This window comes from Clostridium sp. ATCC 25772 (genome assembly GCF_001573875.1).
GTDB classification, from domain to species: domain Bacteria; phylum Bacillota; class Clostridia; order Clostridiales; family Clostridiaceae; genus Clostridium_J; species Clostridium_J senegalense.
In genome coordinates, this window is record NZ_LFRG01000008.1 from 57672 (window position 1) to 107214 (window position 49543).

Below are 49543 nucleotides of genomic sequence, written 5' to 3' on the forward strand. Positions count from 1 at the left end.
GCTCAAATAGCTGCAAGGGAAGCAGAAGGAAATCCAGCTGCACAAGCTGCCGCTAGGGCAATTGGAGCAACAACAGCAACAATTAGTACTTTAACAAGTTCTTTAGGACTTGCGTTTTATGGTGCTGCAGCTATAGCATACTCATCTATTGGTGTGAATGAGAATGTTGAAGTTTATGATGAAATTGCAGCAAGAGAATGTAAGAATATGGAGAATGCTTTGCGTAAAGTTGCTATAATAGATGAGCCTAATCCAGCGAAAATAAATTGGAATTGCTAAATACAATAGTAATTCCTTTATTTGAATATAGAAGAGATGTTTCTATATTGTTTATTACATAAAAAATTTAATCAATAATATATAAAGGGTAGAGTAGTGTAGTATTGATACTATGATTTCTGACAATCCTAAATTAAGTAACGGAAGTGTAGATTTAATACCAGATATTTATCCATTATAATTAAAATAAATTAAGCCTTATTTCGTAATTTGATTTAATAGGAGATTATTGAATAATTAAAAATTGTGTATTAGCTAGTCTTGAGTATAATAGTGCTAAATAAAGAAAAAGTCTCATAGGATATTATAAAAAGTAAATTTAGAGGTGAAGCATGAAAACATATGAAAGACAACAACAAAGTTCATATAAGTATACCTTGGCTAATACTAATTTAAGAGAAGAAAAATCTACTTCTTCAAATGTAATTACTATAATACCGGCAGGGTCTAAGGTTCAAGTTATCGAAGCCGAAGAAGATTGGTATGAAGTATCATATAATGGACAAACAGGGTATGTATATAGTAATTATTTATCCAAAACAAAATATACATGGACAGATGTTACTTTAAGGTCTTATCCATCTGCTGAGTCAAATTTAGTAACTATAATTCCTCCAAAATCTATAGTACAAGTATTATCTACAAATAGAGATTGGAGTCATGCTATGTATGATGATCAAGAAGGATATATATTTAGCTATTTCCTTTCTGATGATGGAAATCCACCTGAAGAATATGATTTTAAGTACTTTTATACGGATATGACAAAGTTTGTAAATGATAATCAAATTAAAAGCCCCACTATAAATTTAATTACAACAGATTTAGAAAATAAGCTTACTTATATATTTGAAAAAAATTATGATGGTTCATGGAATTTACTGTATAAGTGGCCATGTACAATAGGTGAACCTAATACACCAACTATTAAGGGTACTTTTTATGTTAGCGGTAGAAAGCCTTATTTTGGTTCTGATACTTATAGAGTAAAATACGCTACTAGAATTCGAGGCAGTTACTACTATCATTCAATTTTATTTAATGCAGCAGGAACTAAAATAATTGATGATAGACTTGGGATGGCGTTGAGCCATGGATGTATTCGATTAGCTGTAGAAAATGCTGAATGGATTTATGATAATGTATTAGATAAAACCACTATAATTATAAATTAAACTAGAGTAGAGGTTATTAAGGTTAAGAATAGTTAAATTAAATACCGAAAAATGAATTAGGTTATGTTAGTTTGTTTTCACAGTGAGGATAGACTTTTCAATTTAAAAATCTATTTTTCTTCACCTCACTTGTGATTTTAATAACAATACATTGTAATACAATAACTTATTTAAGATACTGTATTAAGTTCTATTGTGTTAGTGTATGTAGAGAATTTATCTTCCTCTATTTCTATAGCATTTTCTATATGTACTAATAACTTTTCTAAAAGATAATGCTCATTTATATCATTATCCTTTTTTTCTAACTCAACATAATCTCCTTCAGTTGCTATAGTAATTATTTCTGCATTGTTTACTAAATAGTTAAAAACAGACATGTCCACGGCATTGATAGCTTTTTTAGTATGAAAACAATCCAAATCAATATCTAAAATAAATTTCTTATTTATTTCATTTGAGATAAAAAAACCAGGAATAAAATTATTTATCTGATTTAATTTAAACAATAGTTCCCCATCTTCTATTACATTATCATATACATCAATTTGGCACTTATCATCATGTGAACCCTTTTTACATTTGCTAGTGCAGCAAGGATCTATGTAGTATATTTTATTATTGGCATAATCTCTGCAAATGCCTGCACTCAGTAGGCTAAATACTACTGCATCTGATATCATTCCTGTTTGTAATGCAAAATCTATATGTTCATCATTGCAAAGCTTGTCTAATGATGATGCAATTGTACTTGATTCATTTATATGTGCATTTGCTATCAAATTCTCTCTTACAGATTTCCATTCTAAGCCAGCAACCTTATAAGAATGCCTGTAAAATGCACTACGGGTATCCATATGATGGTCAAAAGTTAATAATATTGGTGCAGTTTCATTATTAGAAGCATATTCTGACCATGGAATTATAACTTCATGATGATTTGCTACAATATAAATTTTCTTTCCTCTTATTACTTTTTCAGTTACTATATCTGTTTTCAATAATAATCACTCCTTTAAAAACACCATACAAGTTTCGACATTATATAACATATCACATCTTTAATAAAAGGAAAAGTGTCCTTTGAAGATGATTATGTTGTGAAAAAAATTCTTATCATCACAGTTGGTTTTAATTAGCTCTCAATTTTAATATATTATTCATTAGAAGTATTTTAAAATAAGCTAGAAATTATAAAATAACATTTTGAGTTATATACATATTACTTTAAATATATTAATTCTAATAAGGTGTACAGTAAAGCTAATATTTTTAAAAGTATTATGGGGAGAAAAATTTTTAGGTAATAACAGCACTATAAATTTAAAATGATAAGAGGAAAATTAAAAGCTTAATATTGTTAGATTTTTAATGTAATCTACAAGGCAAAATTGTTATAATGATTATAAAGGATAAAATAAATAACAAATAAGAATAGGATAGATTATGAATATAAAAGACAAATTTAACAAAAAAAAGATTACCATAGATGAAATAAAAAAAATATATAAAATAGATTCTTATAGTGATTTATATGACTTAGTAACTAAACTTATAGAAAATAATGAGATAGAAGCAATTAAAAGTAGTGGTGGTAATGGCAAGAAACCAGCACTATATGAAAGGTACAGAGTTATTGAAGAGGTAGAGGATAATTCATTTTATTTAAGTGAACTTAATTACAAAATATCAATAAAATTTGATGTTTCCTATTATAAAAAAAACATAAACAAGTATAAAGAGCATAGAAAATATATTTTATTATTAGATTTATTTATTAAAGAAAAAGAAAATCTATTAGAAATACCTGTATCTATGAACGAAAGATCATTTCAGATATGGGGTAGGGAAAAGTTTTTGCAAAAGGAAGAAGGAAAAGCAATATTAAAAAATCTTGGTTTGCAAACAGAATGTTTAAATTATTATGACACATCTGAACCCTTAGCTTATTATTCAAAATTTAAAAAGTCACCTCAAAATATATTAATCTTAGAAAATAAAGATACTTATTATACCATGAGAAAGTATTTAATAAATTCAAAAAATAAGATTTTTGGAAGAGTAATAGATACAGTAATTTATGGAGCTGGTAAAGGAATAATAAAAGCTTTTAAAGATTATGAAGTATCTGTTGAAGATTATTTATCAAATAGAGAAAATAAAATATTCTATTTTGGTGACCTCGATTATGAAGGTATTCTTATTTACGAAAGTTTTTATTTTGCATATAAAGATCAGTATGATATAAAGCCTTTTATAGAGGGATATAAAAAAATGATTGATAAAGTTGGAAATATAAGCAGTTTACCAAAGATAAAAGAAGGTCAAAATAGAAAAATTAATGAATATTTTTTGCAAGAATTTTCTTTAGAATATAGAGAGAAAATTAAAGAAATATTAAATAATGATTTATATATCCCTCAAGAGATAATAAATATTATTGATTTACAAATGGAGGAAAAATGAAATTAGATTTTTTAAATCAGCATCATATAAGAATGAAGAAAATAGGTGCATATTCTTTGTTATTTAGAAATAGTATTTCAAAAAGAACTTGGGATAAGTATGGATTTATTGAAAGCTATGAACAGGATAATTTAATATTTTCAGTATTACTATTTATAATGGAACAATCTTTAAAAGAAGAATTATGTACAATTGATGATATTGGGGGATTTATTGATGAGATAAATTCTATATATTATAAGAAAAGTATTACTTACGAAGATTGTAAAGAGCTTGGAGAATTTATTGTTAATGTAATTCTTTGTGATGAAGGCAAAGCGATGTATTTTAAGGCGCTGGATTATAGAAAAGCAGAATATTGTGATATAAATATAAATTTTATAAAAAATAGGATGGAATACATAGAAGAGGTTAGACGAGTATCTTATTCATTGACAGAAGAAGGATATGAATTGATTTTATCAACATTAGAGGTAGAGGAAAGCCTTAAGTTAACTATTCAAGAAATAATCTTTAAGCTTCATTTAGATAAAGCATCTTATGACAAAGCTTTAGATGACATGAAAAACATTTTTAACAATATGAGAAGAAGAGTTCAAAAAATGGAGGATGACATAAGAAGAATTAAGGAATCTCCATTAACCTATTCTGTAGATGAATATAAGACAATGATGGAAGGTAATATTGAAATTTTAAATAAAAATAGAAAGAAGTTTTTAGCTCATAAAGAATCAATCGAAGAGAAAATTCTAGAATTTGAAGAGAAAGATATTCATATTAAGGATTTAAATGAAGAAGAAACAGAAAATCTAATGAATCTAAGAATTATAAATGAATATCTTGGAAGAACTATTGATGAAGAACAAAGAATATTAAAAAGTCATTTTGATTTAAAAAGTGTTTATGGTAATGAGCTAGAAAATATATCGAAAATGGCTTTAATTGAAAGGTTTGATATTAGAAATGAAGTATTTAATAAGGTGTTAGAAAATCCAAATAAATTAGAAAATATTCATATGTTATTTTCATCTTTATTTACGAAAAGTCCTAATAAAAATTATAACATAAATAAGGCATTTCAATTTCAACAGCCAGTAAGAGCTAAGGATAATGAAGAGGACGAGGAAATATTATCTTTTAGTGAAGAAGGCGCAACTGAAATGGAGAATAAAAGAAAACTTGAACGTATTGAAAAATGTAATAAAATAATTGAATTAATATTAGAATTTGCACTGAAAGATGGAAAAGTAACTTTAAGTAAAATTAATAACATGATTAAAAAAAGTGAAGTATTGATAGATTCAATTATGCCAACTGTTGAGATATTTAGGGAAGTCATCATTGAAATGTTAAAGGCTAGAGCGATAAATATTAATGAGTTGAAGGAAGAAAGAAAAACTGCAATTGAAAGTGGTGAGATAGAATTTCAACTTAATAAAAGTATATTAGATATTATTGAAGGAAATAATTTGTTATCAAAGATTCTAGTAATTAGAATAAATAAGGTAGAAGATGGTGATGATGTTAAGTTAGAACATATAAAAGATGAAAATGGAGATTTAAAGAATTTTATTTGTTCCGATATTATATTTGAAGTATTTACGGGAAGGAATTTAATATAATGGATTATTCATTAGAAGAAATAAAACTAAGCAACAAGATATTATATTATTTATTAAAGAATAGTGAATTAAAAGAAAATGAAGTAGAACTATATAAATCTTATTCAGAAAATGAGAATATTGCAGAACTTGTAAAAATTGCAGGAGAAGAATTAGAATGTGAAATTAAAAAGTTTGGTTCAGTTATATATTTAATACCTAATCAGGATAATGATTTTTTAGGGTATTCTAAAGGTGAACTAAAAAAGAAATTATGTAAGTCAGGAGCTAATGACAAGGATTATTATTTATCTCAATTTGTTATTTTGACATTAATAGTTTCTTTTTATGGAGCAACAGGTCTTAGTAGTAAATGCAGAGATTTTATTAAAGTTGGAGAATTTTTGAATACTCTTACAGAAAAGTTAAGAGAAGGTGTAGAGAGATCAAATGAAGAAGATGAGGATGAAAATGGTATAGCTTTTAGTAATATATTAGAAAGGTTCGAATCTTTGAAAGCTAGTGATAAAAAAAGTACATCTAAGACAACTAAAGAAGGTTTTGTAAATACTATATTAGACTTTTTAGATAAACAAGGCTTGATTTATTATATTCAAAGTGATGATATGATAAAAACTACTAATAAATTAGATAATTTTATGGATTGGCATGTACTAAATAAAAATAATTATAATAGAGTCCTTAGGGCATTAGGAGAGGAAGCAGATGAGCAATATTAATAATTTTAGAATTGTAAATTTAAATTATAATAATAATACAATGAAAATAGATGATGAAATATTTTATTTTAATGGTGAAAATACCATGCTCAATTTGAGAAATGGTGGAGGTAAATCTGTTTTAGTTCAAATGATCATGGCTCCATTTGCCAATAGAAGAAATAGAGATTTAGGTGATAGACCTTTTGAAAGTTACTTTACTAATAGGACTCCTACATACATATTAGTAGAATGGAATTTAGAAGATGATGCTGGCTATTTATTAACAGGAATGATGGTTAGAAAAAAGGATTCCTCATCAGATGAAAATTCAAAAGATAGGTTGGATATAGTTAATTTTGTTTATGAATATAAAAATAAAAATGAGTATGATATAAATAATTTTCCAATAATAGAAGAAAATGAAGGTAGTAGAAGAATAAAAAGTTTTATTAATTCAAAAAAAATGTTTGAAGATTTAAAGAAGGATAGTAAATATAATTTTAATTATTATGACATGAATAATTATACTACATCAAAGGCATATTTTAATAAGCTTAGAGAATATGGAATTGATAATAAAGAATGGGAAAATATTATTAGAAAAATTAACTTAAAGGAATCAGGATTATCTGAATTATTTAAGGAAGCAAAGAATTCAGAAGGGCTAATAAAAACTTGGTTTTTACCTACTATAGAAAAGAAACTAAATAAAGATGAAGATAGGATTAAAAATTATAAGGAAATAATAACGAGATATATTATTCAATATAAAACTAATAAGAGTAATATTGATAGAAAAAATAAGATTGAAATATTTAATGAAAAGGCTATAGAAGTTGGAGAAATAGCTAATAACTTTAAAGAAATGATTAAATTTAAAGAAAGTCATGAAAATAAGATAGCAAATTCAAAAAAATATTTTTATGATGAAATACTATCACAAGAAAGAATATTAAAAGATATTCAAGGGCTATTAGAAAAGGTACTTAATGAAAAAAAAGAAATTCAGTATGAAGAGATTTCCATGAGAATATATAATCTTTTAGATGAGTTAGACATTATAAAAAAGAAAATTGATAATGCTAACAATGAAAAAGATGATTGTTTAAGTGAAGTAGAATCACTGAAAAAGGAAAAAAACATATTAAGATGTGCAGAGCTTTATGGTAGATATAAAGATATATCTAAAGAATTACTAGAAATAGAAAATAAACTAAAGGTTTTAAAAGAAGAAGAAGGCGATAAGGGACCTAGAATTAATGATTTGGGATTTTCTATTTTAAAATTGTTAAAAGTAGAAAAGTGTAAGTTAGAAGAGGAAGTTTCAGTTTTAGAGAAGGAAGAAAAAGCATTACAAGATAAAAATATAGAATTAAATGAATCTGTAAATAATAACGAAGTTTATGTTAACAGACTTAATAATAAGATAGGTGAATTAAAGGCAAAAATAAATAGTTATGATAAAACTGAAAATAGATTTAACAAAAAGTATAGTGAAAATTTATTAAGAAATTTAACAGGCTATTATAATGATGAAGATTTAATATTTTTATCTAAAGAAATTGAAAGTTCAATAGAAATGCTTAATAAAAAGAGAATAGATGAAGAAAAGAGATATATAAACTTAAATGAAGAATTCAAAGGCAAAAAATCATTACAAGAGAATAAAAATAATGAGATAGGACAGCTAAACTTAGATATAGAATATAAAAATAAAAAATTAGCAGAATACAATAGTGAACTTGAAAAAATAAAAGATATATTAAAATATCTAGATGCAGATGAAGACATAATTTTTAAAAAAGAAGTTATTACTCAAAAACTAGAAAAAAAGATTCAAATATTAACTAATGATATAAGAGAATTTAATAAGGAGTATGAAAAACTTCTAAAACAATTAAATGTTTTAAAAACAGGAAAGGTTTTAGAGTTACCAAAGGAGCTTGAGGCAGAATTAAATAAAAGAGATATTGATATTATATATGGAATGAAATGGCTAAAAAATAATGGATATTCAAAGGAGAAAAATGAAGCTATTGTAAAAAGAAATCCTTTTATCCCTTATTCGCTAATTATGGATAGAAATAAAATAGAAATATTAAAGAAAGAGAAGCTAGAATCATTTACATCTAGTCCTATTCCAATTATTGATAGAGAAATTCTAGAAGAAGGATTAGTTAATGAAGATAACAATATTGTAGAGTATAGTGGAATGAATTTCTATATTTCTTTTAATAATAAATTGCTAGATGAAAAGCAGTTAAACAGTCTAATAAAAGAATATGAGGAAGAGATTAGAAAGTTAGAAATAAAAATATTAGAAAAAGAAGAAACTAAAGAATTTTATATAGATAAGAAAATTTTTATAAAAGAGTCATCATTGACAATGTCTACATATAATCAATTACTAAATGAAATAGAAGAAATTAAAGAAAAGATAGTTACAAATAAAAAAGAAATAATATTATTAACTAATAAAATAGGTGAAGTAGAAAAAAATATTAAAAATAGTTCAGAGGAAATAGAAAAGTTTAAAAGAGATTTAATTAAACTTAATTATAAAAGTGATGATTACAATGAATTATATAAAGAATATGAGGAGTATAAAAACAATAAGAAGAATGAAGAAGAAAATGAAGAAAAACTTAAAATAGCTACAGAATATAATAAAAATGCAAAAAAATCTTTAGAGGATATTTTAAAAAATTTAAAACTTAAAGAAGAAGCAATTAGAAACTATAATCATTCATTAGATGTAATAAATATTAATATAAATAAATATTCCTCCTATGAGTGTGGCAATCTTATCAAGAAAGATTTAGAAGATTTAAAATCTGAATACGATGCACTAGTATCTGGAATTAAGAATTCTTATGAGGAATTAATTGAAAGACAAAAAGATTTTAATGAAAAATATTTAATTATTCAAAAGCAATTAGTTGATAGTGCTTCAAATTATAATCTAGTAGATGATGATTATATTAATATAAACTATAATTATTCAAAGTTTAATGAGATAGAAAATGAAATAGATAAATATAATAAATCATTAACTAATATTGAAAAGATTATTACTCAATTTCAAATAGAAAGTGCAAAAATAGACAGTGATGTTAGTCATTTAAAGGATGAAATAAATAAGATTGTTAATACTTTTAATCCTAAGGAAAAGAACCTTATTTTAAATAAAAATTATAAAGAGGAGCTAGCAAAGTTATCGATAAAAGAAAAAGAATTATACTCTAAAGAAAAAGAAAAAAATAAAATTATTAATGATCTTAATGTATATGCAAGTTCCTTAGATGAGTTTGATTTTGAAATAAGAGAAATTTTAGAATTAAATTTAAAAGATGTTAATTTAAAGGATTATATAGGAAAATTAAAGAGAGACAATAGGATAAATAATGAAAATGTTGATAGTGCAAATAAAAAGCTGGAAAGAATTGTAGAGAAATTAAGCAAAGAGAAAATATTTAGTGAAGATTCATTATTTAAGGAATCAATTTATGGGTTAATGAGTTTTGTAAATAATCCAGATAAATTTATTTCCCAGTTAAACATAATCACACAATCCTATAATACAATTATAGAAAAATTAAAGGAAGATATAGAATTAATCAATAAAGAAAGAAATAATATTATTGATAATATTATGGAATATATATCAATTGTTTATAAAAATATTAGTCAGTTAGATAACAATTCTTCTATTGATATTAATGGTAAAAGAGTAAAAATGTTAAATATTTTTCAGCCAAATTGGGAAGAGAATGAAGAGGTCTATAAATTGAGAATAAAAGGGTTTGTTGAAACTTTAAGAAATCAATGTATAGATTTATTAGAGAAAAATGAAAATATTAGTGAGCTAATAGATAATAGATTAAATATAATTAAATTGTATGATGAGATAGTAATTATAAGTAGTATAAATATTAAACTATATAAAATAGAAGAAAATAAACAAAAACAAATTAGTTGGGATGATGTTTCAAAAAACTCAGGGGGAGAAGGTTTCTTATCTGCTTTTGTAGTTTTAGCAAGCTTATTATCATATATGAGAAAAGAGGATAAAGATATTTTTACTAGAAAAGAAGAAAGTAAGGTATTAATTATGGATAATCCTTTTGCTCAAACTAATGCTGCTCATCTTTTAAAACCTTTGATGGATATTGCTAAGAAAAGCAATACCCAACTTATATGTTTAACTGGGTTAGGCGGAGATTCAATTTATAGTAGGTTTGACAATATATATGTATTGAATTTAATTAATTCAAAGTTGAAGAATGGTCTTAGATTATTAAAGTCAAATCATATAGTTGGAGATGAAGAAAAAGAGATTTTAGTGTCTACTCGTACAAAGATAGAAGACATTCAGATGAAGTTATTTTAGTAAGGGATAAAAAATAAATAATTTAATAAAAAATGTATAGTATTTTGGATATTATAGTATTTAATTTTAGAAATAAGGGAGTTGAGCCGTTAGAAATATATGATGAATTGTCAAGCTAAATGTAATAATTAGCTTGACAATTTATTTGAAACTTCCATTTGCGTCTTAGATTTAAGGCATAGGAAATAATAATAAATTCATTATTATAAAAAAAATATTAACTTTGCTATTAATACAAAAATCAGGAATTGATGGAATTACTTTATTTGTTCCAGATTCAAACAATATCTTTAAAATATAAATTGAGAAGACATATAGAAGTCCTCTCAATTCATATTACATTATTATCATCATTATAAAACATAGTTTTTTCATTTAATATATTAATACTTTTATATAAAAAATAGTTCAGAAACGTTTGTGATATAGAAACTCATATTATATGAGTTATAATTAATGTAATATATAGGAAAATGAGCTTGAGTTTAAATTTATTCGATAGCTTAAAAATATTTTTATACGAAATAGAGTGTTTAATTTAGGTACTTAAAACAATACATTACTATTTGCAGTATTCAAGCGATGGAATGAATAATTTTAAAATTTATCTTAAAACTTTAGGGCTAGGGGGAATGGTCATGAATTTACGAGAACAAATTAATGAATTAATTTCTGATAGGGTTAATAAAAATCAATTTTCAGGTGTTGTATTAATAAAGAAAGGAAATGAAGAAATTTTCTCAGGAGCATATGGATATGCAAATAGAACTTGGAGAGTGAATAATAGTTTGCAAACTCGCTTTAGGATTGCATCAATCTCCAAAATGTTTACAGCAGTAGCTATTCTTCAACTAATTGAATCTGGGAAGGTATCCTTTAGTACTAAAGTTGTAGAATATTTAAACCTTGAAAATAGTAAAATTCCTAATGATGTGACAATCGAAAGTCTGCTAACACATACTTCTGGTATTGCAGATTATTTTGATGAAGAACAGGATGATGATGAGTGGGAAAAACTTTGGTCTGATATACCAATTTATAAAATGCGTAGATTGGAAGATTATTTGGAATTATTTATTCATAAAGAACCTGTTAGTAAAGTTAATGAGAAATATCATTATAATGGTGCAGGATATATATTATTAGGTCTTATAATAGAAAAAGCATCAGGTTTATCTTATTTTGATTATGTTAGACAAAACATTTTTTCAAAGATAAATATGGATGGTTCTAATTTTATCTCACTAGATGATGTTGATGATTTAGTTGCTGAAGGTTATGAAGCTATTTTAGATAGTAATAAAAAAATTATAGGATGGAAAAGAAATATATATACAACAACACCTAATGCCGCTTCCGATGGTGGAGCTATTTCAACTGCAGATGATCTAATAAAATTCATAGAAGCTTTAAGAAATAATGAATTTCTAAGTGAAAAAATGTCAACGGAGATGTTTATACCAAAAGTTCTTGAATATGATGATACGCCAAGAAATTATATATGGATGTATGGCTACGCAAATGAATTTATATTAAATAAAGAAAGTAAAGAGATAGTTAGGTGTGGACACACTGGGGAAGAGTATGGAGTTAGCTGTAGGCTATATTATTATCCTAGTACTAATGTAGTTGCAGTGATATTAGCTAATCAGGGATGGTGTGCAGGCTCATTAGGTTGGGATATACATGATGTATTAATGAATGTGAATTTTTAATTATTTATATGATTAAGGTGTAAATAATATATAATTAAACAAAGAGATAATTTTAAAATAGAGATTATTCATATTTTGGGGTATGTAAAAATGAATGAAGTTGTTGTACACGAAATGAATAAAAAAATCTAATGTTTTTATTATGTTTACAGATAAAGAGATAATAGGTTCTGTTGAAATACATGAAAATATAATAGACCACTTGTTCGTAAACCCAAAATATCAAAATAAAGGATACGGAAAGAAACTTTTACTTTTTGCTATTAATAGTTTACAAGAAGCAAGAATTGATGAAATTACTTTATTTGTGCAGATTTAAATAAAAAAGCTATTTAGTTATATTTGAACAATGGATTTAAATGTACAAAAATAATAATATATAATTGAAGATAATGAGCATAAGCTATAGTAAATTTAATTGAATAATATCTTTAAAATATAAATTGAGAGGACATATAAAAGTCCTCTCAATTTATATTACATTATTATCATCATTATAAAACATAGTTTTTTATTTAAACATAGTCTTTTCTTTTAATACATCAATAATTTTTCTAGATAACTTATAAGATTCACCAGCTCCAAAAACTATAATTATATCTCCACTTTTAACTTCGTTAAGGATTTTATTGCATATTTCGTTGGAGTTTTCTATATATTCTGATTTATCTACATCTATTTTATTACATAGCATATCTAAATTAACTGGCTCTATATTTTTACTTGCTTCTCGTCCTAAAAAAGGTTTTGTAATAATAACTCTATCAGCTTTTCTTAATGCTGTAGCAAACTCATTAAAGAATAGTTTCACCCTTGAAAGTTGATGTGGCTCAAAAATAGCAAAAATCTTTTTTTCTGGATAACTAAGTTTGATTGAATCTAATGTAGTAGCGACAGCAGTAGGATGATGAGCAAAGTCGTCAAAAATCTTAATATCATCAATATCTGCTATTAATTCTAGCCTTCTGCCTATTCCTTTAAAATTTTCAAAAGAGTTTTTTATTGAGTCTATGCTAAAACCTAACTCTAGGGCAGTGATTAACACGCCTAAAGAGTTCTGAACATTATGCTTACCTATTAATCCAAGCTTAAAAGTATATTCATTATTACCATTTACTACTTTAAATGATGAATATTCAGGAGTATTTGAATTTAATTCAGCTTTATATTCCATGTGAAAAGGAAATTTAATTTTATTATCTATATAATATCCAATAACTTTTACGCCTTCTTTATTTAACCAGTCTTTTAAATCATATAATATTTCTCTAATAGCATTACTGTCTTCATTAACAATTAAAATTTTTGGTTCATTAAGCTTTTTTATAAAATTTTTAAAAGAATCTTTAACTTCAGTTATATCTTTAAAAAACTCTGGATGATCCATCTCTACATTATTTATTATAGCTATTGAAGAGCTGTAATTTAAAAAGTTATTGTTAAATTCATCTGCTTCACATATAAAATAATTTGAATTTCCGATTCTATATCCGCCGCCCCAATTCTTAAATGTTGTTCCAGCTTCAACAGTTGGATCTAGTCCTCCATTTTCCAAAACAAGTCCCATTAATACTGTAGTTGTAGATTTACCATGTGTACCTGCAATAGAAATAACAAACTTTCCATTTTGTATATATCTATAGGGAAACAAGCTCGCATTTAAATTTATTCAATAGCTTTAAAATATTTTTATACAAAATGTATTGTTGAATTCTAAGTGTTTCCGAGCATATCTCACTATTTTGGGTATCCAAGTTTTGGAATAAGTAATTTTAAAAGTCAACCTGGAACCCTATAGCTGAATACTCCTGCCATGTCATCAGAATTCCTCTTTTTTTAGCTTCCAATATTTCTGGATGATTAGGGGAAACATCTAAAATTGCAGGGGATATAACTAAAATATCAATATTCTTTATATGACTTAAATCATGACCTTCAAAAATTTCTATATTATTTTCTATAAGAGCATCTTTATAATAGCCTGATGTATTTAAATCACATCCTGAAACATCAAATCCATTATTTTTTGCAATGATTGCTATAGGTGCAGCACCGCTTCCGCATATGCCCATAAAATGCACTTTCATTTTACTTTCCAATATAATTCACTCCTATTATCAAATTATTTAGATTGAGATTATGCTTTAGAAAATGTTTATCATATAATTTGTTTGAAACAAAGTAGCTGTAAATTAAATTAATTATAACATGATTTAAACGGTGTTATACAAACGAGTGAAATGCTATAGATTATTTACAATGAGTGGTTAGGGTTGATTATCAAGCTTCAAAATGCTATTTCTATCATTTGTATAAAATGTAGAATATTACATTAAAAGAGTGTTTTATCGTAAGTGATTACATAACTACATTAGAGTGTAAATAATTAATTTTTGATTTCATAAGCACATTTTTAGGTAAAGGAAATTTTGATGAGGTTGTCGAAGTGTATGAAGTATTCTTTACTGAAAGTTTCAAAGGTATAAAACTTTCTAAAATACAAAGATACTCTCGTGAAAGAGGTAAACATAAAGAAGGATTATATTATATTCAGGATATCAATTTAAAAAAATGTATGAATAGGTTTAATTGTATTGCAATAAAATACATCAGTAATTATATTAAGTGATTTAAACCACTTAAATTATTAGACACAGATAAAGACTAAAAATTTTATAGTTCAAAGCAATGTAGAACATTTATATACCAAAGTAAAAGATTTTTAAAGTAGAGAACCGATATATGTATAGTATATAATGTTTTGTAAATTATTACGTAGTATGAACAAAAAGTATAAAAAGGAGAAATTTGAAATGGAGTTTTTGATAAACAAATTGAAAAATGAAGATATTTCTAAAAAAATATATATTATTGGGATTGATGGCTTAGGCGGAGCAGGTAAAAGTACACTTGTTAATTCGTTAAAATTGCAATTACAGAATGAAAATTATTCTTCTTATGTGTTGCATATTGATGATTTTATTCACCCAAAATGCATTAGATATGATATGTCTAAAGAAGAGTGGTATTGTTATTACAATGTGCAATGGAGATATGATTATTTAGTGAAAGAAATTTTATCTCCTATAAAAAATGGAGAAATAATAGATAAACAAATAGAAATATATGATAAAGAAAATGATAGATATATTACCCAAAGGATCAATTTACTTCATGGCTCTGTATTAATATTAGAAGGAATATTCTTGCAAAAAAAAGAACTAAAAACCTATTTAGATTTTATAATTTACCTTGATGTACCACGAGAAGTCAGATTAAATAGAGTTTTAGCAAGAGATGGATATATAGGTGGATTGGAAGATATAAAATGTAAATACGAAAAACGATACTTCCCAGCAGAAGAAAAATATATCTTAGAATATTCTCCAATTGAAAATGCAGATTTTGTATTAAAGAATAGTTAAATCAATATTTAATTATTACTTAAAAAAACAAATATATTTTGATATTATTTAATAAATTTTATAAATAATGAGTATTATATGTGAACAATACCATCTATTTTTTGTGGCTATATTTTAATATTATATTAAAATATAGTCAAATTAATAAACAAGAATATTAAGACTAGATAAGTTGGGCGTAAATATATAGTAGGTGAGTATAATTTTTAAAGTTAATGGATTTTTAAAACAAATCAGAGAAGATGAGATTCAATTAACATATGATAAAATAGGAATAATATTAGGCTTAAAATTATATCCTTTGACTTATAAATGCAGATTACATTGGAATCCAACAAAAATTAATACAATAACAAGATCATAAATTGAAAATGGGTGGATAATTTCTTAATTAAAGTTAGGTGAATATATAGAACTTAAAAAATATTAATATAAAAGTGACTTAGGTATAAATCTACATGTTAGAAATAATATTTAAAAGCATAATTATGGAGGTAATATTATGAAAGTAACCACATGGAATGATGGTAGTTACAATGTTTTTGGTTCGGGTTATGGAGTAAGGATTTCTAAATTAGATAGAGATAAATTTTTTGATGTAACTTGGGAGAGTGTTAGTATACATATTGGACAATTTGGGAATAGTGTGGAAATACCTCTTTATGATACATTTTGGGAGAATTGTTTAGAATTACGAAGTATAAAAATAGGTAAATATTTAATTGATAATGGATTAAATAAGTGGGAAAGCAACAATCCTCATAAACTTTTGTTATTACCTCAAGATAGCAATCAATTTATATTGATGATTAGTAATCCTAAAAAATTGGAAACATGGGCAAATGGAAGTAGTTTTACATATGATGGCTGTGTTAAATTTGGAACTATGATATACTTTGGTAAAGTTGGTTCTATAGAAATTACTAGGCAACAGTATCAGTTATTGCTAAAAAGATTTGATAATATGATAATTAGTATAGGGACTTCAAGAAACAAAGCTCAAACTGATAGCTTAGGATATTGGCTCCAAGAACATATAACAAAGACTGCTATTGCTTCGTATGTTGGTAAAATTTTAATAGAAGAAGGGTATGCAGAAAAAATTGAAGGTTCCATGATTAAATTTAATAATATAAAACAAATGAGTGGTAGGGGAAGTAATGTTATGGATGAAGATAAAATTATTGAATTAATAAAAGCAAAGTTTGATGAAAAGGGAAATCCATCTAAAATTCCGCTTATGAAAGCAAATAAATTTTTAAATGCTACTATGAAAGACGAAGGGATTTATGTGGACAACTTAAGTACTTATCCATTTTTACCATGGGATGTATTTATTGAAACTGTTAAATTAATTATAAGAAAAGATGGAAAAGCTTTAAAGGGAGATGCAATGAACTCAAGGTTAGGAAGTGATAATCTTCCTTTAGATTCAATTGAAGGTTATATTGCATGTAGTATATATGGGAAAAAAATTAATGAAAGTGTTTTTAGAAGAATATCTTCAATAGCAGGTATTTTGATATGGGCAAATATATGTAGAAATAAACCAGGATGTCTAATTCTAAATGATAAGTTTGAAAAAACTAACAATAATTAGGTAAATAACTATTGGTAAATAATTGAATTTAAAATATTTACATAAAACCACTTTAATATTTAGAACTTGACTCTAAACATTGAAGTGGTTTTTAGTATAGTTAAAAAGTTATTTTGCAATAAAAAATCTTTTACATAATAAGGAACAATAGATTAATATTTCTTAAGACTTATGATATTATTGAAATATATGTAATAATTTATAGAATAGAGTTAGAAATATAGATATTAAAGATTATAAACCATAGAAAAGGCAAACGAAAGTGAACAAATATAGAGAGAGATTTATTCACTTAAGTTATAGCATAGATACGGAGGAATAATTTTGGGTGAGCGAATACCTTGTATTACGGAAGGTTGCAAGGCAACTATTTTACAAATAACAGCTGATAGAACTGGTGGATATTGTATGCCATGTTATCAAAGAATGAAAAGAAAAGAACGTGAGGAATTTATCAAGAAAAATAGGAAAGACGTTAATTTATATGCTAACATAAGTGACCCTGTTGAAATTTTAAAGATAATGCACAAACCTAAGAAATGTAATCCTTTAGAAAATTACGTGAAATACGAAAAAAGTATTGAAGAAATGTATACTTCTCTTTGTAAAGAAGATATAGAAAAGATGAAGGATTATGCTATAAATCTAATTGAAAGTGAAAACATAGAGATGGCACAAGATATATTGTTATCAATTGTATGTTACACCAATACAGAAGTGGAAGAATGCTTAAAGGCTTTAATAAAGAAAAATGAGTGTTATCCTGACATAATATTTAAAGATGCTCCAATTGATGTTAGGGATTATCTTATAGGACAAGTTAGTAAAGGCTCAGATACTTTAAGTTTAAATCATATGTTAAGAGCTTTAGCTTGGATTGGTGATGCAAAAGTTGTAGATTTATTTTATCAATGGAGAAAGAATCCGCCTAAGTGGAGAAATAAACTTTATGTTCCACCAGAAGAATATTCTTTAGAGGCTGGATGGGAGTTAACAGAAGAGGGGAAAAGAAGAAATCTATTTTTTGAAGATTGTTATGCTATTGAAAAGAAAAATCCTCTTGTAGATGAACCTGTATTGTTTTTGCAGACAGAAGATAAAAAATGTGAATGGTGCGGAGAAGCATTAGTTAATTTAGTTAGTTTTGATTTAACTAACTCATTTTTTGAATTTATGAATTTGAATGGTAACAGATTAAATATAGCAACTTGTCCTATGTGTAATTGCTATGAACCTATATATACTGATATTGATACTAATGGAGCTACATATTGGAGCAAATTAAATATTAAACCACAATATCTATGTGATACAACTAATGAGGAAAGTCCAATTTATAAAGCATCAATAAGTATGTCAAAGGTAAAGAGAAACTGTTATCATGCAGCAAGTGAATTTTTACAAACAACATTTTCTCAAATCGGAGGATATCCTACTTGGATACAAGATGCAGAATACCCAAAGTGTCCAAAATGTTCAAAACATATGAAGTTTATTGCACAAATTGATTGGGCTGATATTGAGGAATATGGTGAAGGTATACATTATGCTTTTATCTGTGAAGAATGCAATATAGCTGCTACACATTATCAACAAACTTAGGAGTTAAACAGATAAATTTATTTAAAATATAAAATGAAAATGTGAAATGAGAAGTTTAGAGGAATAACATGCTAAATAGATTTTGGAGGAAAGAAAAATGAAAAAAGAAATTATATATTTGAAAGGCGATGCTACTACTCCGAGTATAGACGGAAATAAAATAATTGCCCATATTTGCAATGATATTGGTGCATGGGGTAAAGGATTTGTATTAGCTCTTTCTAAAAGATGGAATAAACCTGAGAAGGAATATAGAAAGTGGTATAAAGATGATTCTAATTTTGAACTTGGAGAAGTTCAGTATGTACAAGTTTCAGAAGATATATATGTTGCTAATATGATAGGACAAAGAGATATAAAAAGAGGCAAATCAGGCCCACCTATTAGATATGAAGCTGTTGATAAATGTCTAGAAAAAGTAGGAGAAAGAGCTATAGAATTAAATGCCACTATACATATGCCTAGAATTGGATGTGGGCTTGCAGGTGGTAAATGGGAAGAAATTGAGAAATTAATAAATAAAAATATATGCTCTAGGGGTATAGATGTATATGTTTATGATATAAATTAAATTTATTATAAATAGTACAGTGTAGTGCATTTAACATTTTTCGGTAAAGAAGAAAGTGAAGCATATCCTAAAACTAAAGTATATAAAGATTTGAATGATTGGATTAATAGATGTATGGTACCAGATTATAACGAATTTAAATATAGGGTTCCAAGTTGACTTTTAAAATTATCCATTCCAAAACTTGGATACCTAAAATAGTGAGACATGCTCAGAATCACTTAGAATTTAACACTGCATCTTGTATGAAAATATTTTAAGGTTATTGAATAAATTTAAGTTGGAGCTTGTTTCCCTATAGTTAACCAAAGCTGAAAGAAAGTGATTATAAATATGATTAAAAAAGTTTTAGAAAGAATAACCAACTATAATAAAAGAAAATCAGTAAAGGTAGATGACTCAATAGATTTTGAGAAAATTAACATAAGGGAAGAGAGAATATTTAGAGACTTATTAGCTAATGATTTAACATTATTAGCTATTCCAGATGTATTTAAGTTATTGCTTAGTAATAATGAAAAAATGAAGTTGCAGGCTGCAGAAATTCTCAATAATTTTGTTAGGACGTTAAGTTTTAGTCAGCTAGTTAAGATGGATACAATATTTAGGGAAAGGACTTCCTTTGAATGGTATTATGATTGGAATAATAAAAATCCTAATGATCTGATTCATCCTTTAATGTCACAAGAGGAGAAGATTACAATATTAGGGTTAAGTAGTTTTCATCCAAATGGATATTTTAGAGAAAAGGCAATACTTGCTCTTTCAAATATAAAAACAGGAAATGAAATACCATACATCTTAATTAGGCTTAATGATTGGGTAAGTCAAGTTAGAGACACTTCAAAAGAACAACTAGAAAGATACATAACTTTAGAATATATTACGGATTTTGTAGATAATTTACCTTTAGTATTAAGATTAAGGGAATGTTCAAGGGATGAACATAGTCATATTATAGATAAAATTATTTCAATAATGACTACTAAAGAAGGTTCTGAAAAATTAATATATGGACTTCAATCAACGGATTCAAAAATGAGGTTAGCTTGTTATAAGATAATCCTTGAAAGAAAAGTTATAGACAATAAAAGTATTATAAAATATTTAATAAAGGATAGTGATCCTTACAATAGGCTATTTGTACTTAGAAATATAAAAAATGAAATAACAGGTGAGGAATTTATTGATATTTCACAGTTATTGATTAATGATAAGCATTCACAAATAAGAATTATTGGACTTGAACTATTATATTATTTTGCATCTAAAGAAGCTATAAATATGTTAGAAAAGAGTTTATTTGATAACAATCAAGCAGTTAGAGAGTTATCACGATACTTGCTTTCAAAAAATAAAAAATATGATTTTGCAGCAATATACCATGATGGAATAGAGAAAAATGATAAACTATATTCTAGTATTTGTGGACTTGGAGAAACAGGTAATAAAAATGATTCAAAACTTATTGCTAAGTTTATAGATTCGGATATCACTAAAATAGTAAAGGCATCAATTATTTCTTTAGCAGGATTAAATATGGAAGAGTATAAAGAAAAAATTCTTTTGTTTTTAAACGATAAAAGAGCAGGCATATCTAAGACTGCAAGAAAGGTTTTAGGCAAAGAGATTAATGCTAATGATATAGATAATATATATAAAATCTTTAAAGAAGATACATATTACCATGTGAAAGTTAATTCTGCCATTCTTTTATGTTCATTAAGTAAATGGAATGCTATAAGGTATATTTTAGAACTATGTGCTGATAAAGAAAAAGAAATTTCAATGCTTGGGCAAAGAACACTTGAAAGGTGGAAATTGAAATATAATCAATCCTTTATAGCTCCTAGTAATATTCAAATAAAGGAGTTAAGGGAAGCTTTAGAGTGTTTTGGAAAGTCAATCAAAGATAGTGATAGGTATTTCATTGAATCCTGTATAAGAGATTTTAGTAAGTAGAATATACTATTTAAGAGAATGTAAAAACCATCTTGATGTTTAAAACTGAATTTTAAGCATTAAGGTGGTTTTTTATATAAATTCTATAACTTCATTTTTCTAAATGCTAAAGGCGTTTTTCCATGTACATTTTTAAACATTTTTACAAAGTTTCCGCTATAATTATATCCAACCATTTTAGATATTTCATCAATACTTAATTCTGTTGTACATAGCAAGTTTTCTGCTGTAGTCATTCTAAGTGAATTAGTATATTGTCTAATTGACATATGATATTTTGCAGAGAATCCTGCCTTTAATTTTTGTTCATTTAAAAACACCATTTTGCTTAGGCTTTTTATTGTCGGTGGATTACATATTTCTTTTGTTAAGATATCATGGGCTTTTTGGATTGCATTTATATCTGATGCAGTTAGAGTAATAGATCTATTATTCCCTATTTTAATATCTCCATAATTAAGCTGATTAGTAAAAACATTTTCAGGTGAAGAAGATATCTCATTATAAAGTAACGCTATTGATTCTAAAATTTTGCTTTCTAAGTATAATGAAGTCAATTTATTAGATTCAGCTAGACTTCTTAATTTTTGAATAATAGAAGCTACTTCAAGAGGTAGATAATTATAGGTATAGTTGTTAATAAATTTATCAAAAACTATAGATTCTGGAAAGTTTGAATGTATTATTTCTTCAAAGTATTTTTTATAAATTGTTATTTCTGCACCATGAAAGTGTTGACCTTTTTTCCAATGTTGCTTTCCTTTTATGTTTTTTTCAGATACAAAAAATGAGGATGGACTAAAAGAAGATACTGGATTATTTTCAATTTTAAATTTAGTTTCGCCACTATAAACAGTTCCAAACCGTAATATTTCTTCATTATGTTCAAAAACAAGAGAAAAACTTTCTGGAATTGTATAGTCGCCAATTCCAAATTCATAATACTTATCTCTATTATATTTAATAAAATATCCTAGTTCAGGTCTATTTTCATTTTTATATATTGTGTAGTTTTCATTTGGATAGGGTGTAAAGGTCATTTTATTTAAAACTTTATTTTGAAATTCCTTTGTTGTTTTGCAAATCATAGTATATACCTCATTTTTATAAATTTTATGCTTAGTTTTGGACATAATATTTTTTAATATAAGTTTTTGCTATCTAAATAATAATTATTAGAATAGATGATAAAATTATTAAATTAGATGCAAGGATTGAAATGAGAATGAAACTCATATACAATAAGTTCAGATAAATCGTAACACAAAAAGTAGATAGGAAGCAATACTAAGGAGGAATATTATGAAGTTTAATTTTTTAAAGAGCACGATAATTATCTGTATAACGGCTATATTTTTAGTGGGATGCGGAACAAATAAAGAGGTAAAAGAAGATAACGGAGTAGAAAGCACTGTAACAGTTACAGATGTAAGAGGAGAAGTTGAAATACCAGCAAATCCTGAAAAAATAGTAGATTTAAGTGGTAATAGCGATATTTTATCAATTTTAGGTTATAAAGTTATAGGAACTGCAAATAGTGATGCTTATGATTACACTAAGTTTCCTTCGTATTTAGAGGATACATTAAAAGGTGCAGAGATTTTAGGATATAGCATGCAAGATACTATGGATATAGAAGGGGTAATGAATTTAGAGCCAGATTTAATAGTTATATCAACAGTTCAAGAAAAAATGTATGACCAATTAAATAAAATTGCACCAACAGTTATGATTCAATTAGATGCATTAGACTGGAAAGCAGATCTTAAATCTTTTTCAAAGGTATTTAATAAAGAGGATAAAGCAGATAAATGGCTAGCAGATTATGAAGCTAAGGCTAAAAAGGCTGGCGATAAAGTTAAAGGAGAATTTGGAGAAGATAAAACATACCTTTCATTTTTGGCAAGTGGAGGACAATTTTTTATATTTGATGGAGCTGGTTTTGGTAGCGTGTTATATGAAGATATGGGTCTTAAAAAACCAGAAGGAATGCCAAAGCAAGGTGATATAAGCCTTCCAGTTGTAACTTATGAAGGATTAGCATCAATTAAAACTGATTACATATTTTTAATGGCAACAAAAGAAGATTTAGCACAATTAGAAAGTAATGCAATTTGGAATAGTTTACCTGCAGTTAAGAATGGTAATGTTATTGTATTAGAAGCATCACCTTATTTTAATCAAGGGTACAGCTCAATTGGAAGAGATATATTAGTAGATGAAATAGGTGAGATGTTAAATGAAACTAAGTAATAAACGTACAATAGTTTTTCTGTTTTGTAGTTTGTTACTTCTAATAGTGGGACTGATTCTAGCTGTAAAGCTAGGATCTGTCCATATTACTTTTAAGGATATTTGGAATAGCATTTTTAATTATAATAAAACTTTAGAACTTATGTTAGTTAGAGATGTACGTATTCCAAGGGCACTTTCTGTTTTATTAACAGGAGGAATTTTAGGAGTAACAGGTGCAATGGTTCAAGGTGTTACAAGAAATCCAATAGCAGAACCGTCTATATTAGGGGTGAGCCAAGGAGCAACTTTAATAATAGCAATTTTTTATGCAGTAGGAGTTACAATAAACACTAAAAATGTAATGATAGCTTCTTTTATAGGAGCACTTATAACTGGAATTATAGTTTTAGCATTTATATCAAAAAAGGCAAATAATAATTCTATTACAAAGATACTTTTAGCAGGAACAGCTATGAGTACATTTTTCATTTCTTTAACTACAATAATTGGATTATTAACAAATCAATCTCAAATGATAGCCTTTTGGGTATCTGGAGGTTTTAGAAATGCCACTTGGGCAGATTTTAAATTAGTATTTATATTTGCAATTATAGGACTTGTTATAGCAATTTTATTATCATCAAAAATAAATATATTAAATTTAGGAGACGATGTTGCCATTGGGCTTGGGCAAAATCCACAAAAAATAAGATTTAAAACTCTTATGGTAGTGATACCAATGATTGCAGCAGCAGTTGCAGTTGGTAAGAATATAGCATTTGTTGGACTTATAGTTCCACAAATAGTTAGAAAGTTATTAGGAGAAGACTATAGAAGAAATATACCATGTTCATTTTTATTTGGAGCAGTTCTTTTAACTTATGCAGACATTGCAGCAAGAATGTTATTTAATCCTTATGAAACACCAATTGGAGTATTTACAGTACTGATAGGAGTACCATTTTTTATTTCAGTAGCTAGAAAGGAGAGAGGATAATGGATAAAAAACGATTTAAAGTAGTTTTGAGTATTCTAATAGTTTTATTGTCTATATCCTTTGTAGTTACATTATGTTGGGGTACATACAAAGTCTCTGCTATAGATGTTATAAACACATTTCTAGGCAATGGAACAAGAGCCCAAAATACAGCAATATTAGATATTAGACTCCCAAGAATTTTAGTTGGAGTTTTTGTGGCAATTGCATTATCAACAGCAGGAGCAATTCTTCAAACTATAACTAAAAACGATTTAGCAGATACAGGAATAATAGGTATAAATGCTGGTGCAGCAGTGGTGGCAGTATTATTTATTACATATCAAACTGGAAGTTATTATAGTGAACTTGGAGAGTTTTCAATATTTGTTCTGCCATTTATGGCAATATTGGGAGCAGGAATTACTGCTTTTGTAATATATATGATGTCTAGTAGAAATGGGATAAGACCAAAAAGACTTTTGTTAATAGGAATTGGACTAAATGCAGGACTAAATGCTTTTATAACTTTTATTACATTTAGAGGTGGAGTTGGAGATTATAATAGAATATTAGTTTGGACATCAGGAAGTCTTTGGGGTTCTGGATGGAACTATGCAAATGTAGTTATTCCAATAGTATCAATAATGTTTATATTAGTTTTATTAAATCATAAAAAGTTAGATGTATTAAACCTTTCTGATGAACTTGCCATATCATTAGGTTTAAACTTAGAAAAGGAAAGAAAAAAGTTTTTAAGTTATGTAGTTATATTGGCAGGAACAGCAACAGCCTTTGCAGGAAATATTGGATTTTTAGGACTTATATCACCACATATGGCAAGGAAGTTAGTTGGACCGTATCATAAAAATTTTCTTGTAGTGTCAGCTATGATAAGTGTAATAATAGTAATCTTGGCAGATGCAGTTTCAAGAAATTTATTTTCTCCAATTGAAATTCCAGTGGGAATAACAGTATCAATATTTGGAGTACCATATTTTATTTATTTAATGATGAAGGAGAAATAATTATGGAAGCTATTAGTGTAAAAAATTTATCAGTGGCATATGAAAATAATATTATAATTGAAAATATGAATTTAGACATAACTAAGGGGAAAATAAGCATAATTATTGGAGCCAATGGTTGTGGAAAATCAACATTACTTAAAACTATAGCAAGAATTAATAAGCCTAAAAACGGTGATATTTTTATAAATAATAGAAATATAAAAAGCATAAAAGAAAAGGATATAGCTAAAGAAGTTGCTTTTCTACCACAGGGACCAAGTTGCCCAAGTGGACTTACAGTAAGGGAACTTGTTGCTTATGGAAGATTTCCACATCAAAAGATTATAGGTGGTCTTAATAACCATGATAAAGAAATAATTGATTGGGCAATAAAGGAAACTGTTCTTAGTGAATTTGCAGATAGAGAAATTGAAAATTTATCTGGTGGACAAAGACAAAGAGCTTGGATTGCTATGGCATTAGCTCAAGAAACAGAGATTATAATGCTTGATGAGCCTACAACTTATTTAGATATGTCATATCAGTTAGAAGTGCTAGAAGTGCTTCAAAAACTTAATCAAGAAAAGAACATAACAGTGGTTATAGTTCTTCATGAGCTTAATAATGCTTGTAGATTTGCAGATAATATCATTGGTCTTAAAAAAGGAAAAATTGTTTGTAAGGGAAAGCCTATAGAGGTAATTAATAATAGTACTTTAAAAGAGATATATGGAATAAATGCTAATATTAAAGAAAGTGAAAATGGCCAGTATCCAGTATGCATGGAGTATGAGCTTTTTAGGTAGCGTAGATGAAAAATAAAAACTTTATAATAATAGTGATTGGGCAGATTATTTCTCTATTTGGAAATGCCATTCAAAGGTTTAGTATGTCTTTATATTTACTAGAGTTTACAGGTAGTGCAGCCGTTTTTGCTAACATATTAGCAATATCAACAATACCTTATGTTTTATTTGCACCAATAGCAGGAAGGCTTTCAGACAGTGTAAATAAAAAAAAGATAATGGTATATTTAGATTTCTTTTGCTTTGCAATAATTGGATGTTATGCTTTTGTGTTACTAAGTGGAAGAGATAATGAATTGATAGTTGCTATAGTTATGTTTATGCTATCAGTGTGCGCCACATTGTATGGACCAGCTACAGTATCTTCAATTCCACAAATAGTAGAGAAAGACAAACTTACTTCAGCCAATGGAATAATAAATCAAGTAGGCTCAATTGTAAACTTTGTAGGGCCAATATTTGCAGGAATATTTTATGGAATATTAGGTATAAAAATAATAGTAATAATAAATGCAATAAGTTTTTTTATATCAGCAATAATGGAGCTATTCCTAGACATTCCAGATGTATGTAAACATGAAAATATAAAATGTAATAAAAACAATAAGTTATTATCAATGGAATTTATAAAACAATCTTTTTTAGATATGAAAAATACTTTTATTTACTTGAAAGAAGAAAAGAAAATCATATTAGGAATTATAGTTTCATATGCCTTTTGCAATATATTTTTAGTACCAATAATATCAATAATTGCACCATATTTTATAAACATATTACTAGGACTTTCTTCTAAGGTTTATGGAATGGTAGAAGGAGTATGTGTGTTAGGTATGATATTTGGGGGCTTTTTAATAAGCATGAAACCTAAAATGTTTTCAATGAAAAAATTATATTATACATATTTACCTATGATAGTAGGTGTAATTTTAATGTCTACCATAGGGTTTATAAAAGCAAATAATTATATTTTCGTAGGAATCTTTGCAATTGGTGGTATGGCAATAATGCTATCATTAACATTATCAAATGTATTAACTTTAACATTCATGCAAAAAGAATTACCAGTATACATGTTAGGGAGTGTATCAGCATTTTCAACAGCAGTAGCCACAATAAGTGTTGCACCAGGACAATTATTATTTGGACAAGTTATAGAAAGTGGAGTGCCAATAGGAATAATTTTACTAGTAATAGCAATGTTAAATGTTGCACTTATATTGTTTATTAAGTGGAATGTTAGGAATTTAGAATAAATTTATATGAAGAATAGATGATAAGTAGGAGATACTTTTAAAGACTCATGACGATATTAAATAGTTTAATATCGTCATTTTATGTTTATTTAAGTAATAAATATAAAAGATTTAAAGGTTTTAGGAAGATTACAATAAAATTAATTACATGAATATATTGACAGTAGACAAATGCCGTATTATACTAAATATACAAGGTAGACAAGTGTCGTAAAGAGGAGAGTGTTAAAGTTGAAAAAGATTCCTAGAACGGAGCTACAAGTTATGAAGTTTATATGGGCTCAAGAAATTTGTAGAGTTGCTTCTGTAGATATTACAAAATTTATGAGTGAAAAATATGATTGGTCAAAAGGAACTACATCTAAGACTCTTAGTAGATTAGTTGAAAAAGAATTTTTAAAGCAAGAAAAAGAGGGTAGACAAACATTTTATTTACCATTAATTAATAGGGAAGAGTATTTAAAATTTGAAACTAAAGATTTTTTTAGTTTTATGCATAATAATTCTTTATCAAGTATTATATCAGCTCTTGATGATTCTAAAGACATATCAGAAGGCGATATTAAAGATTTAGAAGAGTGGATAAAAAATAGGTGATGCTATGAACTATTTAATGTTTGAACTTTTAAAAACAAGTATATGCGTTAGTATACCAATTATATTGATAGCCTTATTAAAAAATAAAATTTTATGTAAGTATACTCATAAGTTAAACTATATAATCTGTATTTTGATAACTATAAGAATGCTTTTTATATCAAGTATAGGAGTATATTTGCCTTTTCAAAATAATATTATTTTAGAAAGTGTACATTCTATAAAAAAGTCAGGAACTAATAATATAGTAAATTACATTAAAATAATATTTTGTATTTGGCTATTTGGAGTTATATATATTGTTATAAAAAATATTTGTAAACAAATTTTATTCTATAAGAAGATACAAAATATAAATCACATAGTTACTGATACTAAGACAATTAAAATCTTAGAAGAAGAAAAGAAAGCTTTAAATATTAGAAAACATATTAATATATCTAAAGTAGATGGACTTTCTTCTCCTGCTTTGATAGGTATTATAAAAAATAAAATAATAATACCTAATAATGATTATGACAAAGAACAATTAAAGTGGATATTTAGACATGAATTAATTCACTTTAAAAGAAAAGATAATTTATTAAAGTTAATTTTAATGATTGCTAGTGCTATACATTGGTTTAATCCATTAGTTAAGATATTAAAAGTATACTTTGGTGAGCAATGTGAATTGTCTTGTGATGAAAAAGTAATTAAAAGATTTAGCAAAGATGAAATAAAGGAATATGCGTTTGTCTTAGTAAATACATTAAAATATAGAAATACTCTTAAAACTACAATGTTTTCATCTCAGTTCAATACAAATGGGGTTCACATTATTAAAGGTAGAGTTGAGTCAATGTTAAGTTGTAAAAAGAGAAAAAAAGGAACTTTCCTTGTAGTATTTTTATTATTTATTTCAGCATTATCAGTAATTTCATTTAATAATACGATTGTAGTTCAAGCAGGTGAAACTTCATTATATAGTAGTGAATCTATGAATAATGGAAACGTTATAAATCTTTGTGGAAATACTATAAATCTTTATGAAGATAGAGAATATGAGAATTTAACTCAAGAAGAAAAGCAGTTAGGGCTAGTCCTTTTTAAAACTGGCAAATATAGCAGTGTAACAATTGGATCGAATTTTTCATTAGCATATGCATTATTGCCAAGTTCATAGCTCGTTATAATATTAAAACAATACAGATACTAAATAGCTTAAATAGTTATTTAGTATCTATAAAGGAGGAGTAAAATGGAATTAAAGATTGAAAATTTATATAAATCATATAGAAATAAAGAAGCATTAAAAAATATAAACATTACAATGGAGTCAGGTACTTATGGATTACTTGGAGAAAATGGAGCAGGTAAGAGTACTCTTATGAGAATTTTAACTACTGTTGATTTTCAAACTAAAGGAAAGATAACCTTTGATGGTGAGGATATAATAAATTTAGATGAAAAGTATAGAGATATTATAGGTTATATGCCACAAGATTATAATGTATTTCCAAGTTTTACAGCAAAGGATTTTTTAGAATATATGGGTGCATTAAAAGGTATTCCCAAATGTGAGTTAGATAAAAAAATTCTAGAGGTTTTGAAATTTGTAAACTTAGAACATGTAGCAGATAAAAAAGTGAAGTCTTTTTCAGGTGGTATGAAAAGAAGGATAGGTATAGCACAAGCAATACTTAATGACCCTAAGATATTAATACTGGATGAGCCAACAGCAGGACTTGATCCAAAAGAAAGGATAAGGTTTTCAAATATAATAAGTTCAATGTCAAAAGATAAGATAGTTATATTATCAACGCATATTTTATCTGATATAGAAGCAATTGCAAATGATTTGATAATAATAAAAAGTGGGGAATTAGTAGAAGCTGATAATATTGATAACTTAGTAGAAAAAATAAGAGGAAAAGTTTGGGAAACTATCGTTAATCAAGATGTATTTAATAAAATAAGCCAAGATAGAAAAGTGATTCACAGAAAACAAGAAAAACAAAACATACGTGTAAGATATGTAGGTGAGAAATATGAAGGTGTTACAAGTAAACCATTAGAACCAAGCTTAGAAGATTATTATGTATCTACATGCCTTTAGATAGAATTATAATAATTTAAATGTAAAGGTAAGTATATTTTAAAACCAATATAATAACTATATTAGTTAAAAAAATAACAAAGTGAGGGGATTTAAAATGAAAAGAAGAAAAAGTTTAATGATAATTGGAGCTATATTAATGAGTTTGACATTTTCTGTAGGTTGTACTTCACGAAGTACTGGTATAAGCAGCTCACGAAGTAATGATGTAAATAATATAGATGGAGATGCTATAGATAGACTTCCAGAAGAACAAAAGGATACAGCAATTGATAAGGATCTTTCAAGAAGAAGAAAGGAAAGAAAAGAAAGTATTCAAGAGACTCCTGAAGGTACATTATCTATTGGAGAGCCATGTATTAATGTACCAGGTCAAAGTAAAAATATGCCTGATTTTAGCAATGAAAGTTATGAGAAAATGGAAGAACTTTCACGTATTGCGAATAATTATATTGAAAATAAATTAAAAATTCCTGAAAAGCCAGTATATATACATAATGTATCACAGTGTATGGATCCAAGAATGAATGCAATTTACGATGATGAAGATAAAGGAGTAGCTAGTGGCTATGATAATGAAAATATATATATTGAAGAATATGAAACAGAAAAAGAGGATGTATATAGTTATTTAATTTTAGTAAGAGAGTCAAAGGATAGTCCATGGAAAGTAATACATCATGGAAACAGTTATAAAGAGTAGGTGTTAAAAATATGAAAGAATTAGTAAAATATGAATTTAAAAAGATATGGACTCAACTCACTATAGTATCTGTAGTATTACTTGTTATAATATCTACAATTAATATCTTTATAATTTTATTTAATTCTGAGGCTATTACTAGTGAAGGTAAAGAAGTTAATGGGTTAAAATCTTGTAGAGCAATAAGAAATGAATCAAAAGATATACAAGGAGTAATGAATCAAGAGTATTTAGATAATTTAGTTAAAAATTTCAATTCAAGTAAAGAAAAACAAAAGGCTGGGGAATTGCTTGGAGCATATTCTACAAAATATAATTATACAAATCAAATTATAAACTTTGCTAATTATGGTTCGAAGGCGTCTAATCTTAACAAGGGACTAGACTTTGACTTTATAAAATCGGAAAAAAAGTTTTATAATCAGTATAAAAAATCTGTAAGTGATACTATAAAAGAATACAATCAGCGTGATAATTGGTTTAAATACACAGATAACCATATGAATAATATAAATGAAAAAATAAATAAATTAAAAATTCCTTTCAAGGTGGATTATAATGGAGGATTAAGTTATTTTGTATGGCAATATGGAACACAATACTATCTTGTGCTTATAGTAATAGGATTTGCGTTAAGTTCATTATTTTCAAAGAATAGCAATAATGGAATAGATGAGCTTACACTATCTTCTAAGTTTGGAAGAAAGAAAAATATGAATGCAAGAATCATAGCAGGAAATATATTTTCAGTAGTAATTTACGCTATATTTATAGGAATACTTTTAATAGAAATTGGAGTTGGAGCTTCTTTACATGGATGGAGTACATCTATACAAACTATATGGTTCACTTGTTTATATAATATAAGTGTAGGTACAGGTATAGTAATTATGATTTTACAAGGCTTATTAGGGGTATTAATAGTTGCAAATTTAATTATGCTAATATCATTGAAAGTTAAATATTCAAAATTAACAACGTTTATATCTGTATTTAGTATATGGGTACTTCTAAAATTAGCGAATACAACTAATCCATTACAATTACAACTTAATCCTATTTATTTCGCTAAACATATTAGTTTTTTTAAAGAGTTTGATATTTGTTATTTTATAGGAAATATAATGATACCATATTCATTAGCATTTATAGCTATAGCATTTATTTACATGTTAGTAATTAGAATTTTAACAGTGAGACAGTATAAGAGATATAAGTTAAATTAACTATTCATTAAAATAAGCTGTCAACTATTGATATGATGTTAATCTTAAATTTTCTCATTTGATAAATGAATAAGTTTAAAATTCAATTTAGAACCCTATAGTAACAGCATATTAAAAATAAAAATTAGGTGGTTAAATTAAATGAAAGAAATTATAAGAGTTGAAAGAAAAAGAATATTAAGCTTGAGAAACTTTCTTATACTCTCTGCAGCTATTTTAATATTTTCTATCTTTAGTAGTATAATGTCTCTAAATAATTACAATGTATACGATTCACAAGGAAATATTATAATGTCTAGTAAAGATAATTTAAAAGAATCAAAACTAGATAAACATAAAATATTATTAGATGAAAAGGCTATAAAAGATGTTGTAGAGAGCAAAGATAAAAGTAAGTATTTATACAATTCAAATTTATTTATACTTGTTGCTTCGAATTATGAAAAAAAAATAGAAGAACTTACAAGTGATGATATAAAAAATTTTTACAATCAGAGAATAGTAAATGTAAAAAAGAATATAGGTGGAGCAGGTTATATAGAAGATATAGATAAGTTAGCTTCCGAGGGTGAAAAACTTAATACACCTTTAAGACTAGGATATGCAGAGGGGTGGAAGAACTTAAATAATGATATGGTAGACTTCGTTACAGTTGTTATAGTTGTTATACCATTTATTATTTTACCTGTATTTGCAAAGGACCCAAAGACGAAAATGAGACAACTGTACATTGCAACTAAACATGGAAAGAAAACTTTAGCTAAAATTAAAATAATAACAGGATTTGAAGTAGGTGCTATGATTTATATTACAGCTGTATTAATTTTTTCACTTTCAAAACTATTAATACTTGGATTTAAAGGGGCTAGTTTACCTATTCAAAGTAGTGTAAGTTATTTGTTTTGTCCTTACAATTTAACATACTTACAGCAGTATTTATTGAATGTAACAATAGGATTTATGGCAATGTTAATTATGGTATCTACAACACTTCTATTTACAAGTATAGTAGATCAGATTTTATCAGGAGCATTATTTGTAACATTTTTTTGTGCAATAATGACTATGCTACCTAAAAATAATTTTGAGATTAATCATTATCTTAAGGCATTCTTACCGTACCATATGATTAATTTTAATAAGTATTATATTCACCCTGAGATTTACAATATAGCAGGTAAAGTTATACCTACTTATGTATTAGTCATTTTGATATCTTTGTTAGTTTTTATAATATCAATTATTTCTACAATGGCTATATCAAATATGAAGCTATCAAGTAAGTTAAAGTAGTAACAAAACTACTAAATTATAATTAATTTTAATTTTTAATCTAATTTTAATCTTTCTTATATTTTAGATTAATCTTCTAAACGTATTATATAACCATGATGAATGATTAATAAATACACGGAGGTAATTCAAATGGAAAAAAACGAAATGATTGAAATTATAATTAAAAAGGCTAATGTAACTCGTGAAGAGGCGATAGAAGCATTAGAAAAATGTAACTGGGATGTTATAGATTCTATTATATATTTAGAGAAAAATGGAAAAATAGAAAGCAATACAATTGAAAATGCTACAATAATTGAAGTTAAGGAAGAAGAGCAAAGAGAAGATAAAAAGAAAAATAGAAAAAAACATGAAGAAAGATATGGTGGAATTGGAGAGGTTGTTGGTAGAGTGTTTAAGTTTATAAGTAAATTTATAAAAAAAGGAAATCAGAACTGTTTTGAGGTAAAAAAAGAAAATGAAAAACCAATAAGAATATCATTAACAATATCAATACTTTTACTAATATTCTTATCTGTACCAACTATAGTATTATTAATAATCGGATTGTTCTGTGGATATAAATATTCATTGTCTGGTGCTCATAATAATTATGATGGTGTAAATAATGTTTTTGAAAAAGCATCAGAGTCAGCAGATAATATTAAAAATGACTTTAAAAAAGGTTATGAAAAATAATATATTATAGTAAAGAGATTTTGAATATTTTCAAAGTCTCTTTATTTTTAGGATTATATAAAATTAAATGGTATAATTTAATATCTAAGGATATAATTATATAGGGAAACAATCTCCAACTTAAATTTATACATCAAATTTTTGTTATCAGTAACTATTCACTCTTAACTTTTAACTAAAATAATCTGTTAGTTATTGATAAAATATTAATTTGAGTTTTATCATTTGATAAATGAATAAGTTGAAAATTTAATTTGGAACCCTATAATAAACAATTGTATTTGTGCCATAGATATGGAGGTTATTTATGGATAAACTTAAATTAATAGATAAATTGAGGGAAAAAACAAATGTAAGCTATGAAGAAGCTAAAATAGCTTTAGAAAATAGTGGTTGGGATATTTTAGACGCATTATTATATTTGGAAGAGAAGGGAAGGGTAAAAAGACCTTCTGTAAATATATTTTATACTAATGAAACAAGGTATAGTGAAAAAAAGGAAGAGAATAAGAAAAACAAAGAAAATAGATATGAATCAAATAATAATTTTCAAGGAATTTTTGAAGCTATATGTAAGTGTATAGATACATGCAATAATATTTTTTTACAAATAAAAAAGAAAGATAGGATATTTTTAAAGATACCACTTACTGTAATTATTATTCTTTTATTTTTTGCTTTTTGGATGATTATACCTTTAACAATTATTTTATTATTTTTAGACATAGAGTTATATATATATTCAAAAACTATTAATGCAGATAAAGCTAATAGGATATTGAAGAATATTTCAGATAATGTAAAAATTATAAAAGAAAAATTTAAAAAGGCGGATAGAAATGGTTAAGATTTTAATAGTTGAAGATGAAGAGAAATTATCAAGGTTTATTGAGCTTGAGTTAAGACACGAAGGTTATGAGGTAATAAAAGCTAATAATGGCAGAACAGGTCTTGAGATTGCAGAAAATGGTGAAGTGGATTTAATTCTCCTTGATATAATGCTTCCAGAAATAAATGGTCTTGAAGTATTAAGAAGGATTAGAAGAACTTCTGACATTCCCATTATAATGCTTACTGCAAGAGATGCAGTTATGGATAAGGTATCAGGACTTGATGCAGGAGCAGATGATTATATAACTAAACCATTTGCAATAGAAGAATTACTTGCGAGGATAAGAACAGCACTTAAAAAAAGAATAGTCACAGTGAAAAAGGATGAAGATATAATAAGGTGTGGTCTACTATCATTAGATAAAATGAGACATAAAGTAATGTATGATGAAAATGAGATAGAACTAACCAATAGAGAGTTTAATTTATTACAAATATTATTGGAAAACAAGAATATAGTGTTAACTAGAAATATACTTATGGAAAAGTTATGTGGTTATGAATATCTTGGAGAAACTAATGTTATTGATGTTTATATAAGATTTTTGAGAACAAAAATAGATGATGCTTTTAACATTAAAATAATAACTACAGTTCGTGGTGTGGGATACGTAATTAAAGATGAGTAGAAAAAATAAAACAAAGAATGTTATATCTATTGCAATAAAATTAAACTCTGTTTTTGTAAGAAATTTATTTTTAAAGTTTCTTATTATTGATATATGTATAATAGCTGGATTTATTGGAGTTTGGTGCATTGAAAATGAAATTAATTTTTATGGTGAGATTGTAAGGAATGCTCAAAGGTCATTTGAATTTTATCCTATAGAAACAGCAACTTATAAAGTTATTTGGGATAATGGAAAAGTCATGATAAAAGAGGCTAGTACTTTTTTAAACCTTCTTATAAGAGTAATTAGTACTATTGGAATTGTAGAAGGAATTATGTTATTAACACAAATGATATTTGGTACTGCAAAAAATAGAAGGATTTTAAAACCACTTAATGAAATAGCAGAAGCTGCTAGCAGACTTAGTGATATGGCTTTTGATGAGCAAAAATTTCATAGTCTTGAGGATGCTATATCTAAGATAAGTCCTACTATATCTGATGAAAGAATTCATATTGGCGATAGTGAACTTCAAGGGTTAGAAGAAGCAATCAATAATTTATTAGATAGAATGAGGGATTCTTATAGGCAACAAGCACGATTTGTTTCAGATGCATCTCATGAACTTAGAACTCCTATATCTGTAATTCAAGGGTATGCTAATATGTTAGATCGTTGGGGTAAAGATGATGAAGAAGTATTAGAAGAATCTATTGTAGCTATAAAAAGTGAATCGGAAAATATGAAAAACTTAATAGAGCAGCTATTATTTTTAGCAAGAGGTATTAACGGTAAAACACAGCTTAATATAATAGAATTTTCACTTAATGATGTGATGAAAGAGGTTTTAGAAGAATCTAAGATGATAGATAAAGAACATGCATATGAATATATATATTCAGATAATGTAAGTGTTTATGGTGATATATCATTACTTAAACAAACAGCTAGGATATTAATAGAAAATGCAGCAAAGTATACAGATAAAGGCGAAGATATAATATTAAGAACGGGAAAAAATAATAAAGATGAACCGTATTTTTCTATTCAAGATAATGGAATAGGGATGGATGAAAATGATGTGTTACACATATTTGAACGGTTTTTTAGAGCTGATACTGCAAGAGTTAGAAAAGGTGGTACAGGGCTAGGACTTTCAATTGCTAAATGGATTATTGATAGTCACAAAGGATACTTTAGCGTTTTAAGCAGGAAAGAGATAGGTACAAGAATAACTGTATTTTTACCTAAAAGGTAGTAAAATATATTAAGAAATTATAAGTAAAGAGGTATAGTTGAAACTAAACAGTTAGTTTTAAAAAGATTATGTTTTAATATAATTGATATTTTTAATAATTTTAAGGGGAGTCTATTTGACTTCCCTTAAAATTATTAAAAATAATGTTAGTTACTTTTTTCAAGAATAATTGTTGCTTCATTGCCATCTACAGAAGCAAATAATACTCCACCGTTTCCTTTTATATTAGATATGATATTGAATATTTTCCAACCTTCTTTACCATAATCATTTAAAGTTTTTTCCAAATCTTCTGCACTATTTAAATCAAATCTCCATTTAAAAACTTTATATTCGTACATTATTGTGCCTCCCCTTTAATTGTCATTCATTACAACATATTTACAGAATAATTATAACATTGAATCATATTAAATGCATACAATTAAAAAAATATTTGCATGTATATGTTAAAAATGTATTAAAAGATACAGCATAAGTGTTTCAATGAAGAACAAGCTGGGTGTTGCAAATGGTTTGACAATTCGGCATAAAAAAAATGGTATAATATATATGGATAAATTAATCAATTAACAATAAATTTTATTAAGTGTAAGAAGATGATAAAGAATAATCAGTATATTCAAGAGTCATATAAATAAAAGAAGAATTCTATTTGATTTTAGAATTTAATATTGAAATGAAAGGAATGATGGCAAGATTGTCTAAAATATTATTAGTAGAAGATGATAAAAATATAAGCGAAATGGTTACTGAGTATTTAATAAATGATGTATATGAAGTTACACAGGTTTACGATGGAGAATCTGCAATTGATGAATTTCAAGCAAATTCATATGATTTAGTGTTGTTAGATTTAATGATTCCTAAGATTAATGGTATTGATGTTATGAAAAAAATAAGAGAGCATGATTTTGTACCTATTATTATTATAACAGCGAAAGATAATGATTCAGATAAAGCAATAGGATTAGGATTTGGAGCAGATGACTACTTAACTAAACCATTTTCTTTAATTGAACTTTCAGCAAGAATTAAAGCAAATATAAGACGTGTAACAAAGTATGTAAAAGAGAAAAGCAATAATGAAAATAAAATAATTTATGTGAAAGACTTAGAGATTAATGTGTACAAGCACTCTGTTATTAAAGAAGGAAAACAATTAAATTTGACATATAAAGAGTTTGAAATTTTAAAGTTACTTGCTTCAAACTTGGGAATGGTCTTTTCAAAAGAACAAATTTACAATAACATTTGGAAGGAACCTTATTATGGAGAAGAAAACGTAATTAATGTACATATGAGAAGGCTAAGAAATAAATTGTCTTATGATAAATCTGATTTTGAATATATTAAGACTTTGTGGGGAATTGGATATAAGATGGAGGAAGAATAAGATGATAATAGTATTATGTATATTAATTTTTATATTGATGATAAGTTACATATTAGAATGCAGAAAATATAAGTTTCAATCAAAACAGATACAATATATAGCTAACAAAATAGAATCCATTATTAAAAATGAAACATGTGAACTAATTTTGGTTTCTACAGAAGATGATTCAATAAAATCCATTGCGTCAAGTGTTAATCATTTATTAGATTATAGTCATGAAAATAAGATGGCATATGAAAATTCTAAGATATCTATGATGAGAATGTTATCAAATATTTCACACGATTTAAAAACACCATTAACAACTCTAAAAGGATATGTGGAAATGCTAAGGATTAGATTCAATAATGATAGGATGATTATTAAAGTCGATTTGAGAATTAATGAAATTTTAGAACTAATAAATAGATTTTTTAGCCTTGTTAAGTTGAAATCTGGCGATAAAACACTTGACAGTGTTAATATAAACATATGTGAAATATGCAGAAAAAATATGTTTCAATTTTATGATATTCTTTCAGAAAAAAATTTTTATGTGGATATTAACATTCCAGAGAAGCCTATTTACATTAGTGCAGATGAAGAAGCTTTGAATCGTGTATTAAAAAACATATTAGATAATGCTATTAAACATGGTGGTGATGGAAAATACATAGGTATAAGCATTGATGTATATGAAAAAAACGTTTGCATTACAATCGAAGACCATGGTAAAGGAATTTTGGAGAGATATAAAGAAAATGTTTTTCAGAGAATGTACACATTAGATGATGCAAAAAGTAAAGATTATCAAGGTAGTGGACTGGGTTTAACAATATCAAAAGAACTCGTCGAACATATGAAAGGAAAAATTGAATTAATTAGTATTCCACATAAGAAAACATTATTTAATATAATATTACCAAAAGCAAATATAAACTTAAGAAAAAAGTAATATTTATGACAGAAAAAAGATAAGTTGGTTTGTTATATTAATGTATAGAAAGGGGAGATAATTATGGAGTATATATTAAAAACAAATGGACTTACTAAAATATATAATGACAAGACGGTAGTAGATAACGTAGAAATGCATGTGAGAAAAGGTGAAATTTATGGCTTTTTAGGTCCTAATGGATCTGGTAAAAGTACAATACTAAAAATGATTCTTAACTTGGTAAAACCTAATAAGGGAAAAATTATACTTTTTGGACAAGAAGTTAATGACAGAAATTTTGAAACATTAAAAAGAATTGGTTCTATTATAGAAAATCCCTATTTTTATAGCAGGTTAACAGGAAGAGAAAATCTAGAATTACATTGTAATTACATGGGTTATCACAATGAAGAAAGAATAGATGAAGTTTTACGTTTAGTAGGGTTATCTGATATAGAGGAAAAAGCAATTTGCAATTATTCTCTAGGTATGAAACAGAGATTAGCAATTGCAAGGGCAATACTTACAAAACCAGAATTTCTTATATTAGATGAACCCATAAATGGGTTAGATCCAGAAGGAATTAAAGAAATACGTTCACTTATTAAAAAATTAAATGAAAAATGTGGGACAACAATACTTATTTCAAGTCATATTCTTGCAGAAATAGAATTAATTGCAGATACAATTGGTATTATAAAAAGTGGAAAACTATTAAAAGAAGTATCTATGGAAAAAGTTCATGAGTATAACAGTGAATATATAGAAATACAAGTAAACGATTTGAGTATGACAGGATATTTAATTGAAGAAGAACTGAAAATATCAAACTATAAAATAATTTCTAAAAATAAAATTCGTATATATGATATAAGTAAGTCTCAGAATGTAATTTCTAGAATGCTTATTGAAAATGGTATTGAATTAGAAAGTATAGGTAAAAAGGAAAGTACTTTGGAAGAGTATTTTTTAAAGTTGATACAGGAGGACAGTTATGTTGCAATTAATTAAATTGGAAGTTAAAAAATATAAACTAAAAAGATATATTAAAGGCGTAATTATAGCTATTCTTTGTATAATGGCTTTTCTTACTATTTCGTTTATTGACACTATATCAGATCCAAAACAAAATATGGATACATATAAAAGTGTTATATGGATGATAAATGTTTTAGTAACAAGTACATTTTTAATATATTCTTCATCTTTAATGGCAAAGATTGTAATAGGAGAATATAGGGATAAAACAATTTTAGTGATGTTTTCATATCCTATAAGTAGAAGAAAAATTATATTGGCAAAATTATTTATAGTTGTTGTATTTGCAATGTCATGTATATTGATTGGTGATATATTGTGCATAATATATGTAGCTATATTAGATTCCATTGTTGATGTGGTTGCAGGAAGTTTTAGTCTTAATTATATTTTTAGTGCATATTTATCATTTTTAGGATTCACTGTTATGGGAGGAATTCTATCATTAGTGCCTTTTACTGTGGGTATGAAGAAAAAATCAGTACCTTCAACAATTGTAACAGCAGTTTTGATAGTATGTTTAATGCAACCAGTAATAGGACGTGATCCAGAGTTGAAAAGTACAATTATTAAATTGGTTATTATTACCTTGTTTTCCATAAGTACGTCAATATACACACTAAAAAAACAAATAACCAATGTAGATAATTTAGATGTTGCTTAGTTTATTTGTATTTAATCTAATATTAGATATTTGAAAGTCATAAACTTTATGGCTTTTTTATTTTAAAAAAGTTTATATAAAAATTTAAAGACAAACTGTATCATAAATAAGTTTGATTTTAATTAAATTTGCATAATAGAATGATTTTTAGAATTAAGAAAAATTTTATTGTAAGAAACATTTGGGAGGTGTTAAATTCATATAATCCTTACATAAAAACATCCTGCCATATAATTAGGTAGGATAAAAATTTGTTATTGTAGCTTTTAAAGTTCCTTTTCCACTGTTAGTATATACATGCTCATGTGATGCTAAAAAACTTATTGAATCATTAGGAGTTAGTTTATAAGTAGCACTATTTATTTCTAAAGTTAATTCACCTTCTAACACCATAATATATTCCTCTGATTTTTCAGAGTGACCTACAGATTTATAAGTACAATTTTCATCTAGTTCAATTTGAAAAAGTTCAAAATTACGATAAGGTGTATTAGTATAGTAACAATATACTCTATAATGTCCTTCCTCGCTAAGTTGAATATCAGTATCATTCTTTTTTATAATTTGAGTATCATGTTCTTTTTGCTCAAGTAATGAAGTATAAGGAACTTTTAATCCATTAGCTATTTTCCATAAAGTATTTATAGTAGGATTAGTATCTCCTTTTTCTATTTGAGATAACATAACTTTGCTTACATTGCATAAGCCAGCAAGTTGACTTAAACTTAAATTTCGCTCAGTTCTAAGATTTTTTAAGTTTTCTGCAATAATAAAATTTATATTCATTAAAGAAACCTCCAATAATCATATTGACAATTATAATTAACATAAGTAAAATAAAATAAACGTTAAATATATTTAACATTCGTAAAGTATTATATATCAAAGAGTTAAAAGAATCAACAAAAATTAAATATTATATTTTAAATTTAAGAGGAGGAGTTATTATGATAACAAGAGAAGAAGCATGGGAACTACTTACTAAATACAATAAAGAGGTATTTCATATTCAACATGCTTTAACAGTTGAAGGAACTATGAAATATTTTGCAAAAGAATTAGGGTATGAAGAAGAAGCGGACTTTTGGTCAATGGTTGGTTTACTTCATGATTTAGATTTTGAAATGTATCCAGAAAAGCATTGTAGTAAAACACAAGAGATTATGAGAGATTATGGTCTTGATGAAAAACTAATAAGAGCTGTAGTAAGTCACGGTTACGGTCTTTGTGCAGAAGAACAACCAAAACCAGAGCATGAGATGGAAAAAGTATTGTTTGCAGTAGATGAACTTACAGGATTAATAGGTGCAGCAGCAAGAATGCGTCCATCAAAAAGTGTTATGGATATGGAACTTTCAAGTCTTAAGAAAAAATTTAAGGATAAAAAATTTGCAGCAGGATGTTCACGTGATGTAATTAAACAAGGTGCAGAAATGCTTGGATGGGAACTAAATAAACTGCTTGAAGAAACAATTATGGCTATGCGCTTTTGTGAAGCTGATATTAATAAAAAAATGGCAGAATATATGAATAATTAATATATAATAAATAGTTATTAAAAGGGGCTATTGCAAAACTAACTGAGGTTAGAGGAGTGATATGCCCCATTTGTTACGGTGCTACACATTGAACGTATTACATATCTTTGATTAAAAGTTAAAAGTACCCAGTTAGTACTAGTAACTTTTTTACTAGAAATGATGGACGTGCTTTTCTAGGACCGGCTTTGTTTGATATATAACTAAATATTATTTTATTAGTAAATTATAGTATATACTACGATATTTAAGTGCAAAATAAGAGAGAAGGTTTCAAAATAATTAATGAATAATACATTATAAATTAAACATTGATTTTTAAAATGTAAGGACGGTGAGCTAATGAAGAATATATATACAAAGCACTTAAAAACTGTATATATACTAATAGTATTTTTAGTGTTAGTAGCAGTTTCTTCTATAATAATTTTAGATGAAAATAATAAAGTGGAGCCAACTTTTGCTATGCAAAGTAATATTGTAAATAATATTATTCCTAAGCCTTTAAACTATGAAAGTGGTGAAGGAGCATTTACTCTTACAAAAAATAGTTCCATATATGTAAAAGGAAATACTGAAGAAGAAACAGAAGAAATTGTTAAAATTGCAGAGTTTTTAAAAGAAAAATTAAAACCTTCAACAGGTTTTGAGTTGAAAATTGTTAAGGGCAATAATGTTCCATCAGGAAGTATATATTTAACCACTGTAGGTGCAAATAAAGATAAGGGAAATGAAGGTTATGAAGTAATAACTACCCCTGAAAACGTTAAAATTATAGGATACAAGCCAGAAGGTATTTTTAGAGGAGTTCAAACTCTAAGACAATTATTACCATCAGATATTGAAAAAAATACTGTAACTGCTGATGTAAAGTGGACTATTCCAGTTTCAACTATAAAGGATAAACCAGAGTATGAATATAGAGGTGTAATGATTGATGTAGCTAGACATTTTTTTACTGTTGATGAAATTAAGCGTCAAATAGATCTTGCAGCTCAATATAAAATAAATAAGGTACATTTACATCTTAGTGATGACCAAGGATGGCGTTTAGAAATTAAAAAATGGCCAGATTTGACTAATATAGGTGGAAGTACTCAAGTAGGAGGAGGACCAGGAGGGTATTACACTCAAGAACAATTTAAAGATTTAGTTAAGTATGCAGCAGAAAGATATATAGAAATAGTTCCTGAATTTGATATGCCAGGTCATACTAATGCAGCACTAGCTTCTTATGGATTTTTAAATAAAGATGGTCAAAAGAAACCTTTATATACAGATACAAAAGTAGGATTTAGTTCATTAATGACTGATGATGAAAAAACATATGAGTTTATTGAGGATATAATAAGAGAAGTTTCTGAAATATCACCTTCTAAGTATATACATATAGGAGGAGATGAAGCGGATAGCACTAAAAAAGAAGATTATGATTATTTTGTAGGAAGAGTATCTAAGATAGTTGAAAAGTATGGAAAAACCGCAATAGGATGGGATCCAATTGATACATCATCAAAGATAAACTCAAGTGTGATATTACAAAATTGGAAAGATTCTAATGAAGCAGCTAGAGCAAAAAATATGAAAATGATTATTTCAATTGCAGAAAAAGCATATTTAGATATGAAGTATAACGAAAATACTCCATATGGATTAGATTGGGCAGGATATATTCCAGTTGAAACTGCATATAAATGGGATCCTACAGATTATGCTCCAAAAGAATTAGTTTTAGGTGTGGAAGCACCATTATGGACAGAAACAATCTTAAATACAGAAGCTATGGATTATATGATATATCCAAGATTATTAGGGTATTCTGAAATAGGGTGGACACCTAAAAATGCTAGAAATTGGGATGAGTATAAAAATCGATTGAAAAGTCAAGGGGAAAGAATGAAAAATCAAGGGATAAATTATTATAAAGATGAGAACATATGGACAGTAGAGAAAAAGTAAACAAAATAATTTTATAAAAAAAGACAGGTTTTTATGGCCTGTCTTTTAATATTAAAAAACATTATTAAATTTTTTCTTCCCACCATCCAAAGGAAACCGTGCCTTTAGCAGGTTCATTTGGGTTTTCTAGATTTGATAAAAAAACAATAAATGAGCCGCCAGGTGGAAAAATAAACTTTCCATCTTCTTCAGCTACGATTGTAGTATCAGGCGGTGCTGTTCTAATATAGGCATTAACACCTTCAATAGGTTTGTCTATAACATCAGTTGCTTGAAGCAGATCTACTCTTGGACTAGGCAATGGACAAAGAGCTGTATTTGATGGGGTAACAAACTCTGATACATATGGTGAACCAGGTAGATTTGAATTAAACCATATTTGTACATTTATTGGATATTTACCTGAATTAGTAACTGTCCATACATAAACATGAAGATTAACCCCTGAACAACTAGGATTTATTAAACCTGCCCATGCATTAGTATTATTACCAAACTCTAGTTCATCTGAATGTCCTACAAAATACTTACCTTGAAGGGAAAGATATAAAGGATAAGGCATACTAGCAACTTGAGTTATTGGATTAGGCAGTAAAATAGAATTATTACAATTATTTATATATTTCATCACGTTTATAACTCCTATTAAAGTATTACAAGTAAATAGATTTTAAAAATTATTTAAGTTTATAGTTGTATAGTGAGACATGTTCTGAATTACTTAGAATTTAACACTAAATTTTGTATAAAACTATTTTAAAGTTATTAAATAAACTTAAATTGGAACTTGTTTCTCTATATATACCTGTATATTTAGTATATGGGATAAATTTTATAAGGGTTACCACGAGAAACTTTAATTAAAATAATTTTAAGCTAGACAAAAGCTTAGTAAGTTGTATTTACTAAGCTTTTACCTAAGATTTTTTATTAATTAATTTTTTTCAATCCACCAGCTACAAACTGGTAAGTAACGGAGTTACTTTTTGGAAGAGAAAATAGGGTTTCTTTATTAATTATTTCTAGTCTATTAGATGATTCTAAATGTGTAAGAGTGATTAAAGAGCCTTCTTCAAGAGTCACTGTTTCACTATTTTTAGAATAGTTATTAATTCCAATAAAGTTCTTAGAATATACAGTTTCTTTTTTGCTATTTTCAATCAAAATTGAAGTATAAATGTCTGAAAAATAGCTATGAACAATACCATCTGATATGTTTATTGTTGCTTGTTTTTCAGTTAAATTCATATTCATTTCAGCAAAAGCTCTATCAGCATATCCTTTAAAAACTGTATTAAACTCATTACCATAATATATTGGATTAGATGGGACTGGAATTTCATCTTCTGAAGATTTAACTAATCCAGTATCAGTTATTTTATAAGTTATAGTTGTATCTTTATCTAATTCTAGCTTATTAATTGTATTAGTAATTATTAAGCGGTTATTTGGTTCTTTATGAGTTATTGTTAAATAATAGCCTGCTTTTAGAGAAATATCTTTTACAAGAGCATCATTTCCTTTATTACCAATAAAGTCTTTTGTATAAACATCATTTCCTTCAGAATCTTTAATTGCAACTGAAGTATAACTATCTGTAAAGTAAACATGGGGTTCACCTTTTTTTATATCAATATTAGCTTGATTAGATGCTAAATCTAAATTTAATTCTGCAAAAATCCAATCGCCTAAGCCTTTAAAAGTAATATTAAATTTTTCACCTAGGTAAGGATTTTTACTAGGGTTTGGTATATCACTTTCATTAATTGATTCTAATTTATTTTTCATAATTTTATATGAATTAACAGCATTTTTATCAAGTGATATATTTTTGGTATCATTATTTACAAAAAGTCTATTTGAATGTTCTCTATGCTTTATAGTGATATAATATCCTTCTTGTAAAGGTATATCTTCAACTAAGTTATTATTTGTTTCGCTTCCTATAAAATCTCTAGAGAAAATGCTTGAACCATTTTTGTCTTGAATTAATATAGATGCATAACTATCTTTAAAGTAATAGTGTGGCATTATATTTTCCACTGTAAGTTTACCATTTAAATTTTCTAAATCTAAATTAAGCTTGGCAAACAATCTATCACTATAACCTTTAAAATCAAATGAGAATGCAGAGCCTTCATTTTCGTTTTCGTTAGTTGTTGGATTCTCTTTTAAAAGCTCTTTATATTTAGTTAACATTTGTGTTTTTAGAGGTTCTGTTAAAGAGTTAATAGCTAGTTTTAACTCTATTTTTGATTCTGCACAATTACTTTGGCTCAGTAGTTTATTTTCATAAATTTTAGAAGCAAAAGTATCTATTGATGTAGCAAGTTCTTGATTTAGATTTTGACTTAAATTTTCATTCTTAAGTCCTTGGGAAGTAACTACTAAAGTATTAGTTTTATTATTAGTAAGTGTAGTTTTATTATTTTTGATTTTTAACCTTGAAGGTTCAGCATGATATAATCTTATTTTATAACCTTCTTTTAAAATTTGACTACTATGCTCTAAAGTTGTGTTTGTACCGTTCATTACTTTTGAGTAAGTAATATTTCCATTAGTATCTAAAATTTCGATTTTACCATATTGTTCATTAGGAAAATAGCTATGAGGGTCCTTAGAAGTTACCTCAATGTTTAAGTGTTGATTTTCTAAATCAACATGAGCACTAGCAAATTTATCATCGCCTAATCCTAAAAATTCAATTTCCTGATTAAGTAATACGCTTTTCGTACGTAATTTATAATTTAAAGTTACGTTATTATTAGATTCCTTAACTTTTAAATAATGAGTATCAAGTGTATAACATTTATTATTGGTATTTGTTGAATAAATTGTATAAATACCAATTGGAAGTTGACCTAATGAAATACTAGGTGATGTAATAGAAACTTTCTTTACTTCTTTTTCCCCATTCATTAAATAAATAGTTTGATTTTTTATTTGATTAAAGTCATCGATTTTAATGTTTAAAGTTACGTTTCCAGTTAAGCCAGTTCTAGCTAAATCATCTGTAGTCACTAATGATAAAGGAGTTTCTAAGTTTAATGCTTTTTGAATTTCAGAAACTTTGCTAGTAGGAACAACTTCATTTAAAATTGCAACAGGCTTATAATTTTGATAACGATTTAATTCTTTTTGCCAATCACTCATTTTACCCTTAAATGACTCAATAACTGGAGTAAAATCAAGTTTACTTATTTCTCCATAAGCTTTGCTAAGTAAATCAAATTGATTATAATCACTAATGTTAAATCCATTAGAGTTAGCTAATTTACGGTATTCTTGATTAAAATGAGTAAAACTATCATCTCCGGCTTTATTTTTTAAAAGTATAAAACCATAAAGTTGTTCTCTTAGGCCCCAAGTGTTAAAGGCTGATTGGCTTTTGTGCAACAAATTATCTATATTGCTATCCACAATGTTTTTTCTTCCATAATCATATAACCAACCATTACTATATATTCCTGAACCTAAATTTTTTTGCTGAAAACTATGGGCATAAATATTGTTCCATACTTCTCCTCTTGTAAAGTTATCTTGGTATCCATGACCAATCTCATGTAATGCCCCCCAACCTTTTGATAACCAAAAACTAGCTACAGAATCGGATGTTTCAGCTGTATGATTACCACCATAATAACCACCGCCAGGTCCACTTATGTCAGCTTTTATAAAGTATTTGTTAGGAATATTTTTATCAGTTTTAATATTAGTATCAAAACTAATTCCAGATAATTTATTATAATATGTGAAAATATCACGATAATAAAGAATTAATTCATCTATAGAAGAAAAGTCTCTCATTCTCTTCATAAATGCTTTATCTTTTTGAGGTACTAGTAATTGAAAATAATCGTCTACTACTAAAGCAAAGGGAGCGGAAGTTCTATCCCATTGAGAAAAAAAGTCTTGTTGATTTTGACCTTTTTTATAGATAGGTAACGTTTGCATATTGTTAGTTATTGTATATTCTATTTTAGGTTTTTCAGTTCCGCTATATACAGTATCTACAAAAGGTACAGAACTGTAAGGAACTGATACGGTGATTTGTGTTTGATTAAAATTACGAGATGTTTCATGCTTATTGTTATCATTTAACAACCGTAAAGTTAAATTTCCTTTAAAATTAGGATTTACTTGTTTAATAGTTAATTGGACATTTGCAGGTAAAATAATTCCTAAGTCTTGACGGTCATGGCCTAGTCCTTTAGAAAAACCAGTTTGTCTAAGCCAAGTAGGATCTTCTAATATATAAAGCTCCTTTTGTTTTACTTCATTAGCATAAACATTTATTGAATTTCCTAAAGTAAAGCCAATGAATAATAATTGAATAATTAAAAATTTCACAAAACTCTTCATTTAATATCATCTCCTTATAATAAAATAATTTCCCTAATATTCTTGGATGAGTATAACATAAAAATACATAATTTAAATATAAAGGGAATGAATAGGTTTAATTTTAGAATAAATAGATTTAAAAAATATCTAGAAATATAGGTAAATAAGTTCAGATTTAAATTTAAATAAAATTACATTTGTTTCGGGGAAATAACAAATAATTCAAAAATAAATTTAAATTAAAACTTATAATCCTACATTACAATAATATTTTCGAACAGTATTTTAAAAGATTTAGTTTACATAATAAAAATTAAGTTATTAAAAATATTGTAAACTAAAAAATAAATGAAATTAATAAAGAATAACATAAATATTAGTAGATTATTTTAAGTTATATTTAACATTTATGCTTATTATTAATTTTTTTGTAAAAATATATTTAAATTATGTATAATACTATAATAGTGCGTTTTTACTTGAATAATTTTACAGTTGAATAAAAAAACAGATTCTTAAGCTATTTTTAATGACTT

Annotated in this window: 43 protein-coding genes and 1 pseudogene (1 of these 44 running past the window's edge); 36 read left to right on the forward strand and 8 right to left on the reverse strand. The window is 26.4% G+C overall.

Features of this window, described 5'->3' with window-relative positions; all coding sequences use genetic code 11:
- Both AZI32_RS04020 and AZI32_RS17870 read left to right on the forward strand, forming a co-directional pair.
- A protein-coding gene (locus AZI32_RS04020; RefSeq protein WP_345968953.1) for a putative immunity protein crosses the window boundary here: on the forward strand, positions 1-279 show its 3' portion. Its footprint begins 123 nt before the window's first position; 279 of the gene's 402 nt are visible here — the last part of the coding sequence; its start codon lies off the left edge, out of view; it ends in the stop codon at positions 277-279.
- 332 nt (positions 280-611) lie between these two features.
- Positions 612-1454, forward strand: coding sequence for an SH3 domain-containing protein (locus AZI32_RS17870; protein ID WP_082761127.1), 843 nt, complete (start codon positions 612-614; stop codon positions 1452-1454).
- Between the two features lie 170 nt (positions 1455-1624).
- Here AZI32_RS17870 and AZI32_RS04030 read toward each other — a convergent pair whose 3' ends face one another.
- A complete protein-coding gene (locus tag AZI32_RS04030) occupies positions 1625-2455 on the reverse strand; it encodes a UPF0489 family protein (protein WP_061994616.1) in 831 nt (276 codons plus the stop codon).
- Positions 2456-2900: 445 nt separating this feature from the next.
- Here AZI32_RS04030 and AZI32_RS04035 point away from each other — a divergent pair, with 445 nt between their 5' ends.
- The 6 genes from AZI32_RS04035 (at position 2901) to AZI32_RS17875 (ending at position 12667) form a co-directional block, all read left to right on the forward strand.
- Positions 2901-3920: a Wadjet anti-phage system protein JetD domain-containing protein gene (locus AZI32_RS04035; protein ID WP_061994617.1), complete on the forward strand. Its 1020-nt coding sequence runs from the start codon at positions 2901-2903 to the stop codon at positions 3918-3920.
- Positions 3917-5542 carry a hypothetical protein gene (locus tag AZI32_RS04040; RefSeq protein ID WP_061994618.1) on the forward strand — a complete coding sequence of 542 codons (1626 nt, stop codon included), beginning with the start codon at positions 3917-3919 and terminating at the stop codon, positions 5540-5542. The genes AZI32_RS04035 and AZI32_RS04040 overlap by 4 nt, the downstream gene beginning before the upstream one ends.
- A complete protein-coding gene (locus tag AZI32_RS04045; RefSeq protein ID WP_061994619.1) occupies positions 5542-6261 on the forward strand; it encodes a DUF6063 family protein in 720 nt (239 codons plus the stop codon). Before AZI32_RS04040 ends, AZI32_RS04045 begins: the two co-directional genes overlap by 1 nt.
- Complete coding sequence (locus AZI32_RS04050; RefSeq protein ID WP_061994620.1) at positions 6248-10633, forward strand: hypothetical protein; 4386 nt, start codon at positions 6248-6250, stop codon at positions 10631-10633. The genes AZI32_RS04045 and AZI32_RS04050 overlap by 14 nt, the downstream gene beginning before the upstream one ends.
- A 638-nt stretch (positions 10634-11271) precedes the next feature.
- On the forward strand, positions 11272-12348 hold the full coding sequence (locus AZI32_RS04055; RefSeq protein WP_061994621.1) for a serine hydrolase domain-containing protein: 1077 nt from the start codon (positions 11272-11274) through the stop codon (positions 12346-12348).
- Positions 12349-12490: 142 nt separating this feature from the next.
- Positions 12491-12667 carry a GNAT family N-acetyltransferase gene (locus AZI32_RS17875; protein WP_242865256.1) on the forward strand — a complete coding sequence of 59 codons (177 nt, stop codon included), beginning with the start codon at positions 12491-12493 and terminating at the stop codon, positions 12665-12667.
- Between the two features lie 192 nt (positions 12668-12859).
- Here the strand turns inward: AZI32_RS17875 and AZI32_RS04060 are convergent, their stop codons facing one another.
- Positions 12860-13999 carry a Mur ligase family protein gene (locus AZI32_RS04060; RefSeq protein WP_242865257.1) on the reverse strand — a complete coding sequence of 380 codons (1140 nt, stop codon included), beginning with the start codon at positions 13997-13999 and terminating at the stop codon, positions 12860-12862.
- A gap of 121 nt (positions 14000-14120) precedes the next feature.
- Positions 14121-14447, reverse strand: coding sequence for a Mur ligase domain-containing protein (locus AZI32_RS04065; protein WP_061994622.1), 327 nt, complete (start codon positions 14445-14447; stop codon positions 14121-14123).
- A gap of 290 nt (positions 14448-14737) precedes the next feature.
- On the opposite strand from AZI32_RS04065, the pseudogene AZI32_RS18910 reads away from it, so the two are divergent.
- The 7 genes and pseudogenes from AZI32_RS18910 to AZI32_RS04095 all read left to right on the forward strand — a co-directional run.
- Positions 14738-15074, forward strand: a pseudogene (locus AZI32_RS18910) (hypothetical protein); the annotation flags it as partial.
- Positions 15075-15161: 87 nt separating this feature from the next.
- Positions 15162-15773, forward strand: a complete 612-nt coding sequence (locus AZI32_RS04075) for a P-loop NTPase fold protein (RefSeq protein WP_061994623.1) — start codon at positions 15162-15164, stop codon at positions 15771-15773.
- A 502-nt stretch (positions 15774-16275) separates the two neighbouring features.
- Positions 16276-17373, forward strand: a complete 1098-nt coding sequence (locus tag AZI32_RS04080; protein WP_061994624.1) for a hypothetical protein — start codon at positions 16276-16278, stop codon at positions 17371-17373.
- A 324-nt stretch (positions 17374-17697) separates the two neighbouring features.
- Positions 17698-18975, forward strand: a complete 1278-nt coding sequence (locus AZI32_RS04085) for a DUF1963 domain-containing protein (protein WP_061994625.1) — start codon at positions 17698-17700, stop codon at positions 18973-18975.
- Positions 18976-19072: 97 nt separating this feature from the next.
- Entirely contained in the window at positions 19073-19546 is a 474-nt protein-coding gene (locus AZI32_RS04090; RefSeq protein WP_061994626.1) for a macro domain-containing protein, read from the forward strand.
- A 24-nt stretch (positions 19547-19570) separates the two neighbouring features.
- Positions 19571-19705: a hypothetical protein gene (locus tag AZI32_RS19010; protein ID WP_275934971.1), complete on the forward strand. Its 135-nt coding sequence runs from the start codon at positions 19571-19573 to the stop codon at positions 19703-19705.
- A 174-nt stretch (positions 19706-19879) separates the two neighbouring features.
- Complete coding sequence (locus tag AZI32_RS04095) at positions 19880-21508, forward strand: hypothetical protein (protein ID WP_061994627.1); 1629 nt, start codon at positions 19880-19882, stop codon at positions 21506-21508.
- A gap of 83 nt (positions 21509-21591) precedes the next feature.
- On the opposite strand, the gene AZI32_RS04100 is transcribed toward AZI32_RS04095, so the two are convergent.
- Positions 21592-22596: an AraC family transcriptional regulator gene (locus AZI32_RS04100; RefSeq protein WP_061994628.1), complete on the reverse strand. Its 1005-nt coding sequence runs from the start codon at positions 22594-22596 to the stop codon at positions 21592-21594.
- Positions 22597-22810: 214 nt separating this feature from the next.
- Here AZI32_RS04100 and AZI32_RS04105 point away from each other — a divergent pair, with 214 nt between their 5' ends.
- The 15 genes from AZI32_RS04105 to AZI32_RS04175 all read left to right on the forward strand — a co-directional run bounded on the left by AZI32_RS04105 (position 22811) and on the right by AZI32_RS04175 (position 37149).
- Positions 22811-23761: an iron-hydroxamate ABC transporter substrate-binding protein gene (locus AZI32_RS04105; RefSeq protein WP_061994629.1), complete on the forward strand. Its 951-nt coding sequence runs from the start codon at positions 22811-22813 to the stop codon at positions 23759-23761.
- Positions 23748-24740 (forward strand): iron ABC transporter permease, encoded by a 993-nt coding sequence (locus AZI32_RS04110; RefSeq protein ID WP_061994630.1) that lies wholly within the window; start codon positions 23748-23750, stop codon positions 24738-24740. The genes AZI32_RS04105 and AZI32_RS04110 overlap by 14 nt, the downstream gene beginning before the upstream one ends.
- Positions 24740-25747, forward strand: a complete 1008-nt coding sequence (locus AZI32_RS04115; RefSeq protein ID WP_061994631.1) for an iron ABC transporter permease — start codon at positions 24740-24742, stop codon at positions 25745-25747. The genes AZI32_RS04110 and AZI32_RS04115 overlap by 1 nt, the downstream gene beginning before the upstream one ends.
- A gap of 2 nt (positions 25748-25749) precedes the next feature.
- Positions 25750-26535, forward strand: a complete 786-nt coding sequence (locus AZI32_RS04120) for an ABC transporter ATP-binding protein (RefSeq protein ID WP_061994632.1) — start codon at positions 25750-25752, stop codon at positions 26533-26535.
- 5 nt (positions 26536-26540) lie between these two features.
- Positions 26541-27791, forward strand: a complete 1251-nt coding sequence (locus AZI32_RS04125) for an MFS transporter (protein ID WP_061994633.1) — start codon at positions 26541-26543, stop codon at positions 27789-27791.
- 222 nt (positions 27792-28013) lie between these two features.
- Positions 28014-28388: a BlaI/MecI/CopY family transcriptional regulator gene (locus AZI32_RS04130; RefSeq protein WP_235700157.1), complete on the forward strand. Its 375-nt coding sequence runs from the start codon at positions 28014-28016 to the stop codon at positions 28386-28388.
- A gap of 4 nt (positions 28389-28392) precedes the next feature.
- Positions 28393-29553, forward strand: a complete 1161-nt coding sequence (locus AZI32_RS04135) for a M56 family metallopeptidase (protein ID WP_061994634.1) — start codon at positions 28393-28395, stop codon at positions 29551-29553.
- Between the two features lie 75 nt (positions 29554-29628).
- Positions 29629-30486 (forward strand): ABC transporter ATP-binding protein, encoded by an 858-nt coding sequence (locus AZI32_RS04140; RefSeq protein WP_061994635.1) that lies wholly within the window; start codon positions 29629-29631, stop codon positions 30484-30486.
- A gap of 97 nt (positions 30487-30583) precedes the next feature.
- The gene (locus AZI32_RS04145) at positions 30584-31189 is read left to right on the forward strand and encodes a hypothetical protein (RefSeq protein ID WP_061994636.1); all 606 of its coding nucleotides are present in this window, start codon (positions 30584-30586) and stop codon (positions 31187-31189) included.
- 11 nt (positions 31190-31200) lie between these two features.
- Positions 31201-32415, forward strand: a complete 1215-nt coding sequence (locus AZI32_RS04150) for a hypothetical protein (protein WP_061994637.1) — start codon at positions 31201-31203, stop codon at positions 32413-32415.
- A 141-nt stretch (positions 32416-32556) separates the two neighbouring features.
- Positions 32557-33708: a hypothetical protein gene (locus AZI32_RS04155; protein WP_061994638.1), complete on the forward strand. Its 1152-nt coding sequence runs from the start codon at positions 32557-32559 to the stop codon at positions 33706-33708.
- A gap of 132 nt (positions 33709-33840) precedes the next feature.
- Positions 33841-34389 carry a ubiquitin gene (locus tag AZI32_RS04160; RefSeq protein ID WP_061994639.1) on the forward strand — a complete coding sequence of 183 codons (549 nt, stop codon included), beginning with the start codon at positions 33841-33843 and terminating at the stop codon, positions 34387-34389.
- A 307-nt stretch (positions 34390-34696) separates the two neighbouring features.
- The gene (locus AZI32_RS04165; RefSeq protein ID WP_010296747.1) at positions 34697-35236 is read left to right on the forward strand and encodes a UBA/TS-N domain-containing protein; all 540 of its coding nucleotides are present in this window, start codon (positions 34697-34699) and stop codon (positions 35234-35236) included.
- Positions 35229-35909 carry a response regulator transcription factor gene (locus tag AZI32_RS04170; protein ID WP_061994640.1) on the forward strand — a complete coding sequence of 227 codons (681 nt, stop codon included), beginning with the start codon at positions 35229-35231 and terminating at the stop codon, positions 35907-35909. The genes AZI32_RS04165 and AZI32_RS04170 overlap by 8 nt, the downstream gene beginning before the upstream one ends.
- Entirely contained in the window at positions 35902-37149 is a 1248-nt protein-coding gene (locus tag AZI32_RS04175) for a HAMP domain-containing sensor histidine kinase (protein WP_061994641.1), read from the forward strand. Before AZI32_RS04170 ends, AZI32_RS04175 begins: the two co-directional genes overlap by 8 nt.
- Before the next feature lie 146 nt (positions 37150-37295).
- Here the strand turns inward: AZI32_RS04175 and AZI32_RS04180 are convergent, their stop codons facing one another.
- On the reverse strand, positions 37296-37490 hold the full coding sequence (locus AZI32_RS04180; protein ID WP_061994642.1) for a DUF4177 domain-containing protein: 195 nt from the start codon (positions 37488-37490) through the stop codon (positions 37296-37298).
- Positions 37491-37804: 314 nt separating this feature from the next.
- Between AZI32_RS04180 and AZI32_RS04185 the strand changes: the two genes are divergently transcribed.
- The 4 genes from AZI32_RS04185 (at position 37805) to AZI32_RS04200 (ending at position 41166) form a co-directional block, all read left to right on the forward strand.
- Positions 37805-38545 carry a response regulator transcription factor gene (locus AZI32_RS04185; RefSeq protein ID WP_345968952.1) on the forward strand — a complete coding sequence of 247 codons (741 nt, stop codon included), beginning with the start codon at positions 37805-37807 and terminating at the stop codon, positions 38543-38545.
- Position 38546: 1 nt separating this feature from the next.
- Positions 38547-39482 (forward strand): sensor histidine kinase, encoded by a 936-nt coding sequence (locus tag AZI32_RS04190; protein ID WP_061994643.1) that lies wholly within the window; start codon positions 38547-38549, stop codon positions 39480-39482.
- 63 nt (positions 39483-39545) lie between these two features.
- Positions 39546-40475: an ABC transporter ATP-binding protein gene (locus tag AZI32_RS04195; protein WP_061994644.1), complete on the forward strand. Its 930-nt coding sequence runs from the start codon at positions 39546-39548 to the stop codon at positions 40473-40475.
- On the forward strand, positions 40459-41166 hold the full coding sequence (locus tag AZI32_RS04200; protein WP_061994645.1) for an ABC transporter permease: 708 nt from the start codon (positions 40459-40461) through the stop codon (positions 41164-41166). Before AZI32_RS04195 ends, AZI32_RS04200 begins: the two co-directional genes overlap by 17 nt.
- A 234-nt stretch (positions 41167-41400) precedes the next feature.
- Here the strand turns inward: AZI32_RS04200 and AZI32_RS04205 are convergent, their stop codons facing one another.
- Entirely contained in the window at positions 41401-41952 is a 552-nt protein-coding gene (locus AZI32_RS04205) for an XRE family transcriptional regulator (RefSeq protein ID WP_061994646.1), read from the reverse strand.
- Positions 41953-42113: 161 nt separating this feature from the next.
- Here AZI32_RS04205 and AZI32_RS04210 point away from each other — a divergent pair, with 161 nt between their 5' ends.
- Both AZI32_RS04210 and AZI32_RS04215 read left to right on the forward strand, forming a co-directional pair.
- Entirely contained in the window at positions 42114-42704 is a 591-nt protein-coding gene (locus AZI32_RS04210; protein WP_061994647.1) for an HDIG domain-containing metalloprotein, read from the forward strand.
- Between the two features lie 342 nt (positions 42705-43046).
- On the forward strand, positions 43047-44663 hold the full coding sequence (locus tag AZI32_RS04215) for a beta-N-acetylhexosaminidase (protein WP_061994648.1): 1617 nt from the start codon (positions 43047-43049) through the stop codon (positions 44661-44663).
- A gap of 64 nt (positions 44664-44727) precedes the next feature.
- On the opposite strand, the gene AZI32_RS04220 is transcribed toward AZI32_RS04215, so the two are convergent.
- Complete coding sequence (locus AZI32_RS04220) at positions 44728-45291, reverse strand: DUF6143 family protein (protein ID WP_199870164.1); 564 nt, start codon at positions 45289-45291, stop codon at positions 44728-44730.
- 302 nt (positions 45292-45593) lie between these two features.
- Entirely contained in the window at positions 45594-49025 is a 3432-nt protein-coding gene (locus tag AZI32_RS04225) for a putative mucin/carbohydrate-binding domain-containing protein (RefSeq protein ID WP_061994649.1), read from the reverse strand.
- Positions 49026-49543: the final 518 nt, after the last annotated feature.

Bases quoted from the DNA above. Each gene is read 5' to 3' on its own strand.
- AZI32_RS17870 (WP_082761127.1), top strand. From the start codon at position 612: ATGAAAACATATGAAAGACAACAACAAAGTTCATATAAGTATACCTTG.
- AZI32_RS04035 (WP_061994617.1), top strand. From the start codon at position 2,901: ATGAATATAAAAGACAAATTTAACAAAAAAAAGATTACCATAGATGAA.
- AZI32_RS04040 (WP_061994618.1), top strand. From the start codon at position 3,917: ATGAAATTAGATTTTTTAAATCAGCATCATATAAGAATGAAGAAAATA.
- AZI32_RS04045 (WP_061994619.1), top strand. From the start codon at position 5,542: ATGGATTATTCATTAGAAGAAATAAAACTAAGCAACAAGATATTATAT.
- AZI32_RS04050 (WP_061994620.1), top strand. From the start codon at position 6,248: ATGAGCAATATTAATAATTTTAGAATTGTAAATTTAAATTATAATAAT.
- AZI32_RS04055 (WP_061994621.1), top strand. From the start codon at position 11,272: ATGAATTTACGAGAACAAATTAATGAATTAATTTCTGATAGGGTTAAT.
- AZI32_RS17875 (WP_242865256.1), top strand. From the start codon at position 12,491: ATGTTTACAGATAAAGAGATAATAGGTTCTGTTGAAATACATGAAAAT.
- AZI32_RS04075 (WP_061994623.1), top strand. From the start codon at position 15,162: ATGGAGTTTTTGATAAACAAATTGAAAAATGAAGATATTTCTAAAAAA.
- AZI32_RS04080 (WP_061994624.1), top strand. From the start codon at position 16,276: ATGAAAGTAACCACATGGAATGATGGTAGTTACAATGTTTTTGGTTCG.
- AZI32_RS04090 (WP_061994626.1), top strand. From the start codon at position 19,073: ATGAAAAAAGAAATTATATATTTGAAAGGCGATGCTACTACTCCGAGT.
- AZI32_RS04095 (WP_061994627.1), top strand. From the start codon at position 19,880: ATGATTAAAAAAGTTTTAGAAAGAATAACCAACTATAATAAAAGAAAA.
- AZI32_RS04100 (WP_061994628.1), bottom strand. From the start codon at position 22,596: ATGATTTGCAAAACAACAAAGGAATTTCAAAATAAAGTTTTAAATAAA.
- AZI32_RS04105 (WP_061994629.1), top strand. From the start codon at position 22,811: ATGAAGTTTAATTTTTTAAAGAGCACGATAATTATCTGTATAACGGCT.
- AZI32_RS04110 (WP_061994630.1), top strand. From the start codon at position 23,748: ATGAAACTAAGTAATAAACGTACAATAGTTTTTCTGTTTTGTAGTTTG.
- AZI32_RS04115 (WP_061994631.1), top strand. From the start codon at position 24,740: ATGGATAAAAAACGATTTAAAGTAGTTTTGAGTATTCTAATAGTTTTA.
- AZI32_RS04120 (WP_061994632.1), top strand. From the start codon at position 25,750: ATGGAAGCTATTAGTGTAAAAAATTTATCAGTGGCATATGAAAATAAT.
- AZI32_RS04125 (WP_061994633.1), top strand. From the start codon at position 26,541: ATGAAAAATAAAAACTTTATAATAATAGTGATTGGGCAGATTATTTCT.
- AZI32_RS04135 (WP_061994634.1), top strand. From the start codon at position 28,393: ATGAACTATTTAATGTTTGAACTTTTAAAAACAAGTATATGCGTTAGT.
- AZI32_RS04140 (WP_061994635.1), top strand. From the start codon at position 29,629: ATGGAATTAAAGATTGAAAATTTATATAAATCATATAGAAATAAAGAA.
- AZI32_RS04145 (WP_061994636.1), top strand. From the start codon at position 30,584: ATGAAAAGAAGAAAAAGTTTAATGATAATTGGAGCTATATTAATGAGT.
- AZI32_RS04150 (WP_061994637.1), top strand. From the start codon at position 31,201: ATGAAAGAATTAGTAAAATATGAATTTAAAAAGATATGGACTCAACTC.
- AZI32_RS04155 (WP_061994638.1), top strand. From the start codon at position 32,557: ATGAAAGAAATTATAAGAGTTGAAAGAAAAAGAATATTAAGCTTGAGA.
- AZI32_RS04160 (WP_061994639.1), top strand. From the start codon at position 33,841: ATGGAAAAAAACGAAATGATTGAAATTATAATTAAAAAGGCTAATGTA.
- AZI32_RS04165 (WP_010296747.1), top strand. From the start codon at position 34,697: ATGGATAAACTTAAATTAATAGATAAATTGAGGGAAAAAACAAATGTA.
- AZI32_RS04170 (WP_061994640.1), top strand. From the start codon at position 35,229: ATGGTTAAGATTTTAATAGTTGAAGATGAAGAGAAATTATCAAGGTTT.
- AZI32_RS04175 (WP_061994641.1), top strand. From the start codon at position 35,902: ATGAGTAGAAAAAATAAAACAAAGAATGTTATATCTATTGCAATAAAA.
- AZI32_RS04180 (WP_061994642.1), bottom strand. From the start codon at position 37,490: ATGTACGAATATAAAGTTTTTAAATGGAGATTTGATTTAAATAGTGCA.
- AZI32_RS04190 (WP_061994643.1), top strand. From the start codon at position 38,547: ATGATAATAGTATTATGTATATTAATTTTTATATTGATGATAAGTTAC.
- AZI32_RS04195 (WP_061994644.1), top strand. From the start codon at position 39,546: ATGGAGTATATATTAAAAACAAATGGACTTACTAAAATATATAATGAC.
- AZI32_RS04200 (WP_061994645.1), top strand. From the start codon at position 40,459: ATGTTGCAATTAATTAAATTGGAAGTTAAAAAATATAAACTAAAAAGA.
- AZI32_RS04205 (WP_061994646.1), bottom strand. From the start codon at position 41,952: ATGAATATAAATTTTATTATTGCAGAAAACTTAAAAAATCTTAGAACT.
- AZI32_RS04210 (WP_061994647.1), top strand. From the start codon at position 42,114: ATGATAACAAGAGAAGAAGCATGGGAACTACTTACTAAATACAATAAA.
- AZI32_RS04215 (WP_061994648.1), top strand. From the start codon at position 43,047: ATGAAGAATATATATACAAAGCACTTAAAAACTGTATATATACTAATA.
- AZI32_RS04220 (WP_199870164.1), bottom strand. From the start codon at position 45,291: ATGAAATATATAAATAATTGTAATAATTCTATTTTACTGCCTAATCCA.
- AZI32_RS04225 (WP_061994649.1), bottom strand. From the start codon at position 49,025: ATGAAGAGTTTTGTGAAATTTTTAATTATTCAATTATTATTCATTGGC.